49 protein-coding genes (2 of these 49 only partly in view) are annotated in these 57,434 nt (G+C 72.5%); 30 read left to right on the top strand and 19 right to left on the bottom strand.

The annotated features are described in order from the left end of the window. Positions 1–1,159, top strand: partial view of an aromatic acid exporter family protein gene (locus tag E4198_RS20385; RefSeq protein ID WP_136184429.1) — the 3' portion only. Its footprint begins 44 nt before the window's first position; 1,159 of the gene's 1,203 nt are visible here — the last part of the coding sequence; the start codon falls outside the window, past its left edge; its stop codon occupies positions 1,157–1,159. A gap of 87 nt (positions 1,160–1,246) precedes the next feature. On the opposite strand, the gene E4198_RS20380 is transcribed toward E4198_RS20385, so the two are convergent. Both E4198_RS20380 and E4198_RS20375 read right to left on the bottom strand, forming a co-directional pair. Further along, entirely contained in the window at positions 1,247–2,491 is a 1,245-nt protein-coding gene (locus tag E4198_RS20380) for a S8 family peptidase (RefSeq protein WP_136184428.1), read from the bottom strand. A gap of 183 nt (positions 2,492–2,674) precedes the next feature. Next, a complete protein-coding gene (locus E4198_RS20375) occupies positions 2,675–3,760 on the bottom strand; it encodes a helix-turn-helix transcriptional regulator (protein WP_247597771.1) in 1,086 nt (361 codons plus the stop codon). A gap of 148 nt (positions 3,761–3,908) precedes the next feature. On the opposite strand from E4198_RS20375, the gene E4198_RS20370 reads away from it, so the two are divergent. Beyond that, positions 3,909–5,672 (top strand): NAD+ synthase, encoded by a 1,764-nt coding sequence (locus E4198_RS20370; RefSeq protein WP_136184427.1) that lies wholly within the window; start codon positions 3,909–3,911, stop codon positions 5,670–5,672. A gap of 36 nt (positions 5,673–5,708) precedes the next feature. Here the strand turns inward: E4198_RS20370 and E4198_RS20365 are convergent, their stop codons facing one another. Then, the gene (locus E4198_RS20365; RefSeq protein WP_136184426.1) at positions 5,709–6,755 is read right to left on the bottom strand and encodes an endonuclease/exonuclease/phosphatase family protein; all 1,047 of its coding nucleotides are present in this window, start codon (positions 6,753–6,755) and stop codon (positions 5,709–5,711) included. 443 nt (positions 6,756–7,198) lie between these two features. Here E4198_RS20365 and panB point away from each other — a divergent pair, with 443 nt between their 5' ends. The 4 genes from panB to E4198_RS20345 all read left to right on the top strand — a co-directional run bounded on the left by panB (position 7,199) and on the right by E4198_RS20345 (position 10,945). Next, positions 7,199–8,095 carry a 3-methyl-2-oxobutanoate hydroxymethyltransferase gene (gene panB / locus E4198_RS20360; protein WP_136184425.1) on the top strand — a complete coding sequence of 299 codons (897 nt, stop codon included), beginning with the start codon at positions 7,199–7,201 and terminating at the stop codon, positions 8,093–8,095. A 132-nt stretch (positions 8,096–8,227) separates the two neighbouring features. Next, positions 8,228–9,241, top strand: coding sequence for an ATP-binding cassette domain-containing protein (locus E4198_RS20355; protein WP_136184424.1), 1,014 nt, complete (start codon positions 8,228–8,230; stop codon positions 9,239–9,241). An 86-nt stretch (positions 9,242–9,327) separates the two neighbouring features. Continuing rightward, positions 9,328–10,101 (top strand): ABC transporter permease, encoded by a 774-nt coding sequence (locus tag E4198_RS20350; protein WP_247597963.1) that lies wholly within the window; start codon positions 9,328–9,330, stop codon positions 10,099–10,101. Between the two features lie 28 nt (positions 10,102–10,129). Next, complete coding sequence (locus E4198_RS20345) at positions 10,130–10,945, top strand: site-2 protease family protein (protein WP_136184422.1); 816 nt, start codon at positions 10,130–10,132, stop codon at positions 10,943–10,945. A 37-nt stretch (positions 10,946–10,982) separates the two neighbouring features. Here E4198_RS20345 and E4198_RS20340 read toward each other — a convergent pair whose 3' ends face one another. Continuing rightward, positions 10,983–11,243, bottom strand: a complete 261-nt coding sequence (locus E4198_RS20340) for a hypothetical protein (protein ID WP_136184421.1) — start codon at positions 11,241–11,243, stop codon at positions 10,983–10,985. 117 nt (positions 11,244–11,360) lie between these two features. Then, a complete protein-coding gene (gene npdG / locus E4198_RS20335; protein ID WP_136184420.1) occupies positions 11,361–12,059 on the bottom strand; it encodes an NADPH-dependent F420 reductase in 699 nt (232 codons plus the stop codon). A 180-nt stretch (positions 12,060–12,239) separates the two neighbouring features. On the opposite strand from npdG, the gene E4198_RS20330 reads away from it, so the two are divergent. The 4 genes from E4198_RS20330 to E4198_RS20315 all read left to right on the top strand — a co-directional run bounded on the left by E4198_RS20330 (position 12,240) and on the right by E4198_RS20315 (position 16,544). Further along, entirely contained in the window at positions 12,240–12,905 is a 666-nt protein-coding gene (locus E4198_RS20330; RefSeq protein WP_136184419.1) for a hypothetical protein, read from the top strand. A 64-nt stretch (positions 12,906–12,969) separates the two neighbouring features. After that, positions 12,970–14,301, top strand: a complete 1,332-nt coding sequence (locus E4198_RS20325; RefSeq protein WP_136184418.1) for an MFS transporter — start codon at positions 12,970–12,972, stop codon at positions 14,299–14,301. 199 nt (positions 14,302–14,500) lie between these two features. Further along, positions 14,501–14,923 (top strand): hypothetical protein, encoded by a 423-nt coding sequence (locus E4198_RS20320; protein WP_136184417.1) that lies wholly within the window; start codon positions 14,501–14,503, stop codon positions 14,921–14,923. A gap of 145 nt (positions 14,924–15,068) precedes the next feature. After that, complete coding sequence (locus tag E4198_RS20315) at positions 15,069–16,544, top strand: SulP family inorganic anion transporter (protein WP_136184416.1); 1,476 nt, start codon at positions 15,069–15,071, stop codon at positions 16,542–16,544. Positions 16,545–16,649: 105 nt separating this feature from the next. Here E4198_RS20315 and E4198_RS20310 read toward each other — a convergent pair whose 3' ends face one another. Then, a complete protein-coding gene (locus tag E4198_RS20310) occupies positions 16,650–16,898 on the bottom strand; it encodes a hypothetical protein (RefSeq protein ID WP_136184415.1) in 249 nt (82 codons plus the stop codon). Positions 16,899–16,959: 61 nt separating this feature from the next. Between E4198_RS20310 and map the strand changes: the two genes are divergently transcribed. Further along, entirely contained in the window at positions 16,960–17,817 is an 858-nt protein-coding gene (gene map / locus E4198_RS20305; protein ID WP_136184414.1) for a type I methionyl aminopeptidase, read from the top strand. 124 nt (positions 17,818–17,941) lie between these two features. Further along, positions 17,942–18,616 (top strand): biliverdin-producing heme oxygenase, encoded by a 675-nt coding sequence (locus tag E4198_RS20300; RefSeq protein WP_136184413.1) that lies wholly within the window; start codon positions 17,942–17,944, stop codon positions 18,614–18,616. Positions 18,617–18,745: 129 nt separating this feature from the next. On the opposite strand, the gene E4198_RS20295 is transcribed toward E4198_RS20300, so the two are convergent. Both E4198_RS20295 and E4198_RS25595 read right to left on the bottom strand, forming a co-directional pair. Next, the gene (locus E4198_RS20295) at positions 18,746–20,941 is read right to left on the bottom strand and encodes a UvrD-helicase domain-containing protein (protein ID WP_136185513.1); all 2,196 of its coding nucleotides are present in this window, start codon (positions 20,939–20,941) and stop codon (positions 18,746–18,748) included. Positions 20,942–21,180: 239 nt separating this feature from the next. Then, complete coding sequence (locus E4198_RS25595; RefSeq protein WP_247597770.1) at positions 21,181–21,732, bottom strand: TerD family protein; 552 nt, start codon at positions 21,730–21,732, stop codon at positions 21,181–21,183. 247 nt (positions 21,733–21,979) lie between these two features. Between E4198_RS25595 and E4198_RS20285 the strand changes: the two genes are divergently transcribed. Next, the gene (locus E4198_RS20285; protein WP_136184411.1) at positions 21,980–23,164 is read left to right on the top strand and encodes a phospholipase D-like domain-containing protein; all 1,185 of its coding nucleotides are present in this window, start codon (positions 21,980–21,982) and stop codon (positions 23,162–23,164) included. Between the two features lie 85 nt (positions 23,165–23,249). Next, positions 23,250–23,501 carry a DUF4190 domain-containing protein gene (locus tag E4198_RS20280; RefSeq protein WP_136184410.1) on the top strand — a complete coding sequence of 84 codons (252 nt, stop codon included), beginning with the start codon at positions 23,250–23,252 and terminating at the stop codon, positions 23,499–23,501. An 80-nt stretch (positions 23,502–23,581) separates the two neighbouring features. On the opposite strand, the gene E4198_RS20275 is transcribed toward E4198_RS20280, so the two are convergent. After that, complete coding sequence (locus E4198_RS20275; protein ID WP_136184409.1) at positions 23,582–25,165, bottom strand: FMN-binding glutamate synthase family protein; 1,584 nt, start codon at positions 25,163–25,165, stop codon at positions 23,582–23,584. A 398-nt stretch (positions 25,166–25,563) separates the two neighbouring features. On the opposite strand from E4198_RS20275, the gene E4198_RS20270 reads away from it, so the two are divergent. Further along, complete coding sequence (locus E4198_RS20270) at positions 25,564–26,970, top strand: sugar transferase (RefSeq protein ID WP_348771314.1); 1,407 nt, start codon at positions 25,564–25,566, stop codon at positions 26,968–26,970. Here the strand turns inward: E4198_RS20270 and E4198_RS20265 are convergent. After that, positions 26,967–27,971: a GDP-L-fucose synthase gene (locus E4198_RS20265; RefSeq protein WP_136184407.1), complete on the bottom strand. Its 1,005-nt coding sequence runs from the start codon at positions 27,969–27,971 to the stop codon at positions 26,967–26,969. The genes E4198_RS20270 and E4198_RS20265 overlap by 4 nt on opposite strands. A gap of 112 nt (positions 27,972–28,083) precedes the next feature. Here E4198_RS20265 and gmd point away from each other — a divergent pair, with 112 nt between their 5' ends. The 4 genes from gmd (at position 28,084) to E4198_RS20245 (ending at position 32,692) form a co-directional block, all read left to right on the top strand. After that, positions 28,084–29,097 carry a GDP-mannose 4,6-dehydratase gene (gene gmd, locus E4198_RS20260; RefSeq protein WP_136184406.1) on the top strand — a complete coding sequence of 338 codons (1,014 nt, stop codon included), beginning with the start codon at positions 28,084–28,086 and terminating at the stop codon, positions 29,095–29,097. 129 nt (positions 29,098–29,226) lie between these two features. Next, a complete protein-coding gene (locus tag E4198_RS20255) occupies positions 29,227–31,329 on the top strand; it encodes a DNRLRE domain-containing protein (protein ID WP_136184405.1) in 2,103 nt (700 codons plus the stop codon). After that, on the top strand, positions 31,326–31,820 hold the full coding sequence (locus tag E4198_RS20250; RefSeq protein WP_136184404.1) for a hypothetical protein: 495 nt from the start codon (positions 31,326–31,328) through the stop codon (positions 31,818–31,820). The genes E4198_RS20255 and E4198_RS20250 overlap by 4 nt, the downstream gene beginning before the upstream one ends. 14 nt (positions 31,821–31,834) lie before the next feature. Then, complete coding sequence (locus E4198_RS20245) at positions 31,835–32,692, top strand: glycosyltransferase family 2 protein (protein ID WP_136184403.1); 858 nt, start codon at positions 31,835–31,837, stop codon at positions 32,690–32,692. On the opposite strand, the gene E4198_RS20240 is transcribed toward E4198_RS20245, so the two are convergent. Beyond that, positions 32,640–33,824: a glycosyltransferase gene (locus E4198_RS20240; protein ID WP_136184402.1), complete on the bottom strand. Its 1,185-nt coding sequence runs from the start codon at positions 33,822–33,824 to the stop codon at positions 32,640–32,642. The genes E4198_RS20245 and E4198_RS20240 overlap by 53 nt on opposite strands. A gap of 217 nt (positions 33,825–34,041) precedes the next feature. On the opposite strand from E4198_RS20240, the gene E4198_RS20235 reads away from it, so the two are divergent. Continuing rightward, complete coding sequence (locus E4198_RS20235) at positions 34,042–35,535, top strand: hypothetical protein (RefSeq protein WP_247597769.1); 1,494 nt, start codon at positions 34,042–34,044, stop codon at positions 35,533–35,535. Here E4198_RS20235 and E4198_RS20230 read toward each other — a convergent pair. From E4198_RS20230 to E4198_RS20220, 3 genes are read right to left on the bottom strand one after another with little or no spacing between them, the layout of a single operon-like run. Beyond that, positions 35,495–36,826, bottom strand: coding sequence for a hypothetical protein (locus E4198_RS20230; RefSeq protein WP_136184401.1), 1,332 nt, complete (start codon positions 36,824–36,826; stop codon positions 35,495–35,497). The genes E4198_RS20235 and E4198_RS20230 overlap by 41 nt on opposite strands. Next, positions 36,823–38,601, bottom strand: a complete 1,779-nt coding sequence (locus E4198_RS20225) for a lipopolysaccharide biosynthesis protein (protein WP_247597768.1) — start codon at positions 38,599–38,601, stop codon at positions 36,823–36,825. The genes E4198_RS20230 and E4198_RS20225 overlap by 4 nt, the downstream gene beginning before the upstream one ends. Continuing rightward, positions 38,598–39,887: a glycosyltransferase family 4 protein gene (locus tag E4198_RS20220; protein ID WP_136184400.1), complete on the bottom strand. Its 1,290-nt coding sequence runs from the start codon at positions 39,885–39,887 to the stop codon at positions 38,598–38,600. The genes E4198_RS20225 and E4198_RS20220 overlap by 4 nt, the downstream gene beginning before the upstream one ends. A 202-nt stretch (positions 39,888–40,089) precedes the next feature. Here E4198_RS20220 and E4198_RS20215 point away from each other — a divergent pair, with 202 nt between their 5' ends. Next, on the top strand, positions 40,090–40,560 hold the full coding sequence (locus E4198_RS20215; RefSeq protein ID WP_136184399.1) for an adenylyltransferase/cytidyltransferase family protein: 471 nt from the start codon (positions 40,090–40,092) through the stop codon (positions 40,558–40,560). Here the strand turns inward: E4198_RS20215 and E4198_RS20210 are convergent. Then, complete coding sequence (locus E4198_RS20210; RefSeq protein WP_210732861.1) at positions 40,517–41,263, bottom strand: CDP-alcohol phosphatidyltransferase family protein; 747 nt, start codon at positions 41,261–41,263, stop codon at positions 40,517–40,519. The two genes, E4198_RS20215 and E4198_RS20210, sit on opposite strands and share 44 nt — an antisense overlap. A gap of 471 nt (positions 41,264–41,734) precedes the next feature. Between E4198_RS20210 and E4198_RS20205 the strand changes: the two genes are divergently transcribed. Together E4198_RS20205 and E4198_RS20200 are read left to right on the top strand one after the other, a co-directional pair. Next, a complete protein-coding gene (locus E4198_RS20205) occupies positions 41,735–42,352 on the top strand; it encodes an ATP-binding cassette domain-containing protein (RefSeq protein WP_247597767.1) in 618 nt (205 codons plus the stop codon). Continuing rightward, positions 42,349–43,899, top strand: a complete 1,551-nt coding sequence (locus E4198_RS20200) for a hypothetical protein (protein ID WP_136184397.1) — start codon at positions 42,349–42,351, stop codon at positions 43,897–43,899. The genes E4198_RS20205 and E4198_RS20200 overlap by 4 nt, the downstream gene beginning before the upstream one ends. Positions 43,900–43,944: 45 nt before the next feature. Here E4198_RS20200 and E4198_RS20195 read toward each other — a convergent pair whose 3' ends face one another. After that, positions 43,945–45,015: a cation diffusion facilitator family transporter gene (locus tag E4198_RS20195; RefSeq protein WP_136184396.1), complete on the bottom strand. Its 1,071-nt coding sequence runs from the start codon at positions 45,013–45,015 to the stop codon at positions 43,945–43,947. A 215-nt stretch (positions 45,016–45,230) separates the two neighbouring features. On the opposite strand from E4198_RS20195, the gene E4198_RS20190 reads away from it, so the two are divergent. From E4198_RS20190 to E4198_RS20170, 5 genes are all read left to right on the top strand, one after another. Next, entirely contained in the window at positions 45,231–47,705 is a 2,475-nt protein-coding gene (locus E4198_RS20190) for a SpoIIE family protein phosphatase (protein ID WP_136184395.1), read from the top strand. Between the two features lie 5 nt (positions 47,706–47,710). Then, complete coding sequence (locus tag E4198_RS20185; protein ID WP_136184394.1) at positions 47,711–48,847, top strand: substrate-binding domain-containing protein; 1,137 nt, start codon at positions 47,711–47,713, stop codon at positions 48,845–48,847. Positions 48,848–48,872: 25 nt separating this feature from the next. Next, positions 48,873–49,652 (top strand): ATP-binding cassette domain-containing protein, encoded by a 780-nt coding sequence (locus tag E4198_RS20180; protein WP_136184393.1) that lies wholly within the window; start codon positions 48,873–48,875, stop codon positions 49,650–49,652. Beyond that, positions 49,649–50,848, top strand: a complete 1,200-nt coding sequence (locus E4198_RS20175) for a sugar ABC transporter permease (protein WP_247597766.1) — start codon at positions 49,649–49,651, stop codon at positions 50,846–50,848. Before E4198_RS20180 ends, E4198_RS20175 begins: the two co-directional genes overlap by 4 nt. Positions 50,849–50,953: 105 nt before the next feature. Then, the gene (locus E4198_RS20170; RefSeq protein ID WP_136184391.1) at positions 50,954–51,943 is read left to right on the top strand and encodes a hypothetical protein; all 990 of its coding nucleotides are present in this window, start codon (positions 50,954–50,956) and stop codon (positions 51,941–51,943) included. Positions 51,944–52,007: 64 nt separating this feature from the next. On the opposite strand, the gene E4198_RS20165 is transcribed toward E4198_RS20170, so the two are convergent. Beyond that, the gene (locus E4198_RS20165) at positions 52,008–52,745 is read right to left on the bottom strand and encodes a bifunctional DNA primase/polymerase (protein WP_136184390.1); all 738 of its coding nucleotides are present in this window, start codon (positions 52,743–52,745) and stop codon (positions 52,008–52,010) included. A 360-nt stretch (positions 52,746–53,105) separates the two neighbouring features. Here E4198_RS20165 and ddaH point away from each other — a divergent pair, with 360 nt between their 5' ends. Then, positions 53,106–53,969, top strand: coding sequence for a dimethylargininase (gene ddaH / locus E4198_RS20160; RefSeq protein ID WP_348771313.1), 864 nt, complete (start codon positions 53,106–53,108; stop codon positions 53,967–53,969). 78 nt (positions 53,970–54,047) lie between these two features. On the opposite strand, the gene E4198_RS20155 is transcribed toward ddaH, so the two are convergent. Next, positions 54,048–55,286, bottom strand: coding sequence for an aromatic acid exporter family protein (locus E4198_RS20155; RefSeq protein ID WP_247597765.1), 1,239 nt, complete (start codon positions 55,284–55,286; stop codon positions 54,048–54,050). Between the two features lie 571 nt (positions 55,287–55,857). On the opposite strand from E4198_RS20155, the gene E4198_RS20150 reads away from it, so the two are divergent. After that, positions 55,858–56,577 carry a hypothetical protein gene (locus E4198_RS20150; protein WP_247597764.1) on the top strand — a complete coding sequence of 240 codons (720 nt, stop codon included), beginning with the start codon at positions 55,858–55,860 and terminating at the stop codon, positions 56,575–56,577. Positions 56,578–56,683: 106 nt separating this feature from the next. On the opposite strand, the gene E4198_RS20145 is transcribed toward E4198_RS20150, so the two are convergent. Next, a protein-coding gene (locus tag E4198_RS20145) for a small ribosomal subunit Rsm22 family protein (protein ID WP_136184388.1) crosses the window boundary here: on the bottom strand, positions 56,684–57,434 show its 3' portion. It continues 296 nt past the right edge of the window; the window shows 751 of its 1,047 coding nt (coding positions 297–1,047); its start codon lies off the right edge, out of view — the gene reads right to left on this strand; it ends in the stop codon at positions 56,684–56,686.

Raw genomic sequence — 57,434 nt, 5'->3', positions numbered from 1 at the left:
GCTGCGCAAGAACCCGGACGTCGTGCAGACGTTCCGGTCCACCGCCGCGGCCACTCTCGCCTTCGTCGTCGCACTGCTGCTCACCGATTCCCCGGCACCGCTGCTGGCGCCGCTGACCGCGCTGCTGGTCGTGCAGGTGACGCTCTACGCCACGCTGACCAGCGGCGTCCGGCGAGTGAACGCCGTGGTGGCCGGGGTGACCATCGCGGTGGGATTCAGCAACATCGTGGGGCTGAGCTGGTGGAGCCTGGCGCTGCTGATCTTCGCCTCGCTGGCCGCGGGCCACGTGGTGCGCGCACACCAGTTCGTTCCCGAGGTCGCGATCAGCGCGATGCTGGTGCTCGGCGTGACCCAGCACACCGACCTGGCCCTGGTCCGCATCGTCGAGACGCTGATCGGCGCGGGCGTCGGCCTGCTGTTCAATTTCCTCTTCGTGCCGCCGGTGTGGGTCGAGCCGGCCGAGGACGAGATCCTCCAGCTGGCCCGCCGCATGTGGTGGCTGCTGCGGCACGTCGGCGACGAACTGGGCGAGCGTACGCCGGTGGAACGCATCAGCACCCAGCTCCACGCCGCCCGCCGCCTCGACCACGATGTGGGACTGGTGGACGCCTCCCTCACGCGGGCGGAGGAGAGCCTGCGGTTCAACCCGCGGGTGAAGGAGGCGCTGCTGTCGCGGATCGTGCTCCGCACCGGGCTGGACACCCTGGAGATCTGCGCCGTGGTCGTGCGCACGACGTCCCGCACGCTGACCGACCTGGCGCGGGAACGGCACGACGAGCCGCTGTTCCCGCCGGAGACGGTCGCGGCCGTCCAGGAGCTGCTGCGCCACGTCGGGGAGGCGGTGTACAGCTTCGCGGTGCTGGTCACCAGCCCCGTCAGCAGCAGCGCAGAGGAGGCCGAGGCGCAGCTGCAGACCGAGCTTGCCGCCTGCGGCGCCGTACGGGAGCGGGTGGCGCAGCTGCTGCTCGCCCGCGTCCAGGAACACCCGCGCCAGTGGCAGCTGCACGGCGCGCTGCTGGCCGAGTTCGACCGCGTCCTGGACGAACTGGCCGTGGAGAAGCGATCGTTGCGGCTCGCGGAGGAGCTGGACCGGGCGGCCCGGGAACGCCACGACCGTCGCCGCAGCTTCGCCCTGCTGCCGCGCCTCCGCCGCGGCTGACGCGGAACGCGGCCGCGGGACCGGCGGGAACCGGGCGGCCGCGGCCGCGTTCTCGTGCTGCTCAGTGGATCAGGACACCACCGAGTCTCACTCCACCACGTTGAGCAGCAGGTTCGGGGAGCCCGAACCGGGGCTGCCGACGACGTCCGGTACCGCGCCCTCGGTGAGGGCCGTGGACACGTCCGCCGGTGTGGCGCCGGTGTTGCCCGCGAGGTAGAGCGCCGCGACGCCCGCCACGTGCGGGGTGGCCATGGAGGTGCCGGAGATCGTGTTCGTCGCGTCGTCGCCGGTGTTCCAGGCCGCCGTGATGTCCACGCCGGGTGCGTAGATGTCCAGCACCGAGCCGTAGTTGGAGAAGCTCGCCTGGGCGTCGGTGTCGTCGGTGGCGCCGACGGTGATGGCGTCCGGGACACGGGCCGGCGACGAGGAGCCCGCGTCGGAGGCGTCGTTGCCCGCCGCGACGGCGAAGCTGATGCCAGCGTCGATGGCATTCTGCACGGCCTCGTCGAGGACCGGGTCCTCCGGTCCGCCCAGCGACATGTTGGCGACCGACGGGCCGGAGGCGTTCTGGGCGACCCAGTCGATGCCGGCCACGACCTGGGCGGTGGTGCCGGAACCCTGGTCGTTCAGCACCCGGACGCCGACGACCGTGGCCTTCTTCGCGACACCGTGCGTCTCGCCGGCGATGGTGCTGGCGACGTGCGTGCCGTGGCCGTTGCCGTCCTGGGCGACGTCGTCGTCCTCGACGGCGTCGTAGCCGTCCACGGCGCGGCCTCCGAAGTCCTGGTGGGAGACGCGGACGCCGGTGTCGATGACGTACGCGGTGACGCCCTCGCCGCCGCCGTCCGGGTAGGTGTAGGTGTCGTCCAGGGGGAGGTTCTTCTGGTCGACCCGGTCCAGGCCCCAGTTCGGCGGGTTGCTCTGTTCGCCGGTGATGGTGAACTTCTTGTTCGCGTACACCTCGTCGACGGCCGGGTCGGCGGCGAGTTCACGGGCCTCCTGGCCCGACATGGCGACGGCGTAGCCGTCCAGGACGCGGGTGAAGGTGTCCTTCACCTTGCCGCCGTGCTCCTCGACGACGTCCTTGCCGCTCTCGGAGCTCGCCGAGAGGGCGGACCTGTTCATCGTGACGATGTAGCTGCCCGCGACGGCCTTCTCCGACTGCGCGCCGATGACGGTGCCCTGCGGCGGGGCGGCGGTGGCGGGGAGGGCGAGGGCGGTACCGACGGCCGCCGTGGCCACGGCGGCAGAGACGGCGACGGAGATCTTGCGGCGCCTGCCGGCCGTCCGGCGGTGCGAGTTGCCCTGCGGGGACCCCTGCTGCTGAGCCATCTGGATTCCTTTGTGTGGGGGTTCGCGCTTGTGGGGAGCGCGTGCTGCGCTGTGGGGCGCGCAGCGATCAGCAGCCAAACGCAATGTCACGAGCAGGACAAGACAAGGAAGGAACCGGACATCCTTCGGGTGCCGCGCGTAGACGGGTCGAGTCGGTCAGCGGGCGGAGCCGTGGCCTCCGCTTCACTCTCCGATGTCGACCTGCGCGCGGTCGGCTTCCGCCGCACACGGCGCGCCGACTCCGTCGCCGGTCGACGCCCCGCGCGTGTCGGCGAGCCAGCCGAGCGCCGTGGCGCGGGCCCCGAGCTGGAAACGCGTGGCCGCACCGACCCGCTCCATGAGCGCCCGCAGCCGCCGCTGGAACGTGCGGTGGCTGACGCCGAGCTGCCGGGCCATCACCGGGTCGGTGAGCCCGGTCGTCAACAGGGCGAGCAGCCTGGCGTCGTCCGGATCCGGGCCCTCCCGGTCGCCGTGCAGCGGCTGCGCCCGTTCCCACAGCACCTCGAACAGCCCGCCCAGCGCCTCCAGCAGTCCGGACGGGTGGACCACGACACCGCTGACGACCTCGTACGGCGTGGTGCGCAGCGGAATGACGCCGCACCGGTCGTCGGCGAGCATCAGCTTGGTGGGGGTCCCGCTCATGACGCGGGCGTCCTCGCCGAGTTCGGCGCAGGCAGCGAGATCGGTGTCGACGCTGTGGAACGGCCCGACGGTCTCCGTGCCGCGCAGGCCAGCGGTGTCGTAGATGACGCGGTAGCCGACGCCGCGACGCATCGTCTCCTCCTGGAGCGGCATCATCCCGGTCCGCGGATCGGTCCGGTCCGGTCCGGTGTTGGCGTAGGGCGGGCGGTCGATGCCGCGCACCTCGTGGCGGGCGCTGCGCTGGAGCTGGTCCACGGCCCGGATCACCGCGGCCCGCCCGATCACCACCTCCACCAGGTCCATGGGGTCACGGGCACCGGTCGTGGCGCGGTAGCGGGTGGCGAGCAGCTGGACGTGCAGGCGGGCGCGCTGCAGCTGCTCCTCGCGCGCGGTCAGCAGTGTCTCGAAGGCCACGTCCGGCGCGACGGGCAGCCAGCGGTCGGACTCGCCGCGCGCACCGGCGACCCGTTCGGCGAGCCGGAGCCGTTCCAGAGAGGCCAGCACCTCCCGGGCGCGAGGGCCGGAAGGCCCCAGGGCGGCGCGGAGTTCGGGCAGGGTGACGGCGCCGTCCACCAGCGCCTCGTACGCCTGCTGCTGCACGGGGTCCAGATCGAGAGCCTCCAGCATGACCGGCATCCTCGTGCTACTGGCGAGTTCGCGTCAATGTCGCGAACTCGCCAGTAGCTTTCTCGAGCCGACCGCCGGCTCGCTTCGGCGGAACGTTTCTCCTCCTGTCTCGGGCGGATCGCGTCAGAAAGACGATTAGGATGGGGGCGTGCATCGACTTCGTATCGCGCTGAATCAGATCGACTCCACCGTCGGCGACCTCGAGGGGAACGCCGATGCCGTCCTGCGCTGGACGCGGCACTCCGTCGAGCAGGGGGCCCACCTGGTGGCGTTCCCCGAGATGATGCTGACCGGCTATCCGGTCGAGGACCTGGCGCTGCGGTCCTCGTTCGTCGAGGCCAGCCGGGACGCGCTGCGCACGCTGGCGCGGCGACTGGACGGCGAGGGCCTGGGCGGGGTGCCGGTCGTGGTCGGCTACCTCGACCGGAGCGAGCAGGCACAGCCCCGCTACGGACAGCCCGCGGGCGCTCCGCAGAACGCCGGCGCGGTCCTGCACGGCGGCGAGGTGGTGCTCACCTACGCCAAGCACCACCTGCCCAACTACGGCGTGTTCGACGAATTCCGGTACTTCGTGCCCGGCGAGACGCTGCCGGTGCTGCGAGTGCACGGCGTCGACGTCGCGCTGGCCATCTGCGAGGACCTGTGGCAGGACGGCGGCCGCGTCCCGGCGACCCGTACCGCCGGGGCCGGGCTGCTGCTGTCGATCAACGCCTCACCGTACGAGCGGGAGAAGGACGACACCCGCCTGGAACTGGTGCGCAAGCGGGCGCAGGAGGCCGGCTGCACCATTGCCTACCTCGCGACGGTCGGCGGGCAGGACGAACTGGTCTTCGACGGCGACTCCATCGTCGTCGACGCCGACGGCCGGGTCCTGGCGCGGGCACCGCAGTTCGAGGAGGGCTGCGTGGTGCTCGACCTGGAGCTGCCCGCGGCCGGGGACGTGCCTGCGGGGACGGTGGACGACGGGCTGCGCGTCGAGCACCGCACGCTGTCCGCTGAGCCGCTGCCGGCCGCCGCTCCGGAGGTCACCGGTGAGGAGGCCCCGCGCATGGAGGACCCGGAGGAGGTGTACACGGCGCTGGTCACCGGCCTGCGGGCGTACGTGCGGAAGAACGGCTTCCGCTCGGTGCTGATCGGCCTGTCCGGCGGCATCGACTCCGCTCTCACCGCCGCCCTCGCCTGCGACGCGCTCGGCGCGGAGAACGTGTACGGCGTGGCGATGCCGTCCCGCTACTCCTCGGCGCACTCGCTCTCGGACGCGGAGGACCTCGCCCGCCGCACCGGCCTCGACCTGCGCACGGTGCCCATCGCGCCGATGTTCGACGCCTACCTGGCGACGGTCGAGCTCACCGGGCTCGCGGAGGAGAACCTCCAGTCCCGGCTGCGCGGCACCCTGCTGATGGGGCTCTCCAACCAGGAGGGCCACATCGTGCTGGCGCCCGGCAACAAGTCCGAACTGGCCGTCGGCTACTCGACGTTGTACGGCGACTCGGTCGGCGCGTACGGGCCGATCAAGGACGTCTACAAGTCGACCGTGTTCGCGCTCGCCCGGTGGCGCAACCGGGCCGCCGAGGCCGCCGGACGGACGCCGCCGATCCCGGAGAACTCCCTCAGCAAGCCACCGAGCGCCGAACTGCGCCCCGACCAGGTGGACACGGACTCGCTGCCCGACTACGAGGTGCTGGACGGCATCCTCGCCCTGTACGTCGACCAGGACCGCGGCCGTGCGGAGATCATCGCGCAGGGCTTCGACGAGGAGACCGTGACCCGGGTGCTGCGCATGACGGACACCGCGGAGTACAAGCGCCGCCAGTACCCGCCCGGCACCAAGATCTCCGCCAAGGGGTTCGGCAAGGACCGCCGCCTCCCCGTCACCAACCGCTGGCGCGAGACCGGCACCACCGCGAGCTGAGCCGCCCGTCCGGATCGCCCGGGCCCGCGACTCCTGCTACGGCAGGTTCACGGATGCCGCGACGGGGAGGTGGTCGCTTCCGGTGCCCGGGAGCGACCAGGAGGACACCGGGTCGAGGTCCTTGACCATGATCTGGTCGATGCGGGCCATCGGGAAGCTCGCCGGCCAGGAGAAGCCCATGCCGTCGCCGGCCGCGCCCTGAGTGGACCGCATCTGCGAGGTGACGGGGGCCAGGGCGCGGTCGTTCATCGTGCCGTTGAGGTCGCCGAGCAGCACCACGCGGCCGACGGGGTCGTCGGCGATCTCCCTGCCGAGCCGCCGGACGGCGTCGTCGCGCTGGCCGGCGGTGAAGCCGGAGCGGAACTCGACCCGCACGGAGGGAAGGTGCGCGACGTACACGGCCACATCCCCCTGCGGCGTCTGCACCGTGGCGCGCAGGGCGCGCTTCCAGCCGATGTCGATGTCGACGTGCCGGGCGTCCTCCAGCGGCTCCTTGCTCCACAGGCCGACGGTGCCGAAGGCGACGTGGTGCGGGTAGGCGTCGGCGAGTTCGCGTTCGTAGAGCGGGACGCGGTCGCCGGCGATCTCCTGTAGCGCGAGCACGTCGGCGCCGGAGGCCGCCAACTGGTCGGCGGCGGCGACGGGATCGGGGTTGGCGGCGCTCACGTTGTGCGTGACGACGGTGAGTTCGCCGCCGGAGCCGGTCTTGTCGCTTACCAGCCCGCCGAACAGACTCCACCACGCCACGACGGGCGCCAGCAGTGCGACCAGAGCGGTGGCGGACCGCCGGACCACGGCGCACACGAGCAGCACCGGGATCAGCAGGCCTCCCCAGGGCAGGAACGTCTCCCACAGGGAGCCGAGGTTGCCGATCACGTTGGGCACCCGGGCGTGCAGCAGCAGGAGGGCGGTCAGGCCGAGGGCCACGGCCGCGAGCAGCACCCCGCGCCGCCACATGCCGGGAGCGCTCCAGCCGCCGCGGTCCCCCGACGACCCGCCCCACGGCCCGCGGAAGGAGCGGCAAAACCGTCCGCGCCCCGCGCCGTCGGTCCGCTCGGCCTCCGTCATGAACGCCCGTGCCATGCGCCGTCCTCACTCGCCTCGCCCGTCCGGGGAACGATAGGTGATCACCGGGCCGCCCGCCGACCGTGCGGGGCACGCCCCCGACCTCGCCTTCGGGCCGTGATCCGTTCCTGTCTGCAGGACGATCACCACCGCGCGCCGGGTTCCGCGAGAGGGCGGGGCGAGCCCTGCTGTGACCGAACACGCACATCCGGGCGCCCTCGCGGACACCCGTGTCGCGCGGGGTGCCGGCGCCCCTTCCGCACGCCCTCCGCCAGCGGGGATCACCTTTCGTGGCGCCCGGGAACGCACCGCGCACGGCGGAAGGCCGGGCGAGGAGCCGGCAGGGGGCTCCCGGGCCGCGTCAGGGGTTCCCCCCTTCGCCCGAACCGTGCCAGCATGGAACCGAATCCGGGGACGCCCCCAGGGGCGCCACGAGACGACGAGACACAGGAGCCAGTGCGATGACGCCTGCCCAGCCGGCACAGCCTGCCCAGCCTGAAACCTCCGCCCAGTCGGGACCGTCCTCCCAGAACCCCAGGTCGCTCTACGGCGGCACGCAGAACCGCCGGATCACCGTCCGCGACCTGGCCGCTGCCAAGGACCGCGGCGAGAAGTGGCCGATGCTCACCGCCTACGACGCGATGACCGCCTCGGTCTTCGACGACGCGGGCATCCCCGTCCTGCTCGTCGGCGACTCGATGGGCAACTGCCACCTCGGATACGAGACGACCGTGCCCGTCACCATGGACGAGATCGCGATCCTCTCCGCCGCGGTCGTACGGGGCACCCGGCGCGCCCTGGTCATCGGCGACCTGCCGTTCGGTTCCTACCAGGAGGGCCCGGAGCAGGCCCTGCGCAACGCCACCCGGCTGGTCAAGGAGGCCGGCGTCGGCGCGGTGAAGCTGGAGGGCGGAGAACGCTCGCTGCGCCAGACCGAACTGCTCGTCTCCGCCGGCATCCCGGTCATGTCCCACCTGGGCCTGACGCCGCAGTCCGTGAACGCCATGGGCTACCGCGTGCAGGGCCGTTCCGACGAGGACGCGCACCGGCTGGTCCGGGACGCGAAGGCCGCGCAGGACGCGGGCGCGTTCGCGGTGGTGCTGGAGCTGGTGCCGGCCGAGCTGGCCGCGGAGGTCACCCGTTCGCTGCACATCCCCACGGTCGGCATCGGCGCCGGCCCGGACACCGACGCGCAGGTTCTGGTCTGGACGGACATGGCGGGCCTGACGCCGGGCAGGCTGCCGCGCTTCGTGAAGCAGTACGCGCAGCTGCGGGAGACGCTGGGCGGCGCCGCGAAGGCGTTCGCCGAGGACGTCACCGGCGGCGGGTTCCCGCAGCCGGAGCACAGCTTCTCCTGACCGCGTCGCTTCCCTGCGGCGCCGGCCCGGGTACCGGCGGCACGGGGGCGACGCACGCGCGGCGTACGGCCGGCCTCCCGCCTGTAGGCGGGATGTCGGCCGTTTGTCGGTGGCGCCTGTCACCGTAGGGTCATGACGCGACAGGAAGCCACCGCCCACGGACGCAATGCCGTCGAGGTCCGCGGACTGGTGAAGCACTTCGGGGAGACGCGGGCGGTCGACGGCATCGACCTCACGGTGCGCGAGGGCACCGTCATGGGCGTGCTCGGGCCGAACGGCGCGGGCAAGACCACCCTGGTCCGGATTCTGTCCACGCTGCTGGCGCCGGACGCCGGCACGGCCACCGTGGCGGGCTACGACGTGGTGCGCCAGCCGCGCCGGCTGCGCCGCACCATCGGACTCACCGGCCAGTACGCCTCGGTGGACGAGAAGCTGTCCGGCTGGGAGAACCTCTACATGATCGGCCGGCTGCTCGACCTCCCACGCCGGGACGCGCGCCGCCGGGCGGACGAGATGCTGGAGCGATTCTCGCTGACGGAGGCGGCCCGCAAGCCGGTGAGCAAGTACTCCGGCGGCATGCGCCGCCGCCTCGACCTGGCCGCGTCCATGATCGGCCACCCCCGGGTGCTGTACCTGGACGAGCCCACCACAGGTCTCGACCCGCGCACCCGCAACGAGGTGTGGGACGAGGTCAAGCACATCGTCGCCGACGGCAACACCGTGCTGCTGACCACCCAGTACATGGAGGAGGCGGAGCAGTTGGCGAGCGAGCTGACCGTCGTCGACCAAGGCAAGGTGATCGCGGAGGGCCGGGTGCCGGAGCTGAAGGCGAAGGTCGGCGGTCGCACCCTGGAGATCCGCCCGGCCAACACCGGCGACCTGCGGGCGATGGCCGGCGCGCTGGCCGAGGCAGGTCTGGACGGCATCTCCGGTGCCACGGCCGACGCGGAGCGCGGCGTCGTCAGCGTGCCGATCATCAGTGACGAACAGCTGACCGCCGTGGTCGGGCTGCTGGGCGTGCGCGGTTTCGGGATCGCCGACATCGCCACCCATCTGCCCAGCCTGGACGAGGTGTTCCTGGCCATCACCGGCCAGCGGGCCACCCATCAGGAGTCCGAGCCCGAGAACGAGGAGGTCGCGGCGTGAGCACCGCCACCGTTTCCCCCGAGGCGTCCGGTCCGGGACCGCGCGTCCCCGCCCCGTCGGTCAAGCCCGGCTCGGGCGAGGACCGGATCGGGCTGCGCGCCAACGTGCGGCACGTCGGGGCCCTGGTGCGCCGCAACGCGCTCCAGATCAAGCAGGACCCCGAGTCGATGATGGACGCGCTGCTGATGCCCATCATCTTCACCCTGCTCTTCGTGTACGTCTTCGGCGGCGCCATCTCCGGCGACGCCGACCGGGACGTGTACACCGCGTACCTCATCCCCGGGATGATGGCGATGATGGGCATGAACATCGCCATGGCGGTGGGCACCGGCATCAACGAGGACTTCCGCAAGGGCGTGATGGACCGCTTCCGGTCCATGCCCATCGCCCGGTCCTCGGTGCTGATCGCGAAGGTCGTGGTGGAGATCGGCCGCATGCTGATCGCCATCGTGGTGCTGCTGACGGTCGGTTTCCTGGTCGGCTACGAGCTCCAGGGCAGCGTGCTCGGCATGCTCGCCGCGATCGGCCTGACCACGCTCTTCGGCGCGTCCCTGGTGTGGATCTTCATGCTGCTGGGTCTGACCATGCGGACCGCGCAGGCCGTGCAGGGCGTGTCCTTCCTGGTGCTGATGCCCCTGCAGTTCGGCTCGTCGGTCTTCGTACCGACGGGCACGATGCCGGGCTGGCTGGAGGCGTTCACCGACGTCAACCCGCTCACGCACGTGGCGGACGTGTCCCGCGTGCTGATGGGCGGCACCGGCGACGTGGGCGGGCCCCTGCTGTGGACACTGGTGTGGTCCGTCGGCCTGACCGCGGTCACTGCCCCGCTGGCCATCAACACCTTCCGCAAGAAGACCTGACCGGCGGGGCCCGGTACTGTCGGGCCTCATGACCTCCGCTGTCGCGCCGAAACGTGAGCACCGCCGTCCGAGCCCGGTCTTCCTGGGCCTGGTGGCGGTGCTCGCGGTGTCGGGCTGGGCCGTGTGGACGGACTTCGCGCGGGCGACCGGCGTCGCGGTCTTCCTGTTCGTGGTCTCCGGCTGGATCGTCTCGCTGTGCCTCCACGAGTACGCCCACGCGCGCACGGCGCTGCATGGCGGTGACCACACGGTGGCCACCAAGGGCTACCTGACGCTGAACCCGTTGCGCTACACGCACGCGCTGCTCAGCATCGTGCTGCCGGTGCTGTTCGTGATCCTGGGCGGCATCGGCCTGCCGGGCGGCGCGGTGTTCGTCGAGCGGGACCGCATCCGGGGCCGGCTGCGCCACAGCCTCGTCTCGGCGGCCGGGCCGCTGACCAACGTGGCCTTCGCGCTCGCGCTCACTGCCCCGTGGTGGCTGGGCACCGTCGACACGATGCCGACGCCGTTCCGCTTCGCGCTGGCGTTCCTGGCGCTGCTCCAGGTGACGGCGGCGATCCTGAACCTCCTGCCGGTCCCGGGGCTGGACGGCTACGGGGTGATCGAGCCCTGGCTGTCGCCGTCGGCCCGGAAGCAGGCGGAGCCGTTCGCACCGTTCGGCCTGCTGATCGTTTTCGCCTGCCTGTGGATCCCGGGGATCGGGGCCGTGTTCTGGGACGTCGTCGACGCGGTACTCGGCATGCTCGGCGTGGGGCAGGGCGAGACGTACTACGGGCTGGAGTACTTCCGCTTCTGGGACGGTGACCCGCAGGCGGGCTTCGTGCCGGTGACGCTCGGCCGGTGACGCCCGCCCTCCGGGCACGTTTCCAGGGGCGGGCGCGTCACCGCCCGCGGCCGTCGCGCGGGGGCTGCTCCGCACCGGGGCCGCCGCCCTGTGCCTGCTCGCCACCCTGTGTGGCGCGGAGCCGACGCCAGTGGTACCACGCCATGTTCGAGGTGACGCCCGCGAGCAGCACCCAGGCGATCCCGAACCAGTTGCCGTTCACGAAGGCGACCACCGCCGCGACGACGGCGAGCAGGCACAGGGCGGTGGCGGCCAGGGCGATGGACTTCGAGGGCCTGGGCGGGGTGGAGGCGGGCATGGGGGCTGGGGCTCCCGTCGGGTGAGCAGATGGGTGTACCGCTCCATTGTCCCCCACACCCCGCGGGGCGGACCGTCGCGGGGCGCACGTCCCTCGCGCACGCCCCGGTCGGCCGGCTCAGATGTCGGTGAGCCTCACGCCCGCGTGGGCTTTGTACCGGCGGTTGACCGAGATCAGGTTGGCGACGAGCGACTCGACCTGGTGGGCGTTGCGCAGCCGCCCCGCGAAGACGCCGCGCATACCGGGGATGCGGCCCGCGAGGGCCTGCACGATCTCGCAGTCCGCGCGCACCTCGCCGAGCACCATCACGTCGGTCTCGATCTCCTTGATATCCGGGTCGGAGAGCAGCACCGCGGAGAGGTGGTGGAAGGCGGCGGTCACGCGGGAGTCGGGCAGCAGGGCGGCGGCCTGCTCGGCGGCGCTGCCCTCCTCGGGCACCAGGGCGTAGGCGCCCTTCTTGTCGAAGCCGAGCGGGTTGACGCAGTCGACGACGAGCTTCCCGTCCAGTTCCTCGCGCAGGCTCTCCAGCGTGGCGGCGTGGCCGTCCCAGGGCACGGCGACGATCACCACGTCCGAACGGCGGGCGCACTCCGCGTTGTCCGCGCCCTCGACGCCCTGGCCGATCTCGCCGGCCGCCTCGCGGGCCCGCTCGGCCTTCCGCGATCCGATGATCACCTTCTGGCCGGCGAGGGCCAGCCGGTAGGCGAGTCCGCGGCCCTGGTCGCCGGTGCCGCCGAGCACGCCGACGGTCAGTCCGGAGACGTCGGGAAGGTCCCAGGGATCCTTTTTGGGCGAGGGCGCTGCTGAGGAAGTCATGGGACCGATCCTACGGTGTACGCGGACCACTTCCTACTGGTGAGTAGCTTCACTGGTCGAGGGCTTCGCCACATCCTGACGGCCCTCGCACTCCGGAGCACGAGGGCCGCATCCCCGTTCGGGCGACGTCTCCCCCGAACCGCGGCGCGCAGCACCGGCCGTACGGCAGCATGCACGCCCATGGATGCCGTACGGGTCGCCCTGCTGCGTGAAGTCCTCGCCGGAACGGAGTGGTTGCCCTCCACCCGGCGCTTCGCCGGATCTCTGCGCGCCTCCGTCTCACCGCGCGGCGGTGGACTGCTGCTGGTCGGCACCGAGGAGCACGAACCCTGGCACCTGGCGGCCCATCTGGACGACGAGGCCGCCTGGTCCGGGCTCCCCGAGCTGTCGCCCACACTGGTGCGCCACCGGGTCCCGCCGGCCGCGCCCGCCCACCTCTCCTGCGGCCTGGCCCGGCTGGAGGCAGCGGGACGCAACGAGACGCTGCTGGTGGTCGCTCCGGGCGCGCCGGGCGGCGGCCTGCTGGAACGGGTGCACGACGCGCGGCGGGCCGGCGCGACGGTCCTGGCGCTGGAGGGCGGCATGCCATCGGACACCGGTGACTCGCCGGGCACCACCGAACTGGGCGGCATGGCCCACGACGCGCTCACCGCCGACCCGCAGGAGCTCGACCTCGACACGCTCCAGCACCTGGTCAGCGCGGCCGCCGGCGAAGCCGTGCCGGGGCCGGGCGGCCTGACCCCCCGCCCGCAGCCGTTCACCGCGGCACGGCACGCGCGCGGCTTCCGCGACCGCCTCTCCCGGCTCGCCGAACGCCTCACGGCGCCACCGCCGCCGCGCTGGTGAGTCCTCCGGACCAGGTCGATAAGCAGTTGCCCCGTGCAGCATTCGGGGCGGAAGATGGCAGCTCGTGTCCCTCGATCTGCGCGCACTGCTCCCCGACCTCTCGCCCTGGCGTTCCTCACGGGACTTCCGCGTGCTGTGGTGTTCGGGGGCCATCACGGTCTTCGGCAGCTTCCTCTCCTTCGTCGCGCTGCCCTTCCAGCTCAAGGAGCTGACCGGTTCGCCGGTCGCGGTGGGCGCTCTCGGCGTGGTCGAGCTGGTGCCGCTGATCGCCTTCGGCCTGTACGGCGGCGCGCTCGCCGACGCCGTGGACCGCCGGAAGGTCATCCTGTTCACCGAGTTCGCACTCGGCCTCGTCGCACTGGGCCTGCTGCTGAACTCGCTGCTGCCCGAGCCGATGATCTGGCCGCTGTACGCGGCGGGCGCGCTGACCAGCTCGCTGGTCGGCCTCCAGCGTCCGGCCCTGGACGCGATCGTTCCGCGCATCGTGCCGCACGACCAGCTCAGCGCCGCCGCCGCGCTCAACTCGCTGCGCTGGCAGATCGGCGGCGTCGCCGGCCCCACCCTCGCCGGTCTGCTGATCGCCTACGCGGGCGTGGAGACGGCGTACGTACTGGACGCGCTCAGCTTCGCGGTGTCGTTCCTGCTCGGCCTGCGCCTGCGCCCCTCTCCCGCCGGGCACGACGCGGAGAAGCCGTCGTTGCGCGGCATCCTGGAGGGCGCGCGCTACGCCTGGAACCGCAAGGAACTGCTGGGCACGTACACGGTGGACATCGCCGCGATGCTGTTCGCGTTCCCCCTCGCCCTCTTCCCCTTCCTCGCCGACCGGCTCGACGCGGAATGGGCCCTGGGCATGATGTACGCGACGCTGCCGCTGGGCGGCATGCTGGTCAGCGCGACCAGCGGCTGGACGCGGAGAATCCACCGGCACGGCCGGATGGTCGCTCTCGCGGCGCTGCTGTGGGGAGCGGCGATGGCCGCCGCAGGCGCGGTGCAGAACATCTGGCTGGTCCTGCTGTTCCTCACCGTGGCCGGGGCGTTCGACATGGTCAGCGGCATCTTCCGGTCGACCCTGTGGAATCAGACCATCCCGGACGGGCTGCGCGGGCGGCTGGCCGGCATCGAGCTGCTGTCCTTCTCCGCCGGGCCGCAGCTCGGCCAGCTCCGCTCCGGCGGCATGGCCGCGCTCACCTCGGTGCGCACCTCGGTGTGGGGCGGCGGCCTGCTCTGCGTGGCAGCGGTCGGCGTCCTGATGCTGGCGCTGCCGAAGCTGATGTCCTACGACGCCCGCACCGACCCGCACGCCCGGGCCAAGCGGGAGGCGGCCGGGGACGCACAGGCCGATACGGCGCAGGCCGGCGGCGGGAACAACGCCGCGACGGAGCCGGCCGCGCCCTGACCCCCTTCGCGCGCCTCCCACAGCTCCCGCCTCGCACCTCCCGCCGGCCCCGGCCGGGCACAGATGGCACGGACCCGGACACACAGAGTTCACCCGAAAGGCGTCGTCCCGCGGGGAACGCTCACGTACCGTCGAAGCGTTGAGCGCTACGTGAGCACGTGAGGACACTGTGTTACGACAGGGGAGGGGGGACGACCGTATGACACCGCACCATCACCGGGTCGCCGTCGCGTGCCTGCTCGTACTGACCGCCGTCGTTCTGCTGCTCACGGTGTTGCCGCACCCGCCGTCCTCCCCCGTGGACGACCCGGCCTCCGCGCACCGCGCCGCCGTCGCGGCACGGGCCGTGCCGCAGCCGGAGCAGGCGGCCGGCCACCCACAGCTCCCGGACGCCCGGCGTCCATCGGCGCCCGACGGCTGCCCCGCCGATCCGGTCGCGTGGACGTACCGCTCGAGCAGCGCACACTCCGCCACGGCCTGCGCCCGTGCACCACTGGCCGCCGGTGCGGCGCCCCGCCCGGCCGCCGCCGTTCCCGCTGCGCACGACACCCGGGCGGCGGGGACGCGGAGACCGGGCCCGGTGGCGCTCAGTCCCGCCGTGCTCCAGACCTTCCGCTGCTGACGGACCCACGCGCCGCCGCACGAGCCCGCCGCACGAGCCCGTCGCCCGGCGACGTCCGCCACGCGCGACGCCGCCGGTGCGACCCGTGCCGCGCGCCGCACCCCGGCCGCCCCCCACGTCGACACGCCAGCACCGGAAAGGCCCCATGAGCGCCACCCTCCTCTCCTCCACCCGGCGCACCCTGCGCACGGATCTCCCCTCTTCCCTCGTCGTCTTCCTCGTCGCCGTGCCGCTCTGCGTCGGCATCGCTGTGGCCTCGGGTGTACCGGCCGAGCTCGGCCTGGTCACCGGCATCGTCGGCGGGCTGCTCACCGGGCTGCTGCCGGGGAGCAGCCTCCAGGTCAGCGGCCCGGCCGCCGGGCTCGCCGTCCTGGTGTACGAGGCGGTGGGCGCGTACGGCCTGGCCGCCCTCGGCCTGCTGGTGCTCGCCGCCGGCCTGCTCCAGGTCGCCCTCGGCGCGCTCCGCCTCGGACGCTGGTTCCGCGCCATCTCGGTGGCGGTGATCGAGGGCATGCTGGCCGGCATCGGACTGGTGATCATCGCCGGCCAGCTCTACACCATGGCCGACCTCGAGGCGCCCGCCTCGGGCCTCGCCAAGATCGCCGGGCTGCCCGGCCTCGCCGCCGACATCCTCGGCTCGGCGCCCGCCCTGACCGCGTTCGCCGTCGGCACCGGCACCGTCGCGCTGATGCTGCTCTGGCAGCGCCTCCCCAGCCGTGTCCGGAAGGTTCCCGGCGCGCTCGCCGCCGTCGCCCTGGCCACCGTCATCACGACCACCTTCGGGCTCGGCATCGCGACCGTCGAGGTCAGCGGCCTGCTGGACGCCGTACAGCCTCCCGACCTCACCGGTCTGGGATCGGTGGTGGACGCCGGGATGATCGGGACCGTTCTCGCCTTCACGCTGATCGCCTCCGCCGAGAGCCTGTTCAGCGCCGCCGCCGTGGACCGGCTGCACGACGGCCCGCGTACCGACTTCGACAAGGAGTTGATGGCGCAGGGCGCCGGCAACACCGTGTGCGGTCTGCTCGGGGCTCTGCCCATGACGGCGGTCATCGTGCGCAGCGCGACCAACGTCCACGCGGGTGCGCGCACCAGGGCCTCGCGGGTGCTGCACGGCGTGTGGCTGCTGCTGTTCGCGGTGCTGTTCCCGGCCGCGCTGAGCATCATCCCGGTCGCGGCGCTGGCGGGCGTCCTGGTGCACGCGGGCTGCAAGCTGCTGCCGCTGCGGCGTCTGGTGCCGCTGTGGCGCGAGCACCGGGGCGAGGCCGTCGTGCTCACGGCGACCGCGCTCGCGATCGTGGGGGTGGGCATGTTCGAGGGCGTGCTGGTCGGCCTGGCCCTGGCGGTCCTGAAGTCCGCCTGGGAGACGTCCCACACCCACCTCGAGGTCGACGACGCCGCGCCCGGCCCCGTGCGGGTCGCGCTGACCGGCAACGCCACCTTCCTGCGGCTGCCCCGCCTGCTGGCCGCCCTGGAGGCGCTGCCGAGCGACCGCCCGCTGGAACTGGACCTGTCGGGCGTACGGCACTTGGACCAGGCGAGCCGGGCCGCGCTCACAGGCTGGGCCGAGCGGCACCACGAGGAGGGCGTCCCACCGGTGCGGCTGACCCCGACCCCCTGAGGCACGGGCCGCCCGCGGGGCCCTTCCCCGCGGACGGCCGGGACTTCCCGGCGCTCCGGCGCTCCCGGCGTTCCGCCGCCCGGGAGCGCCGGGTACGCCGGTCCGTCAGGAGTCGGCTCCGTCCGGCCCCGCGTCACCCCCCGCCGCCGAGCGGTCGCTCCAGCGGGGGTCGTTCTCCCACTTCACATTGCGTTCCGCGGCCGTCTCCATCGCGTGCGCGGCCTCCTCGCGGCTGGCGTACGGCCCCATGCGGTCCTTGCCCGGGCATTCCGGGCCCTCCTCGACCTTGCGGTGCTCCAGGCAGTAGAACCACTCGCCGGGACGGCCCGCGGACTTCTTCTTGAAGAGTGCCATGCAGTCATGCTGCCCCAGTCCCCGGCGGTCAGCCACGAGCGGGCTGGTTAGACTCGCGCACATGTCTGGCCAGCAGCTCCTCGCTCCCGGCACGCTCTCCCCGCAGCGGGCCGTGCCCTCCTCCATTCCGCGCCCCGAGTACGTGGGCAAGCCCTCGCCCGCGCCGTACACCGGCCCCGAGGTGCAGGACGCCGAGACGATCGAGCGGATGCGCACCGCCGGCGGCATCGCCGCCCGGGCCATGGAGGAAGCGGCCCGGCACATCGCTCCCGGGGTGACCACCGACACCCTGGACGAGATCGCGCACACCTACATGTGCGACCACGGCGCCTACCCCTCGACGCTGGGCTACCGGAAGTTCCCGAAGTCGCTGTGCACCTCGGTCAACGAGGTGATCTGCCACGGCATCCCGGACTCCACCGTGCTCCGCGACGGCGACATCGTGAACCTCGACGTGACGGCGTTCATCGGCGGCGTGCACGGCGACAACAACGCGACGTACCTGGTGGGCGACGTGGACGAGGAGTCCCGCCTGCTGGTGGAACGGACTCGCGAGGCGCTGAACCGCGCGATCAAGGCCGTCCGGCCGGGCCGGCAGATCAACATCATCGGCCGGGTCATCGAGTCCTACGCACGCCGCTTCGGCTATGGCGTCGTCCGCGACTTCACCGGCCACGGCATCAACACCTCGTTCCACAGCGGTCTGATCATCCCGCACTACGACGACGAGCGGGCCACGACCGTGATGAAGCCCGGCATGACCTTCACCATCGAGCCGATGCTCACGCTCGGCACGTACGAGTGGGACATGTGGGAGGACGGCTGGACCGTGGTCACCAAGGACCGCAGGCGGACCGCGCAGTTCGAGCACACCCTGGTGGTCACCGACACGGGCGCGGACATCCTGACGCTGCCGTGATTGGCACGCGGCCTGCCGGGGAAGGGGTGACCTCGACACTTTCCGACAGCATGTCGGGAAACCGCCGCCCGGGTGAGGCCCCGGCGGCGGAGCCCCCCGTCCCGGAGACCCGGAGGCCCCGCCCATGGCCGCGACCGACCTCACGTCCGGCGCCACCCCCTTCTCCACGCTGATCCGCACCGCGTCGCAGGAGCAGCACACCGAGGCGGAGAACTCCGGCTTCATGGCCGACCTGCTCGGCGGGCACCTCGGCGTCGCGGCCTACCGCCTCTACACCGAGCAGCTGTGGTTCGTCTACGGGGCGCTGGAGGCGGAGGCGGCGGGCCTGGCCGACGACCCGGTGGCCGGGCCGTTCGTCGACCCGGCGCTGTTCCGTCGCGACGCCCTGGTCCGCGACCTGGACCACCTGCACGGCTGTACGGGCTGGTGGGAGCGGGCGCGGCCGCTACCGGCGACGGCGGCGTACGCGGAACGCGTCGCCGAGGTCGGACGCACCTGGCCCGGCGGTTACGTGGCGCACCACTACACGCGCTACCTCGGCGACCTGTCCGGCGGGCAGGTGATCCGCGGCCGCGCGGAGCGCAACTGGGGGCTGGCGCGCAAGGGCGACGGCGTGCGGTTCTACGTCTTCGAGGACCTGGGCAACCCGGCCGAGTTCAAGCGGGGTTACCGGGAGCGGCTGGACGCGATCCCGGCGGACGACTTGGAGAAGCAGCGGATCGTGGACGAGTGCCGGCGCGCGTTCGCGCTGAACACCGCGGTCTTCGCCGACCTCCACGCCCACGCCCACGCCGCATAGTGCTGTGACCGGAGAGTTTCACCGGCTCGCGACGCCTGGCACACCTTCCCGGCCACAGCACCGGCTGACCGTCCGCACAGTCGTTCCGTCCGGCGGGGCCCGGGGAGGCTCCCCCGGCCCGGCCGTCGGTCAGCCGCGGACGCGGATCACGCCGAGGCGCTGCGTGGCGCGGGTGAGCGCCACGTAGCGGTCGTTGGCCGCGAAGCGGTCCGGCTCGACGACCAGCACGGTGTCGAACTCCAGCCCCTTCGCCTGCCGCGCGTCCAGCAGCACGACCCTCCGCGTCAGGTCGAGCTGGTCGCCGTGCGTCGCCTCCGGCAGCACCGCCGCCAGTGCGGCGTGCCGGTCGCGCGGCGCCACCACGGCGAGGCGTCCCTCGTCGGCCGGTGTCTGCGCGGCGACCGCTTGTGCGACAGCTCCGGGCAGCGCGTCCTCCGCGACCGTCCGTTCCCACGGCGGCACCCCGGTGGAGCGCACCGAGCGCGGCGGTTCGAAGTCCGGGTGGTCCGCGCGCCGCTGCTCCGCCGCATAGTCCATGATCTCGGCCGGGGTGCGGTAGTTGACGCCCAGCCGGATGTGTTCCCAGCGGTCTCCGACGTAGGGCTCGAGCGCCTCCCGCCAGCCACGGGTCCCGGTGGAGCTCTGCGCCGGGTCGCCGACGAGCGTGAAGGACCGGGTCGGGCAGCGCCGCATCAGCAACCGCCAGGCCATCGGCGACAGCTCCTGCGCCTCGTCGACGACGATGTGCCCGAACGCCCAGGTGCGGTCGGCCGCGGCGCGTTCCGCGGCGGTGCGGTGGTCGGCCTCCTCCTGGCGTTCGGCCATCGTCTCGGCGTCCAGCACGTCCTGCACGCCGAGTACCTCGGAGTCCTCGGCGTCGAGGTCCTCGAACTCGTAGGTCCGGGAGGCGTAGGCGACATCCAGGACGCCCTGGGCGTAGGCGACCTGCCGGCGCCGTTCGGCGGCCGCCGCAGTCTGCGCCGCGCGGTCGTCCTCGCCCAGCAGTTCGGCGGCCTCGTCCAGCAGTGGCACGTCGGCCGGTGTCCAGGCGGCCGTCAGCGGCCGACGTACGGCGCGGGCGTCGGCCTCGGAGAAGTGGCCCTCGGGGTCGGCGAGCAGCTCCGCCACCAGGCGCTGCGGGGTGAGCGAGGGCCACAGCGCGTCGATGGCGGCGTGCACGGCCGGGTCGTCGTCGAGTTCGCTGCGGATCTGCGAGACGTCGCTCGGGTCCAGCAGGTTGGGCCCGCCAAAGGGGTCGGCGCCGAGCCGCCCGGCGCGCTGGTCGGTGAGGGCGTTGAGGAGGTGGCCCTCGAAGTGCTCGCGGGCGACGTTGTGCGGGAGTCCGGTGGCGCGCGCCTTGTCGCGGGTGGCGCGTACCGTCTCGCGGTCGAGGACGAGGACGTCGCCGTCGTGGTCGATCTCCAGGACCGGGTCGGGAAGCGCCTGCCGGTCGCGTACGGCGCGAGCGATCACCTCGGCGGTCCCGGCACGTCCCTTGACCTCGGCGGCCTCCTCGGTGTCGGTTCCGGTCGCCGTGACGCCGGGGAACAGTTCGCCCACGGTCGACAGCAGCACACCGGTCTCGCCCAGCGAGGGCAGCACCTCGCCGATGTAACCGAGGAAGGCCGGGTTGGGGCCGACGATCAGCACGGCGCGGCGGGCCAGCAGTTCGCGGTACTCGTAGAGCAGGTAGGCGGCCCGGTGCAGGGCGACGGCGGTCTTGCCGGTGCCGGGCCCGCCCTCGACGACGCGGACCCCGCGGTGCGGGGCGCGGATGATCCGGTCCTGCTCGGCCTGGATGGTCTGCACGATGTCGTGCATGCGTCCGGTGCGTGCGGCGTCGAGCGCCGCGAGCAGCACGGCGTCGGCGTCGTGCGACTCGAGGCCGGTGCGCTCGGTGTCGTCGAGGTCGAGGATCTCGTCGTGGAGTGCGGTGACCTCGCGGCCGGAGGTGGCCAGGTGCCGGCGACGGCGCAGGCCCATGGGGGCGTGGCCGGTGGCGAGGTAGAACGGGCGCGCGACGGGCGCGCGCCAGTCGATGAGGACGGGGGTCCGGTCGGCGTCGTCCTCGCGGACGCCGACCCGGCCGATGTGGTGGTGGCCGCCGTCGCGGAGATCGATGCGGCCGAAGCACAGGCCGGAGTCGACCGCGTCGAGGGCGGCCAGCAGGTGGGACTGCTCGTGGACGGTGATGTCGCGTTCCAGCCGGGCCTGCTGCCCGGTGCCGGTGTCCCCGAGGGAGTGCCGCACGGTCGACTCGGCCCGGCCCCGCAGGGCGTCGACGCGGTCGTACAGGCCGGCGACGAATCGCTGTTCTTTTCGCAGTTCCGCGTCCGCGGGGAGTTCCGCGTCCGCCTGGTTCTCCCCGTGTGCCGGTGCCCCGTTTGACAATGCCACTCCTCGCGCGCTAAAGTGTGTTTTACAAGGCCCTTTGCGGGCCTTTTCTGTTGTGATGACAGAACCACTCAATATACGCGGGAAAGGGCCCTCGCCTCAAGCGAGGGCCCTTGTCCTTTCTGGGCGTTCCGTGGTTCCGACGAAGCGGCGCCGGAGCGAGGAAGCGGTCAGACCTTGCCCATGACTCCCGGAAAGTCGTCGGGACCGGCGTCGAATCCGCGCAGCCGGTGGCGGAATTCCCAGCCGCTCTCACCCCCCGGCCGGACGAATTCGGCGACGGTCGCGGCGGTGTTCCCGCCGAGGGTCCCCAGGTCGTGCACGGCGAGTTCGTCGTAGCCCCGGAAGATCGCGACTTCGGCGTTCTGGACGGCGCTGAACGGCTTGCGGCCGTCGTTCTGCTGTATGACGACGCCCACCACGACGCGCGTGTACGCCTCCGCCATCCGGTCGAATTCCAGCTTCATGGCCTCGTCGGTGCCGAAGCCCTGCCCGGTGTGGCTGTCGCGGGTGAGGGTGATGGTGCCGTCTGGTGAACGGCTGTCGAAGTGGACGAGGTACGCCGTCCCGCCGTCCGCGTCGTAGACGGCGGCGACTAGGTCGAGGTCGTTGTCCGCCTCCCCCATCGGGCTCGGATCCCACCGCAACCGCACCTCGACCGTGCCGAGTCCCTTGTTCAGTCCGCTGCCGGACACATCTGTTCCGCTGCTGGATTCGCTCACCGCACACCTTCCCCCGAGCAGTACGGGCGGGCGGTTCCCGCCTCGGCATCCACTGTACGGGGGACGGGCGGGCCGAGGTGACGCCGTATCAGCCGATCTCCGCGAGGCCCGGCCCGGTGTCCGGTGCGACGCGGACCACAGCGCCTGCTCTGCATTCACTGCGACGCGCGGGGCACACGAACGCGTGTGCGGTGCCTCCGCGTGCCGCCACGTCCAGCAGCCCCGAACCAGCGACCAGGAGACGCCCGTGACCACCACCGAGCCGGAGACGAGCGTGCAACAACGGCAGCAGCGCCTTCGGCGGCGGCTGGAACGGCTCATCGGCATCGCCGCCACGGAGGGCAACTCGGTCCGGCCGCTGCTCAACGGCGACCGCATCTTCCCGGCCATGCTGGAGGCGATCGGATCCGCCCGGCACACGGTCGACATGATGACGTTTGTCTACTGGAAGGGCGACGTCGCCCGTCGCTTCGCCGAAGCGCTCGCGGACCGGGCGCGGAATGGCGTCCGGGTGCGCCTGCTGCTCGACGGGTTCGGCAGCAGACCCATCGAGAAGGACCAACTGGCGCGGATGCGGCGGGCCGGGGTCGAGGTCGTGTGGTTCCGGAAGCCGCTGTGGATCTCCCCGCTCAAGCAGAACCACCGCTGCCACCGCAAGGTGCTGGTCGTCGACGAGCGGGTGGCCTTCACCGGCGGCGTGGGCATCGCGGAGGAGTGGTGCGGCGACGCCCGGGACGCGACGGAATGGCGCGACACCCACGCGGAGATACGGGGGCCGGCCGTCGACGGCATCGCCGCGGCGTTCGCCCAGAACTGGGCCGAGGCGCACGACGAGCTGTTCGACTCCCGGGACCGCTTCCTCGACCAGGAGTCGGAGGGCGACGCCGTCGTGCAGGTGGTCCGCGGGTCGGCGAGCTTCGGCTGGCAGGACATGCAGACGCTGATGCGGGTGGTGCTGGAGTCGGCGGAGGAGCGCATCCGGCTGTCCACGGCCTACTTCGCTCCTGACGCGGTCTTCGTCGACCTGCTGTGCGGCGCGTCCCGGCGCGGCGTCGAAGTGGACATCCTCCTGCCGGGCCCGCACACGGACAAGCGAGTCTGCCTGCTGGCCGGCCAGCAGCACTACGAGGCGCTGCTCGGCTGCGGGGTGCGGATCTGGCAGTACCAGCCCACGATGATGCACGCCAAGACCGTCACCGTCGACGGATTCGCGTCGCTGATCGGCTCGACCAACTTCAACCGGCGCTCCCTCGACCACGACGAGGAGGTCATGCTCACCGTCCTCGACCGCGAACTGACCGCCGAACTCGACCGGCACTTCGAGGACGACCTCGCGGTGAGCACCCTCATGCAGCACACCCGCTGGCTGCGGCGTCCGGTCCACCAGCGGCTCAAGGAGGCCGCCGTACGACCGCTGCACCGGTTCCTCTGAAGCCCGGGTGATCGCGGGAGTAGTCGACCGGTTCAGGGGCACAGGAGAGATGACAGCGAGCGAAAGCCGCGGAAGGGGAGGGAACATGGCGGGGTTCAGCGCGAAGACGTCCGCTTCGGACGGCAGGGGCCTGGCCATCGGCGGCCTGGTGTGCGGCATCGTCGGGGTGTTCTTCGGCAGTCTGATCCTGGGGCCGGTCGCCCTGATCCTCGGCCTCGTGGCGCACCGCAAGGCGGCGTCGGGCATGGCCAAGGCCGCGATCGTCCTCGGCGTCGTGGACATCGTCGTCGCGATCGTCGCGATCGCCGTCCTCAGCTCCAGCGGCTTCACCTGGTAGCCGCCCCACCCGGCACACAACCCCCCGAACACGCCGGTCCGGCCGCGACCCCCTGGGCGGCCGGACCGGCGTTACGCCGTTCAGGGGTGGAAGCGGTCCGGGTCCGCGGCCTTCCAGTCGGCGGCCCACGCCTCCGGCGGACTCTCCAGCAGCTCACCCGGGGCGAGGCGCGGGTACAGCTGAGCGCTCGACGTGATGGTCACCGGGTCCACGCGCCGGTGCAGCATGTCGGGGCGCAGGTCGCGCGGGTCGGCGACGCCCATGGACGCCATGATGCGCTGCGCGCTGTGCACGGTCGCGCGGTGGAAGCGGTGCACGCGTGCGGCCTTGTCCGGAATGTGCAGCGCGCGGGCGCGCCTGGGGTCCTGGGTGGCGACGCCCACCGGGCAGGTGTTGGCGTGGCAGCGCTGCGCCTGGATGCAGCCGACGGCGAACATCATGGCGCGGGCCGCGTTCGTGTAGTCGGCTCCCTGGATCAGGCGCTTGACGATGTCCGCGCCGGTGGCGACCTTGCCGGAGGCGCCGATCCGGACGCGGTCCCGGAGGCCGGCTCCGACGAGCGCGTTGTGCACGATCAACAGCCCTTCGGTGAGCGGGTAGCCGATGTGGTCGGCGAACTCCGGAGGCGCCGCGCCGGTGCCTCCTTCTGCGCCGTCCACCACGATGAAGTCGGGAGTGACGTTCTCCTCGGTCATGGCCTTGCACACGGCCAGGAACTCGCGCCGCGAGCCGACGCACAGCTTGAACCCGGTGGGCTTCCCGCCGGCCAGTTCGCGCATCCGCCCGAGGAAGCGCACCAGTTCACGGGGCGTGGCGTACACCCGGTGGTACGGCGGGGAGACGACCGTCTCGCCCTCGGGGACGCCGCGGACGCGGGCGATCTCGGCATTGACCTTCTCCCCGGGTAGCACGCCCCCGATGCCGGGCTTCGCACCCTGGGAGACCTTGAGCAGCACACACCGCACGGCGTCCAGCGCGGCTTTCTCGCGGAACTGCTCCGGGTCGAAGTCCCCGTTGGCGGTCCGGCAGCCGAAGTAGCCGGTGCCCACCTCCCAGATCAGGTCGCCGCCGTGCGCCAGGTGGTGTTCCGAGAGGGCGCCCTCGCCGGTGTCGTGGGCGAACCCGCCCGCCGCGGCGCCCTTGTTCAGCGCCCGGACTGCGTTGCCGGACAGCGAGCCGAAGCTCATCGCCGAGACGTTGAGCAAGGACATGTCGTACGGCCTGGTGCAGCCGGGACCTCCGACGCGCACGGTGGGCGGGGTCTGCGGGACCGGGCACGGCGCCATGGACGGTACGAGGTACTCGTGGCCGTCCTCGTACATCGCCAGTTCGGTGCCGAAGGGGTCCTCGGCGGACGTGCCCTTGGCCCGCTGGTACACGAGGCTGCGGACGTCGCGGTCGAACGGGCGGCCGTTGTAGTCGTGCTCGATGAAATACTGCTGGATCTCGGGACGGATGCTCTCCATCAGGAACCGCAGGTGCCCCACCACCGGGTAGTTCCGCAACACCGAGTGCCTGGTCTGCGCGAGGTCGTGGACGGCGGTGGCGGCCAGGACCGACAGCGGCGCGGCGGGCAGCCACCACCACGGTGAGACCACGCCGGCCAGCACGGCCGACGTGACGGCGACGAGGACGAGCAGTCCGGCCAGGACGAATCTGAGCATGGGTTCCCTGTGCCCGAGTCCCCCGGCCGTACTCGCCGTGCCGGGCGCGCCGGGGGCCCGATATCCGTGCGGATCACGGCGAAGGTCCTCGAACGAGGAGGCGAACGGCAACCGCGAACAGAGCCGCGCGATTTCGGACATGAACGAGAAAATGAAGCGAACGCCGGAGAAACGGCGCTGATATGACTTAAGGTCTCTGCCGTTGTGCCGTATCGGCGGGCCGCCTCCTGGGGAGTGGGCGGCTCGCCCTGCAGTTTCGGTTCCAGGGTGGGGGGTTCATGCAGCGTGACGCCGTGGGTCTGTCCGGAGGCGGACGGCCCGTGACGGGTTCGGCCGTGCTTCGGGCCGGGCGCCGAAGAGCCATGCGGAGCCGGGAGCGGCAGAAGGCACCGTGGTACGTGCCGACCGCCCTGGCGACGGACGTCATGGGGACCGCGCTGCCGGTCCTCTTCGTGTTCGGTGCCACCGGTCAGCCGCACCCCTTCGCCACCGCCTTCACCGCGGCCGCGGTGTGGGTGGGCGTGCAGGCCGTGTACCGGCGCTACGGGCAGGAGTCGCTGGGCGAGTCCCGGGGCTTCCTGTCCACCCTGCACGACTGGCTGACCCTGCTCGGACTGCTGGCCGTGCTGCGCGTGTTCACCACGGAGGACTCGACACCCGGCGTGGCGTTGCTCGCCCTGGCCCCGGCCCCGTTGCTGACCAGCCTGTGCCGGGCAGTCACCCACCGCCACCTGAAGGCCGAGCGGCGGGAGGCGCACGCGGTGCGCCGGGCGCTGGTCGTCGGCGAGGCCGGGCCCGTGGACCGGGTGGTGGAACAGCTCGCCGCCGGCACCGACCACGCCTACGTGGTGATCGGTGCGGTGACCGTGGGCGCGGGCGGCCCGACGGCCCTGCGCAGCGGCGTGCCCCAGGCCGGACGGCTGCCGGAGGGGGCCGCGCCGCTGGCGCAGGACCCGGCACAGGTGCCGGACGACGGCACGACCGTGCTGGCGGCCGCCCGCCGCCACCGCGCCGAGCTGGTCCTGGTGGTACCGGGTACGGCGCTGACCGGCGACCGGCTGCGACGGCTGTCCTGGTCCGTGCAGGACGCGGGTCTCCCGCTGGTCGTCGCGTCCGGGCTGACCGAGGTGGCACTGCGCCGCGTACGGCTCGCCACCGTGGCCGGACTGAACCTGCTGCACGTGGCGCCGCCCGTGCGGCGCGGCCCCCAGCTGGCGCTGAAGAGCGCGCTGGACCGGGTCGGCGCCGCGCTCGGACTGCTGGTGCTGGCCCCACTGTTCGCACTGACGGCTGCCGCCGTGCGGCTGGACTCGCCGGGGCCCGTGCTCTACCGGCAGACCCGGATCGGGTACGACGGAGCGCCGTTCACGATGTGGAAGTTCCGCTCGATGGTCGTCGACGCCGACCGGCTCCGGCTGACGCTGGCCGCTGCCGACGAGCAGGACGGCCCCACGTTCAAGATCCGCCGCGACCCGCGCATCACCCGCACGGGCCGGGTGCTGCGCCGCACCTCGCTGGACGAGTTGCCGCAGCTGGTGAACGTGCTGCGCGGCGAGATGTCGCTGGTCGGCCCCCGGCCACCGCTGCCGGAGGAGGTGGCGGCGTACGACGCGGTGGAGTTGCGACGGCTCGGGGTGAAGCCCGGGATGACCGGCCCCTGGCAGGTCGGCGGGCGCTCGGACCTGTCCTGGGACGAGAGCCTGGCCCTGGACCTGCGCTACGCCGACAACTGGTCGCTGACCACGGATCTGGACGTACTGGCCCGTACGTTCCGCGCCGTCGTCGACGGACGCGGAGCGTACTAGGCGTGGCGGAGTGGCAGCTGGACGAGGAAGGCCGGGCGGTCCGTCTCCTCCGCCCGGCCGAGGCGGTCGAGCCACCAACGGTAGGTGTCCCGGATGCCGTCGGCCAGCGGGATCTTCGGCGTGAAGCCCAGCGCCCGCAGCCGGGACACGTCGAGCAGCTTGCGCGGCGTGCCGTCGGGGCGGGAGGTGTCGAAGGCGATGCGGCCCTCGAAGCCGACGACGTCCCGGACGGTCTCGGCGAGTTCGCGGATCGTCAGGTCCTCCCCGCAGCCGACGTTGACCGGCGCGTCGTCGTCGTAGGTCCGCAACAGCAGCGAGCAGGCCGCCGCCAGGTCGTCGACGTGCAGGAACTCGCGCCGCGGGGTGCCGCTGCCCCACAGCACCACCTCGTCCCGGCCCTCGGCCCGCGCCTCGTGGAAGCGACGGATCAGCGCGGGCAGCACGTGCGAGGTCTCCAGGTCGAAGTTGTCGCCCGGCCCGTACAGGTTGGTGGGCATCGCCGAGATGTACGACGCCCCGAACTGGCGGCGGTAGCCGCGGATCTGCGTGATACCGGTGATCTTGGCGAGGGCGTAGGGCTCGTTGGTCGGCTCCAGCGGACCGGTCAGCAGTGCGTCCTCGGAGATGGGCTGCGGCGCGTGCTTGGGGTAGATGCAGGACGAGCCGAGGAACAGCAGCCGGGGCACCCCGGCGGCGTGCGCACCGGCGACGACGCTGAGCTGGATGCGCAGGTTGTCCTCCAGGAAGGGCACCGGCTGCCGCTGGTTCGCCATGATGCCGCCGACCTTCGCCGCGGCCAGGACGACCGCGTCCGGCCGGATGTCGCGCAGGTGGCGCTCCGTCCGTTCGGCGTCGCGCAGGTCCAGTTCCGTGCGGTCACGGGTGAGCACCTCGTGACCCTCGGCGGCGAGGCGGCGGGCGACGGCGGAGCCGACCAGGCCGCGGTGCCCGGCGACGAAGATCCGGGCGGGGGCAGGCAGCAGCGGTATCGAAGGCGTCATGAACCGGATTCTGCCAGTGGCTGACCGACCACGCGGTGTTTACACGCAATCATCCTGCATGAGACCACATTGTCACACTTGTCATGTTCTTTGAACGACCAGGGGGTTGTCGATGACCAAGAGCGCACTCATCACGGGGGTCACCGGCCAGGACGGCTCGTACCTGGCGGAGCTGCTGCTGTCGAAGGGCTACACGGTGCACGGGCTGCTGCGCCGCTCCTCGTCCTTCAACACCGCGCGGCTGGACCACTTCTACCAGGACCCGCACGAGGCCGAGCGGCGGCTGATACTGCACCACGCGGACCTGACCGACGGCGTCGCGCTGGTGAACCTGCTGCGCGACCTGCGGCCCGACGAGGTGTACAACCTCGGCGCCCAGTCGCACGTGCGCGTCTCCTTCGACGCCCCGCTGTACACCGGTGACGTCACCGGCATGGGCACCGTGCGGCTGCTGGAGTCCATCCGTGCCAGCGGCATCGACACCCGCATCTACCAGGCGTCCTCCTCCGAGATGTTCGGGTCCGCTCCCCCGCCGCAGAACGAGGGCACCCCCTTCCACCCGCGCAGCCCGTACGGCTGCGCGAAGGTCTTCGGCTACTGGTCGACCGTCAACTACCGCGAGGCATATGACCTCTTCGCGGTGAACGGCATCCTGTTCAACCACGAGTCGCCGCGCCGCGGTGAGACCTTCGTGACCCGGAAGATCACCCGCGCGGTGGCCCGCATCCGTGCGGGGCTCCAGAAGGAACTGTTCCTGGGCAACCTCGACGCCGTGCGCGACTGGGGCTACGCCCCGGAGTACGTCGAGGCGATGTGGCGGATGCTCCAGCACGACACCCCCGACGACTACGTCGTCGCCACCGGCGATGCGGCCTCGGTGCGCGACTTCCTCGGGGCCGCGTTCGGCGCGGCCGGCATGGACTGGGAGGAGTACGTGCGCTTCGACGCCAAGTACGAACGGCCGACCGAGGTGGACGCGCTGATCGGCGATGCCTCCAAGGCCGAGAAGGTACTGGGCTGGAAGCCGCGGGTGCGCTGGCCGGAGCTGGCCCGCGTGATGGTCGAGGCCGACATCGGCGCGCTGGAGGCGGAGCTCTCCGGCGAGACGGTCCGCATCGATCGCTGACCCCGCACCACGGGCCCCTCGCGGGCCCTCGCAGACCACCGGTGCCGCCCGGCACCGGCAGTACCACCGGAACCACTTGAACACAGAACCACCGGGGCCACCCGGAACCGTGAGAACGAGGTGCAAGCGATGGGCAGTACGAGCAAGACCGGGGGTCGCCGGCGCAGAGCCGGCGCACTCGCCGCGGTACTGGCGCTGACCGCGGCGTCCTGGACGGGCGCACAGGTCACCGGCGCCCCGGAGGCGGAGGCCGTCACCCCACCGGTCGCCTTCACCGCCGACGACCTGCCGACGTGGCAGACCAACGGCGTGGTCTGGGCACTCGCCCAGGCGGACGGCGTGGTCTACGCGGGCGGCACCTTCTCCGCCGTCCGCCCGCCGGGCGCGGCGCCGGGCACCGACGAGACGGAGGCGCTCAACTTCGTCGCGCTCAACGCCGCGACCGGCGACCCGGTCCAGGGCTGCGACCTGTCGTTCACCGTCGGCAGCGGCACGGCGACCGTGCGGGCGCTCGCCGTCTCCCCAGACGGATCGACGCTGTACGCCGGCGGCAGGTTCGGGGCCGTGAACGGCACCTCGGTCAGCAACCTCGCCGCGGTGAACCTGGACGACTGCTCGGTCCGTACCGGCTTCAAGGTCGGGGTGTCCGCCACCGTACGGGCGCTGGGCGTCACGGAGGACACCGTCTACCTCGGCGGCGACTTCACCTCGGTGGAGAACAACAGCCGCGGCTACTTCGCAGCCGTCGGCACGGACGGTGCGCTCAAACCCTGGAACCCGCAGGCCGACAGCGGGGTGGGACGCGCGCTGGAGGTCACACCCGACGGCGAGAACGTCGTCATCGGCGGCGACTTCTTCTACGTCCGCAACCGCTATTCGCACGCCCTCGCCGTCGTCGATGCCGACAGCGGCGCACTGACCCGGCGGTACGGTGGGGGCTTCATCGACGACAACTCGGTCGTCAAGGGCCTCACCACCGACGCCACCGGCGTCTACACCGCCAACGAGGGCACCGGCGGCGGCGTCTTCGACGGCCGCATCGCGCTCGACCTGGACGACTTCGGCCAGCGCTGGCGCGACACCTGCCTCGGCGCCACACAGGACGTCGTGGTGCACGACGAGGTGCTCTACAGCGCCTCGCACGCGCACAACTGCCGCAGCATGGGGCAGTTCCCCGAACTGCACGAGCGCCAGCACCTGCTGGCCGAGTCGGTGCACGACCCGACTCCGCTGCTCAGCTGGTTCCCCGACACCGACGACGGCCCGTCCGGCACCGAGCAGATCGGTCCGCGCGCGATGGTCGTGTCCGCCCGCGACGGCACCGACTACATGTGGGTCGGCGGCGAGTTCACCCGCATCGTCACCCACGGCAACATGCGCCAGCAGGGCCTCGTCCGGTTCGCGACCGGACCGGACACCGGCGCGCCCTCGGTGCCCGACGAGGTCGGCGCGGCGAACGTCTCCGACGGCGTGCGGGTGAGCTGGCGGGCCTCGATCGACGAGGACGACAGCGCGCTGACCTACAAGGTCTACCGGAACGGCTCCAGCGAACCGGTGCACACCCTGACCGCAGACTCGGTGTTCTGGGACCGGCCGACGCTCCGATTCACCGACACCGAGGTGGACGGCGGCACGACCTACAGCTACCGGATCACGGCGAGCGACGCGGGCGGCGCCAACACCAGCCAGGCGTCCCAGAGCGCCACGGTGACGACACCGGGCACTCCCTCGCAGATCACCCTGGAGGTTCCCGCCGAGGCCGACACCTACGTAAACGGCTCCGCGGGGTCCGCCAACTACGGCGGGCACCAGCAGCTCGCTGTGCGCGGCACCTCCGCGTACCAGTCCTACCTGCGGTTCGACCTTCCCGAGGCTCCGGCCGGGATGACGCTGACCGGCGCCACGCTCACCCTCACCACCAGCGGCGACTCCTACGCCGCGTCCGCGGACGACCACACCGTCGTGCCGGTCACGGGCAGCTGGTCCGAGGGCGGCACCACGTGGTCGACCAGACCCTCGCTGGGAAGCACGGTGCTCGGCACTCTGAAGGCCCCGTCCGCGCTCCAGACCGGCTACCCGGTCACGCTCGACCCGGACGGGGTGGCCGGCTCGCTCGACGGCCCGCTGAACGTGGCGGTGACCAGCACGGGCACCGACAGCCTGTGGGTGTGGGCCCACGAGGCCGGGGAGAACCGCAGCCCGAAGCTCAGCCTCACCTTCGAGGCGCCGTGAGGGCCCGCACCCTCCGGACCGCCGCGGCGGCCGTCGTCCTGACGGCCGCCGTGGCGGTCGCCGGAACCGGATGCGGCAGCGGCGAGGACCCCGCACCGGACGGCGGGATCGCGCCGGGGGCCGCGAGCCCGTCCCCGGACGTCTCCGCGGCCGGTCCGGGCGACGCCGAGCCGGCCCCGGACAAGGAGGAGAAGGGCGGGGTCGCCGAGCAGCCGACGGTGCCGAAAGCGGAACTGACCCCGGCCACCGGAAGCTTCACGAAAACACAGAAGGAGTACCTGGTCGACCGGGTACCCGAGGGCTACGAGCCGGCCGCCGTGCTGGAGGCCGGGCAAGCCGCCTGCCAACGCATCGGACGCACCGCGAAGGTCGACCGGAAGGCGGCGGTCGGCGCGCTGCGGTCCGGCGAGATCGCCGACGCCAAGGACGCCGTCCTGCACCTGTGCCCGAAGCACAAGCCCCTGCTCCAGGCCGCCGGCCTGCTCGACTGAGGAGAGAGAACCGCGTGCGCAAGCTGCCCATCGTCGTCGCGATACCCACCCGGAACGAGGCGGAGAACATCACGGCGGCCGTCCGGTCCGTCGTGGACCACTTCGAGGCCGTCGTCGTGGTCGACTCGGACAGCACCGACGACACCCGCGCCCTCGCCAGGGCGGCGGGGGCGGAGGTCGTCTCCTACACCTGGGACGGGACGTACCCGAAGAAGAAGCAGTGGTGCCTGAACCACGTCCGTCCCGGGACCGACTGGATGCTGTTCGTCGACGGTGACGAGAGAGTCGGGCCCGAACTGCTCGCCGAGCTGCGGCGGATCTTCGACGTCCCGCCGGGCATGACGGTGCGTCCGGCCGCGTTCGACATCCCGCTGGGCTATTGGTTCGCGGGGCGGCGGCTGCGGTACGGCTACACCATCGTCAAGCGCGCCCTGCTGGACCGCACGCGGGCCCGCTTCCCGGAGCCGGACGACCTCCGGGCGCCCGGCATGGGCGAACAGGAGGGCCACTACCAGCCGTTGGCCGACCCGGTGGTGCGGCTGAAGGGCACCATCGAGCACGAGGACCTGGACCCGGTGCGCACCTGGTTCGACCGGCACAACCGGTACGCCGACTGGGAGGCCTGGCTGGAACACCACCCCGAGGTGCGGGAGCAGATCCGGAAGGCAAAGACCCGGCAGGGTCAGCTGTTCCACCGGGCGCCGTTCAAGCCGCTGGTCTCGTTCGGCTACGCCTACCTGCTCAAGCGCGGCTTCCTGGACGGCCGGGCCGGCCTGGACTACGCGCTGGCCATGAGCTTCTACCGGTGGCAGATCGGGCTCAAGACCCGCGAGTACGGGTGGCTCGCAGACCGCCCGGACGCGCCGCGATGACCCGCTCGTAGATCTCCTGGAGGGTGTCCACGACACCTTCGAGGGTGAAGCTGTCCCCGATCAGCCGGTGGGCCGCCGCCGACGCCTCGGCGTTGGCGGCGGGATCCAGGAGCTCCAGCACCGCCTGGCCGACGCGCTCGCCGTTGTCCGCGTCGGGACGGCTGTCGACCAGCCGTCCGGCGCCGGCCGCGCCGACGTCCGGGGAGAGCCCTCCGGTGCGGGTGACGACCACGGGCAGCCCCACCGACATCGCCTCCAGCACCGACACCGCGAACGGTTCCACGATCGCGGGCAGCACGTACACGTCCGACGCGCGCAACCGGGCCATGACGGCGTCGTGGTCCAGCGGCCCCACGTACTCCAGCGCGTGGCCGACACCGAGCGACCCGGCCAGCGCGAGCATGTCGTCGGCCATCGCGCCGGTGTCGGGGCCCGCCAGCACGAAACGCGTGTCGGGGTACTTGGCCAGCACGGTGGGGATCGCGGAGACGAAGTCCTGCGGCCGCTTCCGCTCCTGCACCCGGGCGAGGTAGAGGACGGTGGGCGGCCGCCCGCCCCGCTCCGGCCGGCGCTGCTGCGGTTCGACGCCGTTCACCAGCCGGTACGCGGGCGCCATCGACTCGGGCGCCACGACGGCGGCGGTGTCCCGGCGCTCCTGCTCCGTCAGGTGGAGCACGGCGTCGGCCTTCTTCAGAACCCTGCGCAGCCCGAGCACGTCGACCAGCTGCGCCGCGCGCTTCTCGGTCGGGTCGATCATCCCGTGCGTCTGGAGGACCAGCGGACGGCCGCACTGCAGCGCCGCCAGCGCGTAGGGCAGCGTGACCAGGTCCCGCATCAGATGAACGTGCACCACGTCCGCGGAGCGGACCAGGCGGCGGGCGTCGGCCAACAGGGACGGCGAGGTGATCCCGCTGACCTCGAAACGCGGCAGCACGTGCCGCGCCTGGTACAGCCGCGCCGGCACACCGTCCACCTCACGCGGCATCTCACCGTCGAACCCGTCCCCCAGCGCGACCATCGCCGCCTGCACCCCACGGGCGCGCAGCCCCCGGGACAGGTTGAGCGCCACCCGCGTCGGACCGCCGAAGTCGTGCGTGGGTGTGTGCAGCGTGACGACATGCAGAACCCGCAACGTCTCTCCCCTCCCCTGCGCACCCTCCCCATGGCGCGCGAAATCCGGATCAGCTTAGCTTCGACCCGCGTTGTCCGGGTGCCGATCGCTACACTGCGGGAGGATCGGGGGGTTCGGGGAACCGGGCGAACTCGGGAGGTCGTTGGACTTCGGGGTTTCGGGGTTTCGGGGTTTCGGGGTTTCGGGCGTTCGGGCGTTCGGGGAGCAGGGGGGACGCATGGCGGTCGACGCACGGCCCGGCGCAGCGGTCCCCGCTCCCGCCGCCGCACCCGACGCGGGCCCGCGCGCGGCCCTGTCCCGGGCGCTGGCCGTGCCCTTCGCGCTCGGCCTGGTCGCCGTACTGCCCGGCTGGGTGGCGACCCAGCCCGGACCCGGCGCGCACGACGAGGCGTTCTGGCTCCAGCTCACCGTCTGCGTGTACGCCGGCGCCCGGCTGACCGCGATGGTGCTGTCCTCGCGGCGCCGCCTCGTGCAGGGCTCCTTCTGGCTCTTCGTCTACATCGCGATGGGCATTGCCCCGCTCGCCCAGACGGTGCTGGACCGGGTGCCGACACCGGTGGTGGGCCCGCGTTCGGACACCGTCCTGGCCATCGCCCTGGTCCTGGTGGGCGTCGTCGCCTTCGACGTGGGGGCGCTACTGGCCCGGCACCGGCCGTCGGTGCGCCGCGTCGTGCCCCGGGTCGCGGCCTCGGTGCACCGCCCCCGGCTGTACGCGTTCGTGGTGTTCTCCTGGGCGGCGAGCGCCCTGATGGTCGTGCGACTGGGCGGCCTCGGCGTGTTCTTCAGCAGCCGGCAGGAGATCAGCGAGAGCGTCGCCGGTGCCCTCGGGCCGGCCGCGGGCGCGGCGGCCGTGTCGCAGGCGGGCTCGGCATTCCTGCGCGGCTTCGGCACCGTTCCGGCGCTGCTCGCGCTGCTGCTGCTCACACGCTGGCTGGTGACCTCGCGGACCGCCCGCCGCCGGCCGCTCGTCCCCCTGCTGTGGGTGGTGACGCTCGGCGTGAACGCCGTGGTCAACAACCCGATCTCCAACCCGCGTTACTGGTTCCTGACCGTCCTCTTCGCGCTCCTGTTCACGGCGTTCCCCCGCAGCCCCGTGATGTACCGCAGCGCGCTCGCGCTGGGTGCGGTGGTGGCGCTCGTGGTGTTCCCCTTCGCCGACCGCTTCCGGTACGCCGACGACAGCGGCCCGGCCCGGGAGACCGAGTCGGTGCTGATGCCGCTGACCCTCAAGGACTACGACCAGGTCGGGATGATCGCGAACACCGTCTCGTTCGCGGACGCCGGTACCGGCCACACCTACGGCCGGCAGTTCTCCGGGACGCTGCTGTTCTTCGTACCGCGCTCGGTGTGGAGCGGCAAGCCGGCGGACTCGGGCGTGCGCGTCGGCGAGTGGATGGGCATGAACAACACCAACCTGTCCTCCCCGTTGTGGGCCGAACTATGGCTGGACTTCGGCCCGTTCGGCATGGCCCTCGGCTTCGTCGGAGTGGGCTACGCCGCCTCCCGTGCGGACCGCCGGTACGTGTCGCAGACGCTGGACGACCCCCGCCCGGGCCACGTGATGGCCGTGGTGATCCCGCTCGTCGCCGGGTACGGCTTCATCCTGCTGCGCGGCCCGCTGCTCCAGGCGAGCGGCCGCGTCGCGATCGCCGTGCTCTGCCTGGCGCTGGTCACGACCTTCCGGCCGGATCCGCGGCGGATGCTGCGCTGACGCCGGTGGCGTGCCCGGCCGGAGTACGCACCACGGCCGCCGCCCGCAGCCAGCCCGCCGCCGCCTTGGCCGCCGAACCGGCGAACAGCCCCCAGGCCGCGCCGAATACGCCGCCGAGCGCGTACCCGGCCAGCAGGCAGCCGACCGAGACCGAGGAGAAGACGACCTGGAGCGGCAGGGTGGTGCGCGGCCGCAGCACGCGCAGGGCGAGCAACGCGCAGGTGCCCAGCGCCATCGCGGCGTACTGGCTGCCGGTGGCGGACAGCAGCGCGGACGACGCGTCCCAGGTGTCGCCGAGCAGCATGCGCCCCGCGCCGTCCGGCAGCAGCGTCAGCACGACGGCCCACGCCCCGGCGACGGCGGCCAGGACGCCGCCGGTGACCGCGGCCGTACGGGCCTTGGGCGCGGGGCTGTCCAACCGGTTCAGCAGGGGTGGGCCGAAGCCGGTGGCGGCGTTGAACAGCACGTTGAGCGGGCCGAAGAGCGTGGTGGCGCCTCGCAGGGCGCCGACCGCGAGCGGCGCGGCCAGCAGGCCGAGTCCGATGACGGCGAGCTGGGTGCCGGCGTTGCCGACGGAGAACTCGACGGCGAAGCGGCGCCCCAGGTGGCCGCGGCGCAGCAGGCGTCGCGGCTCGGTGGTGGCCTGCCGCACGCGCGGCGCGAGCAGCAGCAGCCCGGCTACCAGCGCGGGCAGCGCGGACAGCCCCCAGACGGCCACCAGCCGCGCGGGGGACGCCTGGTGGGGCTGCACGGCGAGCACCGGAACGGCCACGGCGAGGCGCAGCAGGTCGGCGATCAGGGCGCGTCCGGGGAGGCGGAGCGCGGAGAAGGCGTAGCGGAGGGCGTCCTGGGTGAGCACGACGGGCAGCACGAGCGCGAGCGCGAGCATGCCGTCGGCCAGCCGCTGCCCGTACCCGTCCACACCGCCGCTGACGCCGCCGCCCGCACCGACGCCCGCGGTGAGCGGCCCCAGCACGAGGACCGCGCAGGCGCCGAGGGCCGCCGCAGCGGAGGCGGTGAAGGCGACGGCGGAGCGGCAGGCGGTGCGCACGGCGCGGGTCTCTCCGCGTTCCAGCACCAGTGCCTGCCCCACGTAGGCGGAGGACAGGCCGAGCAGCACCGCGAAGACCGTGTAGACCACGGAGAACACCGCGAATCCTGCGGCCGTCGACTGCCGGGCGGCCACGACGAGGACGGCGATGTTGGTCAGCGCCGCCACGCCCTGGTCGGCGACCGAGCAGAGCACGGCGCGGCGCGCGGTGGACCGCCGCCCGCCGGGCGCCTCGCTCACCTGTGCGGCGCGCCGTCTTCGATGTCGGCGCGGTCGACGATCCGGAGCCCCACCGTGTCCACGCCGACCTCCCGAGCGTCCACCGGTTCACGGCTCTGCCGCTCCGCTTCGCGGGCGCCCGCACGGTCCCACTCCCTGGTCACCGAGGAAGCGTCGGACGCCGTGCGGTCGATGCGGGAGCTCGTCCCCGGGGCCGGCTGCCTGCGCGGGGCGCGGCCCTTCGTCTCCCGCGCCCCGCCGCCCTCGGAGTGCAGCACGGCGCCGAGCAGCACGCCGCCGGCCCCGACGACGAGTTCGCGCACCCGGTCCAGGTCGTCGCGCCGCACCTCGCGTGGATCGCAGACCACGAGGACGGCGTCGACCCGGTCGGTGAGCGCGATGGCGTCGGCGTAGGACAGCACGGCCGGGGCGAGGACGACGAGGACCGAGTTGCGGGCCTCGGCCCGGCTGATCAGACGGGTCGCGGACGAGGAGGTGAGGGCGCGGGGCACGTTCCGCACCCGGCGGCCCGGCACCAGGTCGAACACGCCGGACTCCCCGGCGTCGATCGGCACCCGGCGGCCGGCGGGCCAGTCGCCGACCTCGTCGTCCGCCGACTCGGCCCAACCGGGCCGCATCCCGTCGGCGTGGTGCAGCTGGTCGCGCAGTACCGGCGTCCGCAGGTTCGCCTCGATGAGCAGGGCGTCTCTGCCCATCTCGGCGAACGCCGCGGCGAGGTTGACGGACGCCGCCAGGACGCTGTCGATGCCGCCGCGCGGCGCCACGACCAGCAGCCGCCGTCGCTGCGCGAACGTCTCGTCGTAGGCGAGGCGGAAGGCCACCGAGCGGTACTCCTCGGCGAGGCGGCCCTCGGCGAGGAGCGGCTCCGGCTGGCCGCGCCGCTGCTTGGGCAGGACGCCCAGGACGGGGGCGCGCAGGGCGCGGACGACGTCCCCGGGGGACCGTACGGTCGGGTCGAAGACCAGCCGGACCCAGGCGGCCAGCAGGCCGAGCCCCACTCCGACGAAGGCGCCGAGCACGAGGAGCAGCACCAGGCCGGGCCCGGAGGGCGCCTCGGGCGCGGTCGCCTCGGACACGACCCGGCCGCGTGTGGTGTCCAGCGCCTCCAACTGGCTGATCCGGCTGTTGATGTCCGCGATCTGGCCGACGAAGGAGGTGTGGGAGGAGACGACCGAGTCGTAGCCCTCGCCGCCGCCCACGGTGTCCAGTTCGTCGGCCAGCCGGTCCCGTTCCTCCACGAGCGGCTTCCGCTGCTCCTTGTACGAGCCGATCATGTGCGCGATGCGGTCGTCGGTCTCCTGCTGCCGGAAATCGAGGTAGGCGCGGGCGAAGGCGTTGGCACGCTCCGCGGCCTCGACGGGCGACTCGGCCGTGTACGTGAAGCGGAGCACCACGGTGTTGGGCGGGTTGGTGACCTGGAGGTCCCGCGCCAGGTTCTCCGCCCAGCCGGTGGGCAGCCCGAGGTCCTGGGCGGCCTGCCGCGAGACGACCCGGCTGAGCGCCGTGCGGCGCTCGGAGCCCATGCTCACCTCACCGTCGGTGCCGAGCTCCTGCATCGCCTGGGTGCTGGGGCGCAGGGCGACCTCGTTGGAGGCCGTGTAGGAGTCGCCGCGGGAGAGGGCCAGTGCGAGCCCGGCGAGCACACCGAGCGCCACGCCCACGGTGATCAGCGTGCGGTAGCGCAGCAGCTGACGGAACTGCTCCCGCAGGAGGTCGGGTTCGTCGTGGGCCTGCACGACCCGGCCCGATGCGTCGCCCGGTGCACCCTCTCTCACAGCAGTGCCTCCTTCTCCCGGGCCGCCGCCCGGCCCGCGCCGGCTGTCAGCGCCTCGTCGAGCAGTTCGGTCATGCGGCGCAGGCCCGCCGCCCGGCTCAGCCGCGCGGACACGTACGCCGGGCCGCGTGCGCCGACGGCGGCCGCCGCCTCTGCGTCGGACGCGAAGTCGCGGACAGCACGGAGCAGCGCAGCCGGGTCCTCCGGAGGCACCAGCTCGCCCGCTCCGGAGCGGCGCACCTCCTCGGCCGTGCCGCCGCCAGCCGCGACGGAGGCGACGACGGGCCGGCCGGCGGCGAAGTAGGAGGTCAGCTTGGAGGGGACGCTCATGTCGAGCACGGACGCCCGCTGGGTGACGGCGAGGACGTCGGCGGCGGCCAGCACGTCGGGGAAGGCGTCCTGCTCGGCGGGCGGGCGGAACTCCACGTTCGGCAGCCCGGCCGCGCACGCGCGCAGGCGTGCCTGCTGGTTTCCGTCGCCCATGAGGACGAACAGCATCTCGGGTGCCTCGCGGGCCGCCTCCACCAGCACCTCCAGGCCCTGCTTGAGGCCCATGTTGCCGGAGTGCAGCACGACGGTGCGACCCTCCGGCCAGCCGAGGGCCCTCCGGGTCTTCTGCCGGGACGCCCTGGGCGCGGCGACGTGCGACCAGTTGGGCACCAGCCGCACGCGGTCGCGGGGCACGCCCGCGACGGCCACCCGTTCGACGAAGGACTCGTGGATGACGCCGACCAGCGTCGCGCCGCCGAGCACGCGCCGTTCGACGGCCGCCGCGACGGCCGCGGCCCGGTCGCCGCCGCGGATGCCGCTCTGCGCGGCGGCGGCCCCCATCAGGTCCTGCACCACGGGCACGAAGGGCACGCCGTACCGGCGGGCGAAGCCTGCGGCCAGCACGCCGCCGGCCAGGCTGGGCAGTTGCGCGACGACGGCGTCCGGGCGGGGCATGCGCGGCGGAAGCAGCGCCCCGTGCGCGAGGATCGACGCCTCGTACAGCGCGCGCCGCACGGCGGTCTGCCGGGGCGGCACGGTGTGCCGGCGCCGGTGCACGCGGACGCCGTTCCGCCTCTCCGTGCAGGCCCAGGCACTCCGGTAGGCCGGGTCGGTGCGCCAGGCGGGGTAGTGCGGCATCCCGGCCAGCACGTGCACCTCCGCACCCTCGGCGGCCCAGTGCTCGGCGGTCTGCGTGGCGTAGGGGCCGATGCCCGCCTGTTCCGGCGCGTAGTTGGTGGACACCAGCAGCACTCTTCGGCCTGCGAACGCTCCGGGCGCACCCGTCGACGCGGACATACGCGTACCCCTCCCCCTCGATGTGTCCGCCGCGTGGCGCGGCGCCCCCGATACCCCGAAGCGGCAGCCTAGCGCCGCGAGCACATCATCTGCACAACAAGGTCCCGATTTCCTCGGTTTATGGAAAGATCTGCCCGCGAGGGCGCCGGAGGGGACCGGCCTGCCCGACCGGACATCCGGATCCCGTGGGGGGAAGCGGCAGATGACGCACACCGTCGGCTACGCGCCGGGCGCGTACGACCTGTTTCACGTCGGCCACCTGAATCTGCTGCGGCACGCCCGCAGCAGATGCGACTACCTCGTCGCCGGGGTGGTGTCCGACGAGATGGCCGAACGGGCCAAGGGCCGCCCCCCGGTGGTCCCGCTGGTCGAGCGCCTGGAAATCGTCCGCAGCATCCGGTTCGTGGATGCGGCGTTCGTCGAGACGGTGCCGGACAAGCTGAAGACGTGGCAGCAGATCCGCTTCGACGTGCTCTTCAAGGGCGATGACTGGCGGGGCACGGCGAAGGGCGACCGGCTGGAGGCGGACTTCCGCACCGTGGGCGTGGACGTCGTCTACTTCCCGTACACCATGCACACCTCCAGCACGCAGCTGCGCCGCGCCCTGGAGGCGCTGGCGCCCCCGGCCGTCACGCCGGCGGTCGCGGGGCGGACAGCTCCCGGAACCACTTGACGCAGAACGCGACGAGGAACGCAGCGTGTGCGGCGGCGAGGACGGCGTACCCGGTGCGGAACGCCGTCTCGCTGCCCAGCAGCAGGAAAACGGCGCAGAACACGCCGTAATCCACCGGCAGCAGCACCACCGCCCGCAGCGCCGACGGCGCCGGACGCGGCGCCCCGGGGGCGGGCCCCGGCTTCAGCTTGTCCGTCAGCAGACCGCCGAAAAAGATCACCACGGCCGCGAACTGGAACCCGAGCGGCAGCAACAGCCATGCCGGGTCGGGCAGGTCGAAGAAGCGGAAGAAGGCCACCAGCACCGCCGCGTGCAGCGCGGTGATCTTCCCGCAGTCCACGACGTGATCCAGCCACTCCCCCGCCACACTGCTCTCCCTGCGCAGCCGGGCGAGCTGCCCGTCCGCCGAGTCGAACGCGAAGCCGACCACGAGCGCCGCATACACCGCGAACGCCAGCGTCCACGACGGCGGGAACGCCGCCAGCGCGCCGATCCCCGCGAAGCTGAACGCGGCGCTGATGCCGGTCACCTGGTTCGGGGTCAGCCCCGCCCGGTACGCCCCGGCCGCCAGCACCCTGCCCGTCGGCCGGTTCACGCACCGCGAGTAGAGCGACACCCCCTTGGCGCTCTTCTGCGCCTCCCGCAACGCCCCGAGCGCCTCCCCGTACGACCCGTACCCGGCCCGCTCCCCCACCTGTGCCATGCTCCGGCCGCCCTTCCCTGTCGACTCCCCACCGCATCCTGTCACCGCCGTCGTCTTCGCGCTCACCGGCGAACCGGACTCGCACCCCGCACGCGTAGCGGCGAGCGGAGCGCCGGCAGGGGCAAACCCGCCACAGCTTCACATGCGGAGAAACGCCTTCCGCCCAACGCCGTCAACGATGAAGCGCGGCAGTCTCAGAGCTGAGTTGTCGGCCCGCCAACGGGACACGCCTCTCCAGCAAGGCGGTTCACCGTGCATGCACGTCACGATGAGAAGATCGACCTTCGCTGTGTCATCGAACGGCACCTGAAGCCGGAAGGTGTGGCTTTCCTGGATGCACCGACCCCAGCGAGTGCCTGCACGCGGGAGGAGATGCACGCTGAGCGTCAACGGCTCGTACGGCGGCGAGGAGTACACTTCTCGCTCGCGAGAAATGCTTGTCGTTCTGGGGCGTCCATGACTCAAGTCCCCGTGATCGCGGCCGAGGGCGCCACTGTCACACTGAGTGATGTCACCCTGCTCGCTCCCACGACGTTCACCGTGCTGCCGGGCGAGTTCTGGTGTGTCACCGGAAGCAACGGTTCCGGAAAGACCACTCTCCTCCAGACCTTCCTGGGCACGCGTAGTCTGACGTCCGGTTCCTGTTCGGTGTGGGGCAGTCCTGCCAACGTGAAGATGCCCCCGCACCGCCGCGCTGTGGCATCGCTCGTCGAACCCGTCCCGGTAGCCCGTGACATGACTCTGCGTGAACAGGTGATCCTGGTTGCCGCGTCGTGGTACGGCAATTCCCCGGCGACCGCGGAACGCGCCGACGAGGTCGTCGAGCGATTGGGGCTGTCCTCGTTGGGTGACCGCTTCCCCCACCAGGTTTCATCCGGGCAAGCACAACTGTTCAGCCTCGCACTGACGTTGGTTCGGCCTGCCGATGTCGTTCTTCTGGACGAACCCGAGCGGCATCTCGACGACGTGCGCATCGACATGCTGATCTCACTGATCACGGAGCGCAGGAGCACGGGCACCGCGTTTCTCGCCGCCACCCACGAGCCCGCACTGGTGGATGCCTGTGATGCTCACGTGGAGCTCGGATGACGGCGTGCGACGTCGAGGCGCCCGAGTCCGAGGCGGGTCCCCGCGTTCAGGCCGTATGGCATCGGTACGCACGCCGTGGGGACCGTGCCACGGTGCGTGGGCATGCGTACACGGCCTATCTCGTGCTCCTTTTCGGGCTCGTCTACTTCGTTCCCGTCCTCTACACCGCGAGCACGACTCCGGCGCTCATCTCCGTGGGGTCTCTCGCGGCGACGACGCCCGTCGCGTGGGCGCTGGCGGCGGCGGTGGCGGCGTGCTGGAGTGCGCAGGTGGCAGGCCGGTTCTGGGGGCCGCTGGTCATCCCGCCCTTTCTGCTGCATGTATTCATGTCCACGGACATCTCCCCGGCGCACTACCTGGGCGCGATCGCACGACGGCGACTGGCCTTCCTCGGTGCGGCCACCCTGCTCTCGGTGTCCACTGCGACGTACCTCACGACCGACCTGTTCGATCACCTCGGCACGTCCATGCAAGGTCTGGCCGTCGTGGTGGGGCTCAGCGCCCTCACGGCCGCAGACTGGTTGTGGGGGCAGGTCCGGGCGGTGGCGGCGAATCTCAGGCTCGCCACCGCAGTCGGCGCCCTCGCATGCGTGCTGATGGTCCTGAGCCGTGTGGGTGCTCAGGGCGGGGCGGGTCTATGGCTCGTCGCCGGCGGACTGGCGATCACCGCTGCGGCCGTGGGACGAGCCGCGTTCCGGTCGATCGGAGCGATCGACCTGGCCAGACTCGCCCGCGAGTCTGCACGGGCCTCCCAGGCTCAAGCCTACGCGTGGACGGGCACCCTTCATCACGCTCTGGATCTGTACCGTCCGGAACCGCGAGGGCGTGCCTCCGCCCTGATCCGTGAGGACGGCCGCCTGCGCGGGCATCTCGCGGCGGGCGCACTCCGTGCACTGCGCACACCTGGCCGCGCGACCGCTGCTGCCGTGCTTCTGCTGGCAGGCGGAGTCGTGCTGCCCTTCGGGACATCCGGGTCGAACGGCGGCCTCAACCTGGTGGCCTGGGTCGTCGGATCGGTCTGCGTGTACCTGGGGTCCGGATGGGTGAGCGAGTCGTGGCGCGGCTTGCGTGACGAGTTGACGCTGGTACCGCTGTTCGGAGAGTGGTGGGGTGGCACTCTCACCCGCGCCATGGCATGGCCCGTCGTTGCCGTAACGGTCGTCACGTTCATGGGGACGGGTCTTGCAGCAGCGAGCCAATGGCACCATTTCAGCGGACAGTTGATGAGCACCGGGCTCCTCACCGCAGGTTCGACGGTGCTGGCGCTCGGCGCCAGGTTCCTGCGAGAGATGAAGCTGCAGCTCCCGCTCGAACTGCTCCTCCCGGTGAACACACCGCTCGGCGACCTGTCCGGGCTCCGCATCGTAGCGTGGCAGTTCGACGGAGTGGTGGCCGTGGTGATCGGCGTGGGCGTGATGCACGCGCTCCCGTCTGCCGCCGGTGCAACGGCCCTGGCCCTCGGAATGGCTGCTGCGTGCGTCTGGGGCGGGCTGCGCCGAACGGGCTGGGCCCACCCCGGGCTGGTCTCCCGGCTCAGGCGAGTGTAGGTACTGCAGAGCCTCCCACCCGGGCAGTTCTCGGGAAGAGTGTGGTCACGACGCGGGGTCGTTGAGGTCGTCGCGGAGGAGGCGGGCGCGGCGGCGGTCGCCGGGACCGGCGTCGGTGATGTCGAGGAAGACGTGGTCGAGTTCGGGCCAGCGATGGACGATGTCGCGCTTGATGCGGACCGCCGACTCCTCGACCTCCTCGCTGTCGGAGCCGCCGACGAGGTCGACGCGGGCGGCCAGCAGGCCCGAGCCGGGGCCGAGACGCATGGTCAGCAGGTCGGTGACGGCGTCGATCTCCGGCTGACCACAGAGGAAGGCGTGGACCTCGCGGCGCAGGGGCGAGTCCATGGCCTGGCCGACCAGCTGGTCCCGGGCCTCGCGGCCCAGCCGGTAGGCGACGTAGACGAGGAGCGCCGCGATGCCGAGTGAGGCGATGCCCTCCCAGAGGGTGTCGCCGGTGAGCAGGTGAGCGGTGATGCCGGCGAGGGCGATCAGGACGCCGGTGACGGCGGCGCCGTCCTCGCCGATGACAGTGCGCAGGGCCGGGTCCTCCGTCTCGCGGAGCTGCCTGCGGAACGGGCGACCGGTCGTCCTCGCCTCCCTGCGGACCTGCCACAGCGCGCGGGCCAGCGAGGTGCCCTCCATGAGTCCGGCGGCGACCAGCACCAGGATGGCGATCAGGTACCCGCCGGAGGGCTCGGAGGCGTCGGAGCGCAGGGCGTGGACTCCCTGGTACACGGAGAAGCAGCCGCCCATCACGAAGATGCCCACGGCGGCGAGCAGCGACCAGAAGTAGCGCTCCTTGCCGTAGCCGAAGGGGTGTGAGGCGTCCGGGCGTTTGCGGCTGCGGCGCAGCGAGGCGAGGAGGAAGACCTCGTTGAGGCTGTCGGCGACGGAGTGGGCGGCCTCGGACAGCAGCGCGGAGGAGCCGCTGACGAGGCCGCCGACCACCTTGGCCGCGGCGATGACGAGGTTGGCGGCGAGAGCTACGAAGACGGTGCCCTTCGTCTCCCCCTCCTCCTGCGGGCCCTTCGGACCCGGCTCGCCAGCCGGGTCGGGGGCGACGGGCCCGCAGGCCTCTTGGACGGAGGGCTCGACGTCGTCGCAGGCGGTCATCGGCGCAGACTCCCGGTCGGTGGACGGACGGACCCCCGTTCGGGGGTCCGTGGTGCACGGACCGGTACCCGGCACAGCCGGGCTGATGCGCCGCCCCGGCCGGCAACTGCGGGCCCCGCCCGGCGCGCTCCGGCCCGGGGCGGGACGCCGGGCGGCCGCCCTCGACTGGCCGCGTCCGTCCGGTGCGGCGACGATGGAGAAAGGTGAATACCGACATGCCCGACGCAGGCGGCCGCACCCGGCCCGGCCCGGAGAGTTCACGCGTGGACCCGGAGCCGCGCGACGCGCTGGCGTCCGCCGGGGCGACGCTCGCGGTCGTGTACCTGCTGGACCCGGCCGACGGGATGCTGCGTGCCGCCGGAAGTGTTGGAGGCGCGCCGGAGGAGCACGGACTGCCGGCCGCCTGTCCGGCGGCGGAGTCCTCCCCCGTCGCGGACGCCTTCCGGGCCGGGCACCCCCTGTGGCCGATGTCCGCCTACCCGGAACCGGCGCGCCTCTCACTGGCCGTGCTACCGCTCGGCGGCGCCTCCGGGCCCTTCGGCTGCCTGGCCGTCGTCGAGAACGGCGGGGAGGGTTTCTGCGCCGAGCGGCGGGCGCTGCTGGAGATGTACGCCGACCACGTCGCGGCGTGGCTGGAGGCGGCCGGGGCGGGCCGCGGCGACATCGCCGAGAGTGCGCGCGCGGCGGCGGCGCTGGAGGATCTGCGGGTCGGCACGTTCACGCTGCACCTGGGCACCGGCCGGATCGACGCCGACCCGTGCGCCCTGGAACTGGTGGATCTCGATCCGGAGGAGTTCGACGCCAGGCTCGAGACGCTGCTGGCGTACACCGTGCCGGACGACCTGCCCGCGCTCATGACGGTGGTGAAGCCGGACCCGACATCGTACGGGCGCGGCCGGGACTTGGAGTTCCGGGTGCGGCGACCGTCCGGGGAGCTGCGCTGGCTGCGGCTGCGGGCGCGGGTGCTGCCCGACGAGGAGGGGGGCCCGGGCGGGGACGGCGGGCGGGAGCGGCTGCTGGGTGTGGTCGCGGACTCCTCGTTCCTGCGTCCCGGGGGCGACGACGTGTCCCGGCTGCAGCAGCTGTCCGCCGCGCTGGCCACCGCGGTGACGGTCGGGGACGTGAGCCACGCGGTGGTGGACTCGCTGCGGGAGCCGCTGGGTGCCGCGCGGGTGGCGCTGGCGGAGCTGGCCGGTGACCGCCTCGCGGTCGTCGGGCTGGACCCGCCGGGACCGGGGGGATGGCCGGAGGGCTGGCACGCGGGGTCGCCGGGGACACCGGCCCGGGTGCTGCCGACGTTGGACGCCGCGCTCAGCGAGGGGCGGGCCAGCCTGTGGGAGCCGGGCACCGTGCAGGAGCCTGCGCTCGCCGGCGTGGGCCCGGGGGGCCTGGCCGTGCTGCCGTTGCCGGCCGACGGTCAGGTGGTGGGGGCGTGCTTCGTGGGGTGGGACGCGCCACACGCCTTCGGCGCGGAGGAACGTTCGCTGCTGACTGCGACGGCCGGTCTGGTGGGGCAGGCGCTGAAACGGGCGCATGCGCTGGACGCGGAGCACGAGCTGGCCACGACGCTGCAGCGCAGCCTGCTGCCGCGCCGGCTGCCGGACCTGCCGGGCGCGCTGGCGGTGGCCCGTTATCTGCCCTCGATGATGGGGCTGGAGGTCGGGGGCGACTGGTACGACGTCATCCCGCTGGCCGAGGGCCGCGTGGCGCTGGTCATCGGGGACGTGCAGGGCCACAGCGCAGCGGCGGCCACCCTCATGGGGCAGCTGCGCACGGCCATCCGGGCGTACGCGGCCGAGGGGCACCCGGCGGACATCGTCGTCTCGCACACCAACCGGCTGCTCGTCTCCATGGAGACCGACCTCTTCGCCACCTGCACCTACGTCGAACTCGACCTGGAGGAGGGGCACGCCTGGGTGGTGCGGGCCGGACACATCCCGCCGGTGCTGCGGCTCCCGGAGGGCGGCACGGAAGAAGTGGCGTCGGAGGGCGGTCCACCGCTGGGCGTGCTGCCGGACGCCGAGTACCCCCTGACCACCCTCGGCCTCGCTCCCGGCACGGTCCTGGCCCTCCTGACGGACGGCCTGGTCGAGTCCAAGCGCCTCGACCTGGACGAGGGGATGGGCCGGGTGCGCGACCTGCTGGCCGCCGCCGACCCGGCCGCGGCGGAGCGGATGGCGGACGACGTGGTGGGCGGCGTCACCCGGCGGGAGGACGACGCGGCGCTGCTGCTGCTGCGGTTCGACGGCATGGCGTCCCGCCCGATCCGGGCGGGCTGGTCGGTGTGGCGGCTGCCCGACGCCGTGCTGCACGCGCGCCGCTTCACCGCACGCACGCTGCGTTCCTGGGGTCTGGCCGACGAGGCGGACGTGGCGCTGCTGGTGGTTTCGGAACTGGTCACCAACGCGCTGCTGCACACCCAGGGCGCCGCGCGTCTGGACCTGATGCTGTCCGGGGACCGGCTGCGGGTGGCGGTGACCGACTCCTCGCCGCGGGCGCCCGCCAAGCCGGTCATCGTGGACTGGGAGGCGACGGGTGGACGTGGCATCCTGCTGGTCGAGGCGGTGTCCACGGCCTGGGGCTCGGTGCCGGTGGGCGGCGGCAAGCAGGTGTGGGCCGAGGTCCCGGTGCCGCCCCGCGAACCGGGGGAAGGCGACCGCCTCGCCGGCCCCCCGGCGGAAGCGTGGTGAGGTCGGTGCCGACCCGTTCGCGCCCCCCGTTCCGCTCACCTGTCCGCACACGGGCCCGGCGCCTCCTCGCCGCTGCCGCCGCCTGCCTGGCGCTCGCCGTCCCCGCATGCGGCACGGCCGCCCAGTCCGACGGCTCCGCGATGCCCCCGGCCGACGGCGTCACCACCGTCGGGCTGCTGCTCCCGGACGCCGTCACCGGCCGCTGGGAGGGATTCGACCGGCCGCTGATCGCCCGGCAGCTGAAGCACATCTGCCCCGAGTGCCGGATGGAGTACGCCAACGCCCGCGGCAACGTGGGCACCCAGCAACAGCAGGTCGACACCATGATCACCGAGGGGGTGGACGTGCTGGTCCTCACCCCGGTCGACTTCCGCGCGCTCAGTTCCTCCGTCAAGCAGGCGGCCGACGCCGGCATCCCGGTGCTGTCCTACGACCGGCTGGCGGAAGGACCCATCTCCGGGTTCGTGTCCTTCGACGGGGACGAGGTCGGCCGGCTCCAGGGCGAGGCGCTCCTCGCGGCGATGGACGAGCCACCGGGCGAGGCGCGGGTCGTGATGATGAACGGCGACCCCACGGACCCGAACACGGCGGCGTTCGAGGAGGGCGCCCTCGCGGTGCTGGAGGGCGAGGTGGAGATCGCGAAGGCATACGACACCCCGCAGTGGAGCCCGCTGAACGCCAACCAGAACATGTCCGGCGCGATCGCCGCGCTGGGCCCAGGCGGCATCGACGGCGTGTACGCGGCGAACGACGCCCTGGCCTCCGGCGTCATCGCCGCCCTCAAGGCGCAGAACGTCGAACCGCTGCCGCCCCTGACGGGCCAGGACGCCGAGCTGTCGGCCATCCAGGACATCGTGGAGGGCGAGCAGACGATGACGGTCTACAAGCCCTTCGGGCCGGAGACCCTGGCGGCGGCGGAGATGGCCCTGGCGCTGGCCCACGGCGAGCCCTTGGGCGCACTGGCGGGGGCGACGGTCGACACCGGCTCCGCGAAGGACGTGCCCGCGGTGCTGCTCAACCCGATCCCGGTCACGGCCGACAACATCGAGGAGACGGTCGTGAAGCGCGGGATGTACACGATCGAGGAGATCTGTACGCCGAAGTTCGTGTCGGCTTGCGAGAGGGCCGGGCTCGTCGGCTAATCGGCAGGGAGAGGAGTGGTGCGCCGTGTCCCCCCTGCCGCTGCTGTCGCTGCGTGGCGTCTCCAAACAGTTCGCTGCCGTGCACGCCCTCCGGGACGTGGTGCTGGAGATCGAGGCGGGGAAGGTGGTGGCACTGGTCGGCGACAACGGCGCGGGCAAGTCGACCCTGGTGAAGGTGATCTCGGGAGTGGGGCCGGCCGACCGCGGGATCGTCGAGTGGCAGGGCCGGGCGGTGCACATCCGGCGCCCGCAGGACGCCCAGCACCTCGGCATCGCGACCGTCTACCAGGACCTGGCGCTGTGCGACAACCTGGACGTCGTCGCCAACCTCTTCCTCGGCCGGGAGATCCGGCGGTTCGGAATCCTGGACGAGGTGGAGATGGAGCGCCGCGCCCGGGACCTGCTGGACACCCTGTCCATCCGCATCCCCGACCTGCGCGTGCCGGTGGCGTCGCTGTCCGGCGGCCAGCGGCAGACGGTCGCCATCTCCCGTTCGTTCCTCGGCGGGCCGAAGCTGCTGTTGCTCGACGAGCCCACGGCCGCGCTGGGCGTTCAGCAGACCACACAGGTGCTGGACCTCATCGACCGGCTGCGGGACCGCGGCGCCGGTGTGCTGCTGGTCAGCCACAACATGGGCGACGTTAAGGCGGTGGCCGACGAGGTGGCGGTGCTGCGGCTGGGTCGCAACAACGGCCTCTTCGACGTCACCACCGCGTCCCAGGAACAGATCATCTCCGCCATCACGGGAGCGAGCGGGGACGCCGTCACCCGCGACATCCGGCATCCCGGGGAGGCGGACTGGTGAGCAGGCCCGGCAGGACCTCCAAGGGCTGGGTCGAGGGCTACCAGACCCGGATCGCCGGGGGCGAACTCGGCTTCGTTCCCGCGCTGATCGGTCTGGTGGTCATCTGGATCGTCTGCCAGAGCCTCAACTCGAACTTCCTCTCCGCCCGCAACCTCTCCAACCTGGGCGTGGACATCGTCGGCACCGGGCTGATCGCGGCGGGCATCGTCTTCGTCCTGCTGGTCGGCGAGATCGACCTGTCGGTCGGTTCGGTCAGCGGCCTGGGCGCCGCGCTGTTCGCCGTGCTGAACGTGCAGCAGGGGTTCCCGGAGTGGCTGGCGTTCCTTTCGGCGGCTCTGTGCGGGGCGGCCATCGGCCTGGTGCACGGCTTCTTCATCGCCAAGGTGGGGGTGCCCGCCTTCGTGGTGACGCTGGCCGGGCTGCTCGCCTGGAACGGCCTGATGCTGTTCGTGCTGGGGCGCAGCGGCACCGTCAACATCGACGACGAGGGCATGGTCGCCATGCTCAGCAGCACCTACTTCGAGGAGGTGGCCGCCGCCTACGCGCTGGCCGCCGTCGGCACCGGGCTGTACTTCCTCGGCGCCTGGCTGGACCGCAGGCGGCGCCTCACCGTGGGACTGCCGCTGCGTCCGCTGAACGAGGTACTGGTCCGCACGGGCCTGCTGGCGGCGGTCGCGTTCGCAGCCGCGTACGTGCTCAACATGTTCCAGGGGCTGCCGCTCGCGCTGCTCATCCTGGTGGTGGTGCTCGCCCTGATGGACTTTGTGGTGCGCCGGACGGGCTACGGCAGGCGGGTGCTCGCGCTGGGCGGCGGCATCGAGGCGGCCCGCAGGGTGGGCGTGCGGGTGAGCACGGTCCGCATCTCGGTGTTCGTCGTGTCCTCGACCATGGCCTCGCTCGGCGGCCTGATGCTGGCCTCGCGCATCACCTCCGCGAGCCAGACCTCCGGCTCGGGCACGCTGCTGATCAACGCCATCGCCGCCGCCGTCATCGGCGGCACCAGCCTGTACGGCGGCCACGGCACGCCGTGGTCCGCGCTGCTCGGCATGCTCGTCATCCAGTCCGTGGCGTCCGGCATGGCGCTGCTCGGCATCCAGGGCTCGGTGCAGTTCATGGTGACCGGCGGGGTGCTGCTCGCCGCCGTCGTCGTCGACTCCCTCTCCCGCCGCTCGCAGCAGGTGCACGGCCGCGCCTGACCGGCCCCGTCGCCGTGCGCACGCGTGTCCGGGCCGCGCGCGGGCGCGCGCGATGACAACGGTAGGGTGCGGTGCTGCGAAGGCGGTCAAGGGGAGGAATCCAGGATGAGGTCCCGGTTGCTGACGGCGGCGACGACCGCGACGGTACTGGCGGCGACGCTGTCGGGATGTATCACGGTGCACGGTGAGACCGCCGTGGTGCCCGCGATCAGCACGTCCGAGGCCAGGAAGGTCCTGGACAGGTTCATCGAGGTCAACAACAAGGCCAACCGCACCTTCGACGCCGAGCTGAACAAGACGATCGAGGGCGGCGCCCTCGGCGCGATAGACCAGGCCGGCCTGCGCGCCCGTGACGAGGTCCACCGGCAGGGCAACGAGGACTTCAGCCCGCTGGAACTGACCGACCCGCGGTTCCTCATCCCGGAGCAGGCCGGCTGGCCCAAGTCCTTCGTCGCCGACACCGCCAGCAACCGCGGCAACGGCAGCCGCTGGTACCTGGTGTTCCAGCGCGACGGCATCGACGAGCCGTGGCTGGCCACCTACCTGGCCGTCCTGTCCGAGGAGGAGACCCCCGAGTTCGCGACGGACGGGGACGGCCACGTGCAGGACGTGCCGGTCGGCGGCGGACCGGGCGGGGAGCCCGGTGCCGAGAAGCTCGCCGTGCCGCCGGAGAAGGCCAGCAAGAGCTACACCACCTACCTGCAGGAGGGCGGCGAGGGCTGGGCGGCCGGGCCGCACACCAGCGCCTGGCGGGAGGAGCGGGCGAAGAACGCCGAGCAGCCCCGGGTCCGCACCGAATGGGCGGACCTGCCCGTCCAGCCGCCGCGGTTCACGCCTTTCGCGCTGCGCACCGAGGACGGCGGCGCGGTGGTGTTCTTCGCTTCGGAGCACTACATGAAGCAGACCGCCTCGAAGGGCTACTCCCCCAAGGTCGACGACCCCTACGTCGAGGCCCTGATGGAGGGCGAGGCGAAGCAGTCGGTGACGTACGTACGGGTGTCGGAGCAGGCCGTGCTGGTGCCGACGGCGGCGGACGGCGGCGACGTGGAGTTCCTCAGCCGGGTGACCGGGCTGACCGAGGTCAAGGGGTCCTGACGGGCTTCTGACGCCCGCGCGGCGGCCCCGCGTACCCGGCGTCGGCTCGGCGGCCCGCCGGCCCTCAGCGGGACGGCCAAGGCGCGGCCGGTTCGTGGTCCCGACGGCCACCCGCGTGCACGGCGCAGGCGTCGGTGAGCGTCTCCAGCAGCGTCAGCGGCTCGGGCAGCGCCTCCCCCGGCACCGGCGGCCGCAGCCAGCGCACGTCCGCGTACGGCCGGTCGCCGGGCAGCGTCGCGGGCGGCACCAGGACGTAGCTGCCACGGCAGTGCCAGCGCAGGCCCGGATGCTCGTCCATGGTCTCCGGGTGGCAGTCCAGCTCGCACGGCCACCACTCGTCCTCGTCGTCCGGGGTGCCGCGGGTCGCGGTGAAGAACAGCATCCGCTCCCCGTCGGAGAGCGCCACCGGCCCGGCCGCGGCGTCGTCGCCCTGCTCGTCGAGACTCTCCAGCGCCATGCGGCCGGCCTCCACCGGCACGTCCAGCACGTCATGGGTACGGCCGGTGGCGGTGACGAAGTTGGCCTGCGGCTGCGTCTCCGCCCAGCGTTCGATCTGCTCCGGGTCGGTGGTCGCCTGCGTCTGCCAGGCGAACGACACGGGGTGCCGGCCGGGCGTGGGGCAGCCGATGCGTACACACGAACAGCCGTACCCCGACGGGTGCGCCGCCGGAGCGAGCGGGAACCCGGCCTCGGCGGCGCGCAGGAGCAGTTCGGCACGGGCGCGGGCGGCATCCGGACCGGAGCGGGCCCCGTTGCGGGCACGCCGTCGCAGCCACTGGGAGAACCTGCTCTCGCGTTCCATCTACCGCCTCACTCACGCGACCATCGGCCGTGGCGCCGGGTCACCCCGTGCGGACCCGCGGACCCGCCTCACCGACGAGGGTACGCAGTGCCGCACCGCCGTGACGCGGAATCCGTGGATCACGGCGCCGGGCTGTTCCCTCGCACCGCGGACACCTGCCCCCATCCTGCCTCTTCGCCCCGGTCCGTGCGCACAGGGGTCGGGCCACGGCCCCCGTGCGGGGCGTTGCACAGCGGGACGAGCGGGCGCGCGGCGGCCGGAAGCGCGATACTCCACCACAGGGGAGGACGCCTTCCGTGACGGAGGGGGTGGGAATCCCCGTAAAGACCGTGCGCGACACTCGCAGGAAGCCCGCTGGGAGTGGACCATGGCCTCACCAGTGCACGGCGATCCCGTGAGGAGCAAGAGTTGTTCAAAGCGCGTCGCTACCTGATGTGCCCACCCGAGCACTTCCGCGTCACGTACTCCATCAACCCCTGGATGGACCCAGGGAAACCGGTGGACCTGCCGCTGGCCGTCGCCCAGTGGGAGGACCTGCGGGACCGCTACCGGGCCCTGGGCCACACGGTCGAGGAGCTGACCCCCGACCCCGACCTGCCGGACATGGTGTACGCCGCGAACGGCGCCACGGTCGTCGACGGCCGGGTGCTGGGGGCGCGCTTCGCGCACCCGGAGCGCGCGCCGGAGGCGGCGGCGCACGCCGAGTGGTACCGGGAACACGGCTTCGCGGACGTCCGCGAGCCGGAGCACATCAACGAGGGCGAGGGCGACTTCGCCGTCACCGCGTCCTGGCTGCTCGCCGGGCGCGGCTTCCGCAGCAGCCCGCTCTCGCACGGCGAGGTGCAGGAGTTCTTCGGCCGCCCGGTGATCGGGCTGGACCTGGTGGACCCGCACTTCTACCACCTGGACACCGCGCTGTGCGTGCTGGACGACGGTGTCGACGGGGAGGTCATGTACTACCCCGACGCGTTCTCGCGCGGCAGCCGAGCCGTTCTGGAACGGCTCTTCCCGGACGCGCTGATCGCGAGCGAGGCGGACGCCCGCGCGTTCGGCCTGAACTGCGTCAGCGACGGCCACCACGTGCTGGTCCCGCAGGCGGCGACCGGGCTGTTCGAGCCGCTGCGGGAGCGCGGCTACGAGCCGATCGGCATCGACCTCGGAGAGCTGCTGAAGGGCGGCGGCAGCGTCAAGTGCTGCACGGCGGAGCTGCGCCCGGCGGACTGAGGAACGGACCAGGGGTGCGTGCCCGTACGGGCACGCACCCCGGCGTGGACCGGCACACCGCGTCCGCGTGCCCCGCCGTCACGGCGCGGCGCGGGTCGCGGTGTGCCGGTCCACGGCGTCCTGGAGCACGTCGCAGGTGTGCTGGAACTCGACCATCAGGCGGTCCGCCTCCAGCAGGAGCACGCCGTAGGGGTGGTGCAGGTCCTCCGCGGGCAGCTGCTCGCGGTCGCCGAGGTCGGCGAGCCGCTTCCTGCTGTCCTGAGCCGATCCGGCGGCCTGGCACAGCTTCGTGGCCTGGTCCTGCAGCCGGTCCTCGTCCACCTCGCTCAGCAGCCGCGCGATCGTCGCGGCGGAGGACAGGAAGTCCCCGTACACCTGGACGAACCGGCCGTGGCCCCCCCGGCCCCGCTCCCCTTCGCTCTCCCGCCACTGGTCGAGGCTGCGGGTCATGGAGGCGACCTGGTGCGCCACCCGCTCCAGGCCGTCGATCACCGCGCGGTAACCGCTGAAGTCCGCTGTCATCCGCCGGCCGGGCAGCAGGCGGCGCGGATTGTAGAAGAGGCTCTCGTAGGCGGTCTCCACGGACGACCTGGCCTGGTCCACGCTGGAGCGCAGGTCGCCGGCCCGATGACGCCACTGGCGGGTGCGCTCCTCCTCCAGGCTGTTCTCCTGCAGCGCGGCGAACATATCGCTCAGCAGGTCGCAGAGGCTGTGCGCAAGGGAGCGGACCCCGTACTCCGCGCTGCGGTACCGCAGCGGCGGCACCAGGACCACGTTGACCAGCACACCCACGGCGCACCCGACCAGGACCAGGAGAACGATCTCGCCCAGCAGGGACAGGCGCTCGCCACTGGAGCCGGCGGACAGGAAGGCGGAGAAGGCGAAGAAGGCGGCCGTGACGACCTGCCCGCCCTGCGTGCCGAGGGGCCGCCAGCGGCCGATCACCAGGGCGATGAACGCGACGAGGGCGAAGGTCGCCAGGTCCGGTCCCGCCACGAACCCCAGCACCCCCTGCAGGGCGACCCCGACCACCACCGCTCCCACATAGCGCAGCGCCTGGGACACGGACTGGTAGACGGTGACCTGCATCATCAGCACCGCGGAGAACGGCGCGAAGGCGGGGAACTGAGCGTGCATCAGGCGGTGGGCGATCACCCAGCCCACGCACGCGGCGACGGTGCTCTTCGCCACGAGCAGCAGGGTGTTGCGCTCGTGGCTGCCTGCGGACGAGGCGCGCGTCAACCACTGGCGGACGCGGCTCAGGCGGTCGGGCGGCGCGGCCCCGCGGGTGCCGACAGCGGCTCGGTCATGGGACACCGGTCTCTGCTCTCCTTCTCCGTCGCGTGCGTCACGGCCGGGTCGTGCGTCGGAAAGGTGCATGCGCGGCCGGGACTGTGCCGGCCGGGAGGCCCCTGGTCGGCACAGTCCCGTGTTTCCGCTCGGCGGCCGCTCATGCAGGAGCAGAGAGGGCTCTGTACGGGAACACCGGCGCGGGGGCGGACACGGCGGCAGGAGGGCGGCACGGTCCCTCGGCGGTGGGCAGCCCGGGAAGGTGCCGCTAGGTGTATCGACCCGGCCAGTGCGAGATCTACTCTTGCGGCCGCTCCGGGAATCGTAGTTGCTGGGCCTGCTCGCTCCGGCGGCGGCCACGGCGGCAGACGTGAACGGTATGGGAGCGCTGAACGGCCAGGTCAACAAGGCTGTGACGCTGGAGAACGCCCGATTCCGGGTGCGGCTGGCATCGACATGAGCACCCAGCGGGCCTACACATCGAAGTCGCCCCTCAGCTACAAGATGACCGCCACCACGACTCCCTGTGCGGCAACAGCGACAAGCCCGCCTACGCCCCCAAGGTCCAGCAGCACTACAACCGCATCGAAGAAGAACTGTGAACCCCGAACCCCACGAAGTGCCCGCCGTCCCCGCGCGGCGGGCACTCGCCGCTCGTCCGCTGCTCACCGCCGCTGCTCTGATCACAGCCGCGATCGTCGCCTACCTCGCCGTCGCCGGCTCCCCCTTCGAGGCCCACCGAAGAGAGCACCTGGCCGGACAGGGCCCCCTCCAGTCCCACACGCAGCAGGGCGCCAGCTCCATGTACGCACCCAAGCGAGCGCCATGGACGGGCACCTTCGGCAGCTACGTGCTCTGCTCCACCACCGGCTCGGTCATCGAAATCGAAGACATCCGCTACCACACCACGGTCAAGCCCCTCGACGTCCACCTGATGCTGCGCACCGTGTCAGGTAAGACCCGAGCCGCCGACCCGGCGGTCGGACCCCTCGGTGGTGCCATCGGCGAACCTCCCGACCTGCCGGATGGACGACTTCCCGGCCGCTTTGAGAAAGCCGGCCCCGGCACCCGCATCACCCAGAGCTGCGCGGACGAGGACAGGTCGACATCCGGCTTCACCGAACTACTGTTCGCCATGAAAGTGGGCGAGCCCGGAGGCATCATCGATCGCGCCTGGATCGACTACCGAACAAACGATCACCTCTACACTCTCAAGCTTGAATGGGAGATGATCGCCTGCGGCATGGCGGCTGCACACGCCGCCGGACCCGAAAAGTGCAACGGCACCGCGAATCCCCCGACGGCGTCAGGAAGCTGAAGCCCCACACGGGCACGGCACCCGACAGCCGACGGCTCATGATGCACGGCCGCCGCATCCAGGGCCGGGCACACCCAGCCTCACTTCTCCGTCAACTGCAACACACCTATCCGGTCGGGCCGGGAGGGGGCCAGGCGTCGCCCCAGTCGGCGTTGCGGGCGGCGCGGTAGTCCGCGCCATGCCGCTTGCTGACCGTCGTCCGACACAAGCCCTCGCCCTCGGTGCACAGATCGAGCAGCACCTGCCCCTTGCGGATCTGCGGCTTCCGCACGATGCGGGCGGAAGCCGGGCCCCCTGCGCCCCCGGCGAGCAGCCCGGGGGTCACGGCCGCGACGTAGGCGAACTTCTCGTCCTCGTAGGGAAGGGTGCCGCCCTTGACCCGGCGGTGGAGCGAGGAGCGGCTGACGCGAGCGGCGAAGTGGCACCAGTCCTCGCCGGGCACGATCGGGCAGCGCCCGCTGTGCGGGCAGGGCGCCAGGACGGTCAGCCCGGCCGCCACCAGCCGGCCGCGGGCTTCGATCATCCGGGCGTAGCCGTCGGGGGTGCCCGGTTCGACGACCAGGACCGCTCCCCGGGCCGCCCGGGCGGCCGCCTCGATGACGGCGCCGCGGTCGGCCTCGGCCAGTTCGTTGAGTACATAGCCGACGCTGACCAGGTCGGCCGGAGGCAGCGCGGCGTCCCCGGCGAGCCGCTGCCGCCGCCACTCGGCGGCGGCCGGCGCGGCGGAACCGCGCTGCGCCGCGAGGTCCCGTCCCAGGGCGAGGGCGGGTTCGGACCAGTCGAGCACGGTCGTGCCACGCGTGGGGCCGCCCGGCGGGCCGTCGCCCCAGACGGCGTCGGCGGCCCACACCGCCGCG

It is taken from the genome of Streptomyces sp. RKND-216 (genome assembly GCF_004795255.1).
Classification (GTDB): Bacteria; Actinomycetota; Actinomycetes; order Streptomycetales; family Streptomycetaceae; genus Streptomyces; species Streptomyces hazeniae.
This window is presented reverse-complemented; position numbering and strand designations above follow the sequence as displayed.

Bases quoted from the DNA above. Each gene is read 5' to 3' on its own strand.
- E4198_RS20275 (WP_136184409.1), bottom strand. From the start codon at position 25,165: ATGCTCAGATTCGTCCTGGCCGGACTGCTCGTCCTCGTCGCCGTCACG.
- E4198_RS20170 (WP_136184391.1), top strand. From the start codon at position 50,954: ATGAGGTCCCGGTTGCTGACGGCGGCGACGACCGCGACGGTACTGGCG.
- E4198_RS20330 (WP_136184419.1), top strand. From the start codon at position 12,240: ATGGATGCCGTACGGGTCGCCCTGCTGCGTGAAGTCCTCGCCGGAACG.
- E4198_RS20320 (WP_136184417.1), top strand. From the start codon at position 14,501: ATGACACCGCACCATCACCGGGTCGCCGTCGCGTGCCTGCTCGTACTG.
- E4198_RS20380 (WP_136184428.1), bottom strand. From the start codon at position 2,491: ATGGCTCAGCAGCAGGGGTCCCCGCAGGGCAACTCGCACCGCCGGACG.
- E4198_RS20220 (WP_136184400.1), bottom strand. From the start codon at position 39,887: ATGTCCGCGTCGACGGGTGCGCCCGGAGCGTTCGCAGGCCGAAGAGTG.
- E4198_RS20310 (WP_136184415.1), bottom strand. From the start codon at position 16,898: ATGGCACTCTTCAAGAAGAAGTCCGCGGGCCGTCCCGGCGAGTGGTTC.
- E4198_RS20345 (WP_136184422.1), top strand. From the start codon at position 10,130: ATGACCTCCGCTGTCGCGCCGAAACGTGAGCACCGCCGTCCGAGCCCG.
- E4198_RS20255 (WP_136184405.1), top strand. From the start codon at position 29,227: ATGGGCAGTACGAGCAAGACCGGGGGTCGCCGGCGCAGAGCCGGCGCA.
- E4198_RS20200 (WP_136184397.1), top strand. From the start codon at position 42,349: ATGACGGCGTGCGACGTCGAGGCGCCCGAGTCCGAGGCGGGTCCCCGC.
- E4198_RS20315 (WP_136184416.1), top strand. From the start codon at position 15,069: ATGAGCGCCACCCTCCTCTCCTCCACCCGGCGCACCCTGCGCACGGAT.
- E4198_RS20165 (WP_136184390.1), bottom strand. From the start codon at position 52,745: ATGGAACGCGAGAGCAGGTTCTCCCAGTGGCTGCGACGGCGTGCCCGC.
- gmd (WP_136184406.1), top strand. From the start codon at position 28,084: ATGACCAAGAGCGCACTCATCACGGGGGTCACCGGCCAGGACGGCTCG.
- E4198_RS20265 (WP_136184407.1), bottom strand. From the start codon at position 27,971: ATGACGCCTTCGATACCGCTGCTGCCTGCCCCCGCCCGGATCTTCGTC.
- E4198_RS20195 (WP_136184396.1), bottom strand. From the start codon at position 45,015: ATGACCGCCTGCGACGACGTCGAGCCCTCCGTCCAAGAGGCCTGCGGG.
- E4198_RS20190 (WP_136184395.1), top strand. From the start codon at position 45,231: ATGCCCGACGCAGGCGGCCGCACCCGGCCCGGCCCGGAGAGTTCACGC.
- E4198_RS20355 (WP_136184424.1), top strand. From the start codon at position 8,228: ATGACGCGACAGGAAGCCACCGCCCACGGACGCAATGCCGTCGAGGTC.
- panB (WP_136184425.1), top strand. From the start codon at position 7,199: ATGACGCCTGCCCAGCCGGCACAGCCTGCCCAGCCTGAAACCTCCGCC.
- E4198_RS20215 (WP_136184399.1), top strand. From the start codon at position 40,090: ATGACGCACACCGTCGGCTACGCGCCGGGCGCGTACGACCTGTTTCAC.
- E4198_RS20340 (WP_136184421.1), bottom strand. From the start codon at position 11,243: ATGCCCGCCTCCACCCCGCCCAGGCCCTCGAAGTCCATCGCCCTGGCC.
- map (WP_136184414.1), top strand. From the start codon at position 16,960: ATGTCTGGCCAGCAGCTCCTCGCTCCCGGCACGCTCTCCCCGCAGCGG.
- npdG (WP_136184420.1), bottom strand. From the start codon at position 12,059: ATGACTTCCTCAGCAGCGCCCTCGCCCAAAAAGGATCCCTGGGACCTT.
- E4198_RS20375 (WP_247597771.1), bottom strand. From the start codon at position 3,760: ATGCTGGAGGCTCTCGATCTGGACCCCGTGCAGCAGCAGGCGTACGAG.
- E4198_RS20365 (WP_136184426.1), bottom strand. From the start codon at position 6,755: ATGGCACGGGCGTTCATGACGGAGGCCGAGCGGACCGACGGCGCGGGG.
- E4198_RS20280 (WP_136184410.1), top strand. From the start codon at position 23,250: ATGGCGGGGTTCAGCGCGAAGACGTCCGCTTCGGACGGCAGGGGCCTG.
- E4198_RS20235 (WP_247597769.1), top strand. From the start codon at position 34,042: ATGGCGGTCGACGCACGGCCCGGCGCAGCGGTCCCCGCTCCCGCCGCC.
- E4198_RS20210 (WP_210732861.1), bottom strand. From the start codon at position 41,263: ATGGCACAGGTGGGGGAGCGGGCCGGGTACGGGTCGTACGGGGAGGCG.
- E4198_RS20300 (WP_136184413.1), top strand. From the start codon at position 17,942: ATGGCCGCGACCGACCTCACGTCCGGCGCCACCCCCTTCTCCACGCTG.